This is a genomic window from Allorhizobium sonneratiae (assembly GCF_023700755.1).
Taxonomy (GTDB): Bacteria; Pseudomonadota; Alphaproteobacteria; order Rhizobiales; family Rhizobiaceae; genus Allorhizobium; species Allorhizobium sonneratiae.
The window spans coordinates 1-57,671 of sequence record NZ_JAMKOJ010000007.1; the positions used below are offsets into that span (position 1 = coordinate 1).

Annotated in this window: 38 protein-coding genes and 1 riboswitch (1 of these 39 running past the window's edge); of the genes, 18 read left to right on the top strand and 20 right to left on the bottom strand. The window is 58.0% G+C overall.

The window, feature by feature from the left end:
• The 9 genes from NAC44_RS13355 to NAC44_RS13395 form a co-directional block, all read right to left on the bottom strand.
• Positions 1-817: MCP four helix bundle domain-containing protein (locus tag NAC44_RS13355; protein ID WP_250941513.1), on the bottom strand; the 817-nt coding region annotated here is incomplete at its 3' end.
• A 39-nt stretch (positions 818-856) separates the two neighbouring features.
• A complete protein-coding gene (locus tag NAC44_RS13360) occupies positions 857-1,384 on the bottom strand; it encodes a chemotaxis protein CheW (protein ID WP_250941516.1) in 528 nt (175 codons plus the stop codon).
• A complete protein-coding gene (locus NAC44_RS13365) occupies positions 1,381-3,414 on the bottom strand; it encodes a chemotaxis protein CheA (RefSeq protein ID WP_250941518.1) in 2,034 nt (677 codons plus the stop codon). Before NAC44_RS13365 ends, NAC44_RS13360 begins: the two co-directional genes overlap by 4 nt.
• Entirely contained in the window at positions 3,411-3,779 is a 369-nt protein-coding gene (locus tag NAC44_RS13370) for a response regulator (protein ID WP_250941520.1), read from the bottom strand. Before NAC44_RS13370 ends, NAC44_RS13365 begins: the two co-directional genes overlap by 4 nt.
• Complete coding sequence (locus tag NAC44_RS13375; protein ID WP_250941522.1) at positions 3,776-4,105, bottom strand: STAS domain-containing protein; 330 nt, start codon at positions 4,103-4,105, stop codon at positions 3,776-3,778. The genes NAC44_RS13370 and NAC44_RS13375 overlap by 4 nt, the downstream gene beginning before the upstream one ends.
• Positions 4,105-5,241, bottom strand: coding sequence for an HD domain-containing phosphohydrolase (locus tag NAC44_RS13380; RefSeq protein ID WP_250941524.1), 1,137 nt, complete (start codon positions 5,239-5,241; stop codon positions 4,105-4,107). The genes NAC44_RS13375 and NAC44_RS13380 overlap by 1 nt, the downstream gene beginning before the upstream one ends.
• 717 nt (positions 5,242-5,958) lie before the next feature.
• Positions 5,959-7,629, bottom strand: coding sequence for a chemotaxis protein (locus NAC44_RS13385; protein WP_250941527.1), 1,671 nt, complete (start codon positions 7,627-7,629; stop codon positions 5,959-5,961).
• A 189-nt stretch (positions 7,630-7,818) separates the two neighbouring features.
• Positions 7,819-11,277 (bottom strand): pyruvate carboxylase, encoded by a 3,459-nt coding sequence (gene pyc, locus NAC44_RS13390; protein WP_250941529.1) that lies wholly within the window; start codon positions 11,275-11,277, stop codon positions 7,819-7,821.
• 196 nt (positions 11,278-11,473) lie between these two features.
• Positions 11,474-12,214, bottom strand: a complete 741-nt coding sequence (locus NAC44_RS13395; protein ID WP_250941877.1) for a LuxR family transcriptional regulator — start codon at positions 12,212-12,214, stop codon at positions 11,474-11,476.
• Between the two features lie 575 nt (positions 12,215-12,789).
• Here NAC44_RS13395 and NAC44_RS13400 point away from each other — a divergent pair.
• Complete coding sequence (locus NAC44_RS13400; RefSeq protein ID WP_250941532.1) at positions 12,790-14,544, top strand: glucan ABC transporter ATP-binding protein/ permease; 1,755 nt, start codon at positions 12,790-12,792, stop codon at positions 14,542-14,544.
• A 49-nt stretch (positions 14,545-14,593) separates the two neighbouring features.
• Here NAC44_RS13400 and NAC44_RS13405 read toward each other — a convergent pair whose 3' ends face one another.
• Positions 14,594-15,730 carry a M20 aminoacylase family protein gene (locus NAC44_RS13405; RefSeq protein ID WP_250941879.1) on the bottom strand — a complete coding sequence of 379 codons (1,137 nt, stop codon included), beginning with the start codon at positions 15,728-15,730 and terminating at the stop codon, positions 14,594-14,596.
• Positions 15,731-16,137: 407 nt separating this feature from the next.
• On the opposite strand from NAC44_RS13405, the gene NAC44_RS13410 reads away from it, so the two are divergent.
• Positions 16,138-24,630, top strand: a complete 8,493-nt coding sequence (locus NAC44_RS13410; RefSeq protein ID WP_250941534.1) for a glycoside hydrolase family 94 protein — start codon at positions 16,138-16,140, stop codon at positions 24,628-24,630.
• A 43-nt stretch (positions 24,631-24,673) separates the two neighbouring features.
• Here the strand turns inward: NAC44_RS13410 and NAC44_RS13415 are convergent, their stop codons facing one another.
• Together NAC44_RS13415 and NAC44_RS13420 are read right to left on the bottom strand one after the other, a co-directional pair.
• Entirely contained in the window at positions 24,674-25,996 is a 1,323-nt protein-coding gene (locus NAC44_RS13415) for an MFS transporter (protein ID WP_250941881.1), read from the bottom strand.
• A 288-nt stretch (positions 25,997-26,284) separates the two neighbouring features.
• Complete coding sequence (locus NAC44_RS13420; protein ID WP_250941535.1) at positions 26,285-31,054, bottom strand: NAD-glutamate dehydrogenase; 4,770 nt, start codon at positions 31,052-31,054, stop codon at positions 26,285-26,287.
• Positions 31,055-31,540: 486 nt separating this feature from the next.
• Between NAC44_RS13420 and pdxY the strand changes: the two genes are divergently transcribed.
• Positions 31,541-32,416, top strand: a complete 876-nt coding sequence (pdxY, locus tag NAC44_RS13425) for a pyridoxal kinase PdxY (protein ID WP_250941536.1) — start codon at positions 31,541-31,543, stop codon at positions 32,414-32,416.
• A 207-nt stretch (positions 32,417-32,623) separates the two neighbouring features.
• A complete protein-coding gene (locus NAC44_RS13430; RefSeq protein ID WP_250941537.1) occupies positions 32,624-33,280 on the top strand; it encodes a carbonic anhydrase in 657 nt (218 codons plus the stop codon).
• Positions 33,281-33,321: 41 nt separating this feature from the next.
• Here the strand turns inward: NAC44_RS13430 and NAC44_RS13435 are convergent, their stop codons facing one another.
• Positions 33,322-34,218 (bottom strand): polyprenyl synthetase family protein, encoded by an 897-nt coding sequence (locus tag NAC44_RS13435; protein ID WP_250941539.1) that lies wholly within the window; start codon positions 34,216-34,218, stop codon positions 33,322-33,324.
• 362 nt (positions 34,219-34,580) lie between these two features.
• Between NAC44_RS13435 and mtgA the strand changes: the two genes are divergently transcribed.
• The 6 genes from mtgA to NAC44_RS21360 all read left to right on the top strand — a co-directional run bounded on the left by mtgA (position 34,581) and on the right by NAC44_RS21360 (position 38,972).
• The gene (gene mtgA, locus NAC44_RS13440; RefSeq protein ID WP_250941883.1) at positions 34,581-35,312 is read left to right on the top strand and encodes a monofunctional biosynthetic peptidoglycan transglycosylase; all 732 of its coding nucleotides are present in this window, start codon (positions 34,581-34,583) and stop codon (positions 35,310-35,312) included.
• A gap of 83 nt (positions 35,313-35,395) precedes the next feature.
• Positions 35,396-36,043: a glutathione S-transferase family protein gene (locus NAC44_RS13445; protein WP_250941541.1), complete on the top strand. Its 648-nt coding sequence runs from the start codon at positions 35,396-35,398 to the stop codon at positions 36,041-36,043.
• Between the two features lie 248 nt (positions 36,044-36,291).
• A complete protein-coding gene (gene rpmF / locus NAC44_RS13450; RefSeq protein ID WP_250941543.1) occupies positions 36,292-36,477 on the top strand; it encodes a 50S ribosomal protein L32 in 186 nt (61 codons plus the stop codon).
• A gap of 361 nt (positions 36,478-36,838) precedes the next feature.
• Complete coding sequence (gene fdxA, locus NAC44_RS13455; protein WP_250941545.1) at positions 36,839-37,177, top strand: ferredoxin FdxA; 339 nt, start codon at positions 36,839-36,841, stop codon at positions 37,175-37,177.
• A gap of 716 nt (positions 37,178-37,893) precedes the next feature.
• A complete protein-coding gene (locus NAC44_RS13460) occupies positions 37,894-38,466 on the top strand; it encodes a CarD family transcriptional regulator (RefSeq protein ID WP_250941548.1) in 573 nt (190 codons plus the stop codon).
• Between the two features lie 218 nt (positions 38,467-38,684).
• The gene (locus tag NAC44_RS21360; protein ID WP_338022088.1) at positions 38,685-38,972 is read left to right on the top strand and encodes a VOC family protein; all 288 of its coding nucleotides are present in this window, start codon (positions 38,685-38,687) and stop codon (positions 38,970-38,972) included.
• 30 nt (positions 38,973-39,002) lie between these two features.
• Here NAC44_RS21360 and NAC44_RS13465 read toward each other — a convergent pair whose 3' ends face one another.
• Positions 39,003-40,775 carry an ABC transporter ATP-binding protein/permease gene (locus NAC44_RS13465; protein ID WP_250941550.1) on the bottom strand — a complete coding sequence of 591 codons (1,773 nt, stop codon included), beginning with the start codon at positions 40,773-40,775 and terminating at the stop codon, positions 39,003-39,005.
• A 114-nt stretch (positions 40,776-40,889) separates the two neighbouring features.
• A riboswitch (TPP riboswitch) is annotated at positions 40,890-40,988 on the top strand.
• A gap of 56 nt (positions 40,989-41,044) precedes the next feature.
• On the opposite strand from NAC44_RS13465, the gene thiB reads away from it, so the two are divergent.
• The 4 genes from thiB (at position 41,045) to NAC44_RS13485 (ending at position 46,410) form a co-directional block, all read left to right on the top strand.
• Complete coding sequence (gene thiB / locus NAC44_RS13470) at positions 41,045-42,058, top strand: thiamine ABC transporter substrate binding subunit (RefSeq protein ID WP_250941885.1); 1,014 nt, start codon at positions 41,045-41,047, stop codon at positions 42,056-42,058.
• A 27-nt stretch (positions 42,059-42,085) separates the two neighbouring features.
• Positions 42,086-43,684, top strand: coding sequence for a thiamine/thiamine pyrophosphate ABC transporter permease (thiP, locus tag NAC44_RS13475; RefSeq protein ID WP_250941552.1), 1,599 nt, complete (start codon positions 42,086-42,088; stop codon positions 43,682-43,684).
• 2 nt (positions 43,685-43,686) lie between these two features.
• The gene (locus NAC44_RS13480; protein WP_250941554.1) at positions 43,687-44,364 is read left to right on the top strand and encodes a thiamine ABC transporter ATP-binding protein; all 678 of its coding nucleotides are present in this window, start codon (positions 43,687-43,689) and stop codon (positions 44,362-44,364) included.
• A gap of 558 nt (positions 44,365-44,922) precedes the next feature.
• Positions 44,923-46,410: a M48 family metalloprotease gene (locus NAC44_RS13485; protein WP_250941556.1), complete on the top strand. Its 1,488-nt coding sequence runs from the start codon at positions 44,923-44,925 to the stop codon at positions 46,408-46,410.
• A 164-nt stretch (positions 46,411-46,574) separates the two neighbouring features.
• Here the strand turns inward: NAC44_RS13485 and NAC44_RS13490 are convergent, their stop codons facing one another.
• On the bottom strand, positions 46,575-47,432 hold the full coding sequence (locus tag NAC44_RS13490) for an RNA polymerase factor sigma-32 (RefSeq protein WP_250941558.1): 858 nt from the start codon (positions 47,430-47,432) through the stop codon (positions 46,575-46,577).
• A 320-nt stretch (positions 47,433-47,752) separates the two neighbouring features.
• Here NAC44_RS13490 and NAC44_RS13495 point away from each other — a divergent pair, with 320 nt between their 5' ends.
• Positions 47,753-49,408, top strand: coding sequence for an O-linked N-acetylglucosamine transferase family protein (locus tag NAC44_RS13495; RefSeq protein WP_250941560.1), 1,656 nt, complete (start codon positions 47,753-47,755; stop codon positions 49,406-49,408).
• Between the two features lie 284 nt (positions 49,409-49,692).
• Positions 49,693-51,102, top strand: coding sequence for a 3-isopropylmalate dehydratase large subunit (leuC, locus tag NAC44_RS13500; protein WP_250941562.1), 1,410 nt, complete (start codon positions 49,693-49,695; stop codon positions 51,100-51,102).
• A gap of 75 nt (positions 51,103-51,177) precedes the next feature.
• On the opposite strand, the gene NAC44_RS13505 is transcribed toward leuC, so the two are convergent.
• The gene (locus NAC44_RS13505; RefSeq protein ID WP_250941564.1) at positions 51,178-52,008 is read right to left on the bottom strand and encodes an aldo/keto reductase; all 831 of its coding nucleotides are present in this window, start codon (positions 52,006-52,008) and stop codon (positions 51,178-51,180) included.
• An 89-nt stretch (positions 52,009-52,097) separates the two neighbouring features.
• Positions 52,098-52,646, bottom strand: coding sequence for a L,D-transpeptidase family protein (locus tag NAC44_RS13510; RefSeq protein ID WP_250941887.1), 549 nt, complete (start codon positions 52,644-52,646; stop codon positions 52,098-52,100).
• 219 nt (positions 52,647-52,865) lie between these two features.
• Here NAC44_RS13510 and NAC44_RS13515 point away from each other — a divergent pair, with 219 nt between their 5' ends.
• Together NAC44_RS13515 and NAC44_RS13520 are read left to right on the top strand one after the other, a co-directional pair.
• Complete coding sequence (locus NAC44_RS13515; protein ID WP_250941566.1) at positions 52,866-53,549, top strand: response regulator transcription factor; 684 nt, start codon at positions 52,866-52,868, stop codon at positions 53,547-53,549.
• Between the two features lie 135 nt (positions 53,550-53,684).
• Complete coding sequence (locus NAC44_RS13520; protein ID WP_250941568.1) at positions 53,685-54,140, top strand: cyclic nucleotide-binding domain-containing protein; 456 nt, start codon at positions 53,685-53,687, stop codon at positions 54,138-54,140.
• Positions 54,141-54,172: 32 nt separating this feature from the next.
• On the opposite strand, the gene xth is transcribed toward NAC44_RS13520, so the two are convergent.
• From xth to NAC44_RS13535, 3 genes are all read right to left on the bottom strand, one after another.
• Positions 54,173-54,976: an exodeoxyribonuclease III gene (xth, locus tag NAC44_RS13525; RefSeq protein ID WP_250941570.1), complete on the bottom strand. Its 804-nt coding sequence runs from the start codon at positions 54,974-54,976 to the stop codon at positions 54,173-54,175.
• A gap of 124 nt (positions 54,977-55,100) precedes the next feature.
• Positions 55,101-55,760: an outer membrane lipoprotein carrier protein LolA gene (locus tag NAC44_RS13530; protein WP_250941572.1), complete on the bottom strand. Its 660-nt coding sequence runs from the start codon at positions 55,758-55,760 to the stop codon at positions 55,101-55,103.
• Between the two features lie 221 nt (positions 55,761-55,981).
• Positions 55,982-57,671, bottom strand: partial view of an FtsK/SpoIIIE family DNA translocase gene (locus NAC44_RS13535; RefSeq protein WP_250941574.1) — the 3' portion only. The gene runs 929 nt beyond the window's last position; the window shows 1,690 of its 2,619 coding nt (coding positions 930-2,619); its start codon lies off the right edge, out of view; the stop codon is at positions 55,982-55,984.

The window sequence follows — 57,671 nt, forward strand, 5'->3', positions numbered from 1 at the left end:
CCTGTTCCGAAGCAGACGACAATTGCTGGCTGCCGGAGGAGACATAATCAGAGGCGGTCAGGGCGTCACCCGCTACGCCGCGAAGACGCTCGATCATTGAATTGACGAAACCAAGCAACTCACCAATTTCGTCCCGGGTCTTGATCTCGGCAAATTCGGTCAGATCGCCCTCAGAGACCTTCCGGACGCTTGAGACGGCGCTATGGATACCCTTGCTGATGCTCATGACGATCCAGAGGGCGGCAATGATCGAGATGACTGCCGCGCCAGCGGCGAGGCTGACCAGAATCAGGCGCGTATGAGCATATTCGACATCTGTTGCAACATCAGCAGCCTTGAGCCTGCCCTGTTCCAATGCGGTAATCTGGGCCAGCAGTTCATCCATGCCAGCAATCACCTTGCGATTGTCGCCATTTGATATCTTCAGGGCGGCGGCGGTGTTTCCAGCCTGCACATAGGCCTGGATCGCATCATCCTGTTTGCGGAACTCCTGTGACAGCGCTGACAGTTTATTCCAGGTGGCTTCTCCTTCTTCCGTCGCTTTTGACAGGACCGTTGAGAAAGCTTTATCGTATGCGGAACGCGCCTGATTGATCTGGTCGAGAGCAGTCTTGGTTTCTTCCGGGGTCTGCGCCAGGAGCAGGTTTTTCTGCTGTCTGATCTGCTGCAGTTCTTCGATCTTGAGTTCTTGCGTCAGTTGCAGGCGGGAGACGGGACCGTCCAGCATTTCGCTCAGGATAGTATTCATTGTCGATACACTTGAAATACCAAGCATTGCCGTGATCCCGAGCAACAGGATCAAAAACATAAAGGTCATTGCCAGTTTCAGTTTGATCGTGAAACGCATTTTTCTATCTCAATTGTTGGAAAGGCCAGAGCTGGAAACGCCGCCCCGTTCTTGTGTCAGTGAAAATATTGCCATGAGATTGGGAAGGATAATGAATTGTCCGTCCCGCTTCACAAGGCATTCAATATAATCCGCACGCCAGCGCATACCGACGCTTGGAGGGGGTTCGCTGGCATGGCGCGGCAGGGTTGTTACCTCGAACACTCTGTCTGTTCTGATGCCGACAAGTGTTGCTTCGCCTTCGATGTCGAGTTCAAGAACGATGATGCGGCTGTCGATGGTCGGTTCGCGGACCTCCATGCCGAAAGCAAGCCGGATGTCGGCGAGCGGAATGACCTTGCCGCGAAAATTGATCACACTCGAGACATAGGGCTTGGCGCCAGGCACCTTGGTCTCCGGCAGAAGATCGAGGATCTCCTGCACGTTTATCGCCTCGATGGCAAAGGTTTCGCCATTGAGGTTGAAGGTCAGAACGGCCAGTTCGTCGTGACCTTTCCAGAGGGTTTGAAAATCGCGTTTTCCTGCCTGTACGTTCATCCTGCCACCCGCAATTGCGCCTCCTGGTTCTGCCCGACACTGACGAGATGGGTTACATCCAGAATCAGCGCGACGCTGCCATCGCCGAGAATGGTCGCGCCGGAGAAGGTCACGACATCATGATGCAGCTTGGACATGGATTTGATCACTGTCTGATGATCGCCGATGATCTGATCGACCACGAGACCAATTCGTTCGTCACCGGTCGAGATGACCACCACTTTCTGATAGGGATCGGGCTCGGTGCCGGTCTGGAAGAGATCACGCAGTCTGAGGAACGGCACGAGGCTGTCACGCAGCGAGATGAAGCTGCGTCCGCGTGAGCGCAGATCGTCTTCCAGCGACAGTTCAAGGCATTCCTCGACCGCCGCGAGCGGGATGACGTAGCAGCCGGCTCCAACTCGGACCAGAAGCCCGTCGATGATCGCCAGCGTCAAAGGAATGCGCAGGGCAATCTCCGAACCGCGACCCTCTTCGCTGCGGATATCGATGATGCCGCGCAGCGCCTCGACGGTTTTCTTGACCACATCCATGCCGACGCCGCGTCCCGACAGATTGGTGATCTGGCTGGCCGTCGAAAAACCGGGCTGGAAAATCAGCTGCAGCAGTTCCTGATCGGTCAATTGTGCGCCCGGCTGGATCAGACCGGAGGATTCGGCCTTGGCGCGGACACGGTCCCGGTTGATACCGCGCCCGTCGTCCTTGATGGTGATGACCACCTCCCCGCCAGCCTGACGGGCTGACAGAATAACTTTCCCTGTGGGGCTCTTGCCGTTTGCATGGCGCTCGTCCGGCGGTTCCAGGCCGTGGTCGATGGAATTGCGCACCAGATGGACCAGCGGATCGGCAAGGCGCTCGATCACGGTCTTGTCCACCTCGGTGGTTTCGCCTTCGGTTTCCAGTTCGATCATCTTGCCGGTTTCACGGGCAAGATCGTGGACCAGGCGGCGGAAGCGGGCAAACAGGCTGCCGACCGGCACCATGCGCAGGACCATCATCGTATCCCGCAGCTCTCCGGATAGCCGTTCGACGTCTTCGGAGACGGCCCGCAGCATGATATCGGCGCTTGAGCCGGCAAGCTGCGACAGGCGTGACTGGGCAATGACCAGTTCACCCACCCGATCCATCAGTTCATCGAGCCTTTCGGCCGGAACCTTGACGTTTTCCGCAGTTTTGGCGTGTTTTCCATCTGTCGCCCCGGTGCTGGCCGGTTGCTGTGCCGCAGCGACCGGTGCTGCCGGTTTGGCTGGAGCGTCAGCACGCGTTTCGGCGGGCGCTGCCGCTTCGATGGTCCTGGTGTCGGTTTGGACCGCTTTTCCGCCGATTTCCTCAAGCACGAATTCCATATCGTCCATCACGAAGATGAAGACATCCTCGATGTCGGATTTCGGCTTGTCGGTGATCAGATTGACGGTCCAGCCGATGTAAAGATCGGTTGGAACCAGCGCTGCCAGATCGGGAAGGGACGCGCAGTTTGCCGCGACAGTGCAATCGCCCAGCTCACGCAGTTCATCGAGGAGACCCAGCGGATTGGTGCCGTTGACCATTGCGTTGGCGGGAAGGCGGAAATTCAGCCGGTAATGGGTGAGCCCGTTTTCCGGGGTGGCCTGTTTGGCAACCTGTGCGGGAGCGGGTGCAGACCCTGCCGTGCCCGCTTGTCCGCCGACGGCGGCGCGAAGCTTGTCCAGCAGATGTTCGCTCATGGCATCGTGGTCGCCATTCGGCTTGTCCACCAGCGCCTTCATATGATCCTGCGCTTCGAGAACGGCTGCCACAAGTTCTGCCGTGGCAGGCACTTCTCCTTTGCGAACCTTGTCGAAAGCGGTCTCGCAATGATGGGTAAAGGCAGCCAGCGCCTCGAAGCCGAACATGGCTCCGGAGCCCTTCAGCGTGTGCAGACCGCGGAAGACGGCATCAATCTGATCGTGATTGGACAGATCTTCAAGCAGATCGAGCAGTCCGCTCTCGATCTGTTCGAACAGTTCGGCCGCTTCGGTGCGGAATACCTGGATAGGGTCCAACTGGCTCATTTGCCAAGCACCTTTCGGGCGATCTTGACCAACTGGTCGGCATTGAAGGGTTTGGTGATCCAGCCGGTGGCACCTGCTGCCTTGGCCCGGTTCTTCATGTCCGCATCCGATTCGGTGGTGAGGAAGATGATCGGTATGCCCATATGCGCCGGTGATTTGCGCAGGGCCTCGATCATTGCCAGACCATTCATGTTCGGCATATTGAGATCGGTGACGATCAGATCGAAACGACCGGATTTGGCCTTGTTCAAGCCATCGAGCCCATCCACGGCTTCGGTCACCTGATAGCCTGCTCCGGTCAGGGCGATCTTGGTTGTCATTCTGATGCTGGCGGAATCATCCACGGTCAGAATATGGGCGCTCATTGATTTTGCCTTTCATGTAACCAGAAGGTGCGAGAATTGGGGTCCATATCGGTCAGGAAGCCGCCGCGTTCGAGCAGATCTCGCAACTGCTGCGAGGCGGGCCTTACCAGGGAAATCTGTTTTCCTTCCATCTCGGCGGTGATCCGCGCGGCCTCGATGAGTTGAAGGAAGCTCAAATCGACTTCACCCACCTCCGGTACAGAGATCTCAAGATGCTGAACCTCATTCAGGGCCGACATGACTTGTTCGTGAATCTCGGTGATCGTTCGAATGGTCAGGATTGGATCCAGTTCGAGACGGTGTGCATTAACGTCATCTTTGCTCATCAGTATCGACCCCCTACTGTCTGCAAGGAAGAAGCTGTCTGGTTGAGTTCATGGGGTGCAAGCGGTGGAACCTTGTCCATGATCAGGTTGTCTGTCTGTTCCTGACCGGACATGATCTTGACGACCTGCGGCCAGAGCCGTTCGAAGACGTCAACACAGGCGGGATCGAAATGCCGACCCTTTTCGTTGTGGACATGCTTGCGTGCTTTTTCCAGTGTCCAGGCTGGTTTGTAAGGGCGCTCCGCGCACAAGGCATCGAAGACATCGGCCAAGGCCACGATGCGGGCCTCAAGTGGAATGCTGTTGCCCTTGAGGCCGTACGGATAACCGCTGCCATCCCATTTTTCATGATGACCGCCAGCGATGCGTTCTGCCACCTGCAGCAGATCAGACTGGCCGTTTTCCAGAATACGCACGCCGATTTCGACATGCTGGCGCATGATGCCAAGCTCTTCTTCCGTCAGGCTGCCCGGCTTTGAGAGTATATGGTCTGGAATGCCGATCTTGCCCACATCATGCAAAGGCGTGGCCAGATAGATCATGCGGCACAATGGCTCGGAAAGGCCCATTTCACGCGCCATCAACATGGCGATTCGGGCGACGCGCGACACATGGTCTCCAGTATTGCCGTCGCGATATTCAATCGCGCGGGCCAGACGCCAGATGATTTCTTCTTCGCTTTTTGCAAGTGCTGCCGTTTTGATGTTGACGGCTTCGATCAGATCGTCCGCCCGCTGGGCAAGCTCCACCTGCGATTTTCTCAGGTTGAGAAGATTGCGCACACGAACATTGAGCTCAAGTGATTCCACCGGTTTCGTCAGAAATTCCGTCACGCCGGCCTCAAGCGCGTTGAGGCGCACCGAGGTTTCCCGCATCGACGTGATCATGATGATCGGCACAAGATCATAGCCTGACATGGCGCGCAGGATAGTGACCACGTCGATGCCGTTCAATTTCGGCATGTTATAGTCAACGAGGACCATGTCATATTGCCGATTCTGACAGGCGTTTATGGCTTGTTGCGGATCGAGAAAACTGTCAACGACAAGGTCAGGAACTTTTTCAAGTTCCTGACCAAGCGCTACCAGGATCGATCTGCTGTCATCTATCAAAACCGCATGCAAAGGAAGCTCCATTGCAATTCTGGAATGCGCACACGTCGGAGGGTTCCGCACGGAAGCCCGATGCAGAACTGCGCTTCAACAAGCGTATTCAATTTTCACGAACATGAGAAAACCGGTCCGCATCATGCGGCGGGTAGTCTGGAGACTGCTTTTGGCAGTCTGAAATCTTTCAATCCCGCTAAAGTCTCACGCTGTGGCGTTAAGATTGCCCTAACATCATTACCCAGAAACATTAGTTTTTTCTTTATGGCTAATGATATTTCAGTCGGAATGAACGAATTGTTTTCCAGTCACCGTTATTGCCAGTTTGTATATCTTTTTTATTAATGAATATAATAAAAAATCACAGGTCAAAAATCATCTTCGCTTATAAGCTGCATTTTTAAAACGGATTATAGGATGGCTGATACGTTTCGGCAGTTAAAATGATAAAATTTTCGATATTTTGTGTCAGATGAGTTTTATCATAATAGCCTGGAACAATTTAATTCCAAAAAAAGTCAAATTTTGCTAAATAATGAATATGAGATTCAATTTCTAATAGAATAAGTTCATTTTTATTGGTCAGTTCGTACTGTTCAGTGTTTCGCAGAAACGCCGAAAATCTTTAACTCATTGTTTTCACGCATTTCCGGACGGAAAACCGTTTCACACTTTTCTCGGGATACAGCATAATTCCTTCAATCGGAATCGATTGAAGGAATTATGCTGTCGTCGACAGGAGATGCTTTAAAACAGGGCCGCAGCAAAGAGATCGTCGTCTTCATCGGTCTGGTTTAACTGGGGTGTTCCGACCTCTTGAGTCACATCCACCGGCAGGAACTTTTGATGGATATCCCTTTCCTGCTGCATGGTGTAGATGGCGTATATACGTTCGCTCAAAGATTGAGCGCTGAGAGCCAGATCTAGCACGGTTGCAGGCAGCGGCTGCATTTTCGTTCTTGCTATGCGCAGGCACTCTTCCAGAACCCCGCCAAGAGCGGTTTCGAAATCGAGTTTGCGAACGGTTTCAGTGATACGGCTGAACACCAGGTCGCCTTCGCGGTTGAAGTCTGCCAGCCCCTTGTCCATGTCGGCTGCCACGGCACGAATCGCATTGAGCGCAGCATTCAGCGGTTCATCGATATGGTCGATATCGTCACTGTCATCATTGGCGAGAAAGGAAGATGCCTCCTCGACGTGCCGCATATCATTGACGATGTTGTCCGCGGGGGCTTCCAGCTTGGCGGCGAAACTGCGCAATTCGCCACTGACCACATTCACCGAACGCCCGGCGTCGCCAAGGCGCGAGCAGCGCAGGTTTGAATTGAGTGCCATATAGTGAATATCGGTTTTGATGGCCCGTATGATTTCTATACCGGCCTGCAGAGACTGCGCAGAGTGAGTGACGGATGCCACCATGGAATCCGATTCCTGGCTGCGCTCCTGCACCCGTTTCGATAGCTCGCAGGCATGGCTGATATCGTGAGCCATGCGATGCAGCAGGCTGGTGTCGTCATTGCCGCCGGACTGGTTGAGATCGTCGCGCAGATGCAGGATATGGGCAGCCTCACTGGTGAAGCTGGCCATATTGGCGGTGATCGATCCGCATTGGGTGCGAAAATCATTCAACGTTTCTTCAAGCTGCGCGTGGCCGAGATGAAGCACGATCTGGCGCAGGTCGGCGGCAAGGGATGCATCGGGCAGTCCACCTGCATCCAGAAACTCGTTCAGGTGCACAAAGCCGCTTTGAATATGCTCGATGCGCTGACGCGTGATATCACCGATCTGCAGGGCGGACAGAACCGTACCGATCTTGGACTGGACGGTCCTGGTTACGGCTTTGACCTCGTTGGCGGTCCGCGCCATGGTCTGATGCTGTTTTGCCAGTTGCTCAGAGCTTTCCTGCAGGGAGCGGACGATGGCGGGAATTGTCGCGCTGAAATCGGCCAGAATGCCGTCGGAGAAAGACCGCACCGTATCGAGCTGTCCGCGCATGGTGGCCAGCTGATTGGCGAAACGGTCGATTTCTGTTGCACCTGACTGGATGCGCTCGCGGATTTCATCGGCGAAACCGGAAAACTCGGCAAGACCCGCCCCTGTTATCTTCACCGTAACGGCAAAGGTTTTCAGATAGCGAATGATCTCCAGCATTTCCTGCACATGGGCGGCGGTCGAATCGCAGAGATCGGAAATCTGAGTGAAACTTGACTGACGCGCTGCGGCCCTTTCTGGCAGAGCCGCCAGATCCGAGATGGTGCGTCGCAGTTCAGCGACTGTCTGCGTTGTCGTCTCGCCATCGAGAATACCCGTCAGGCGGTCGAGATTATCCGCCAGACCGTTTAATATCTCCATGACCGACACGAGAAGAGCTCCGCCATCGAGAAAGACTTTCTCGATGCGAGAATGAGCTGCGGTCAATTTCTGTTCAAATTCGGATCGGTCAGAGCCACGCTGGACCGAATAGGATGCTAAGGGCACGGAAAACCTCGTTTGAACGCTTTTTTGTGTCTTAGCATCAATTAAACAACGACAGGTAAATGCTGCGTTACATTTTGTCGAAACATTTATCCGTTGTCATTCCCTTTCGGGCTCAGCGCAGCCTCTCTCTTATGTTTCGTAGAGCACCAACATATCCTTGGCGTCGATCTGATCGCCGGGTTTGACGGCAATCTCCTTGATCGTGCCGTCTTTTTCGGCGTGAAGGGCGGTTTCCATCTTCATCGCCTCGATGGAGAGCAGCACATCACCGGCCTTGACGCTCTGTCCTGCGGCAACGAAGACCCGTGAAATCACGCCAGGCATCGGCGCGCCGATCTGGGCTGGATTGCCTGCTTCGGCCTTACGGCGGGCAAGACTGGATGCCGTACGGCTGCGGTCCGGCACCTTGATGCGGCGCGGCTGGCCATTCAGCTCGAAGAACACGGTGACCAGACCCTGCTGATCCGGTGCGCTCATCGCCTGATTGACGACCACCAATGTCTTGCCCTTTTCGATTTCGGCAAACAGTTCCTCGCCATCGGCCATGCCATAGAAATAGGCCGGTGTCGGCAGAACCGAAACCGGGCCATAGGTGTCGGTGGCCAGGGCAAAATCGGTAAAGACCTTGGGATACATCAGATAGGAGGCAAATTCATTGTCATTGACGGCGCGACCGATCTTGCTTTCGATGGCCTTGCGCTCGGCATTGAGATCGGCCTCCTTCAGCAGCGAGCCTGGCCGCACACTATAGGCTTGTTCACCTTTCAGTGCCTTTTTCTGAAGCGCTTGTGGCCAGCCACCGGGCGGCTGGCCAAGATCGCCACGCAGCATCGAGACGACCGACTCCGGGAAGGCAATGTCTTTGGCCGGATTTTCGACATCGGCGACGGTCAGATCCTGTGCCACCATCATCAGTGCCATATCGCCGACAACCTTGGACGAGGGAGTGACCTTGACGATGTCGCCGAACATGCGGTTGGCCTCCGCATAGGCCTTGGCCACCTCATGCCAGCGGCTTTCCAGCCCGAGCGAGCGGGCCTGTTCCTTCAGATTGGTGAACTGGCCGCCCGGCATTTCATGCAGATAGACTTCCGAGGCCGGGCCCTTCAGATCGCTTTCAAAGGCGGCATATTGCGCCCTGACGGCTTCCCAATAGAAGGAGATGCGGCGGATCCATTCCGGATCGAGCCCCGGATCGCGTTCCGTGCCGGAGAGCGCTTCGACGATGGAGCCGAGGCAGGGCTGCGACGTATTGCCGGAAAAGGCATCCATGGCTGCATCCACGGCGTCGACACCGGCATCCACGGCCGCCAGAATGGTGGCGGCGGCAATGCCCGATGTGTCATGGGTGTGGAAGTGGATGGGCAGATCGGTTGCCTCCCGCAGCGCCGTAAACAGCAGTTTGGCGGCAGAGGGTTTCAGCAGACCCGCCATATCCTTGACGGCAATGATATGCGCGCCGGCCTTTTCCAGTTCGCTGGCCAGAGCGGTGTAATATTTCAGGTCGTATTTCGGCCGGGCGCTGTTCAGCAGATCGCCGGTATAGCAGATGGCGGCTTCGCAGAGCTTGTTTTCCTCCTGCACGGCATCCATGGAGACGCGCATGTTCTCCACCCAGTTCAGGCAGTCGAAGACACGGAAAAGATCGATCCCGCCTTTGGCCGCCTGTCTGACGAAATATTTCACCACATTGTCAGGATAGTTGGTGTAGCCGACACCATTTGCCCCACGCAGCAACATTTGCAGCAGGATATTGGGCGCGGCCTCACGGATCAGCGCCAGCCGTTCCCAGGGGTCTTCCGTCAGAAAGCGCATGGAGACGTCAAAGGTTGCTCCACCCCAGCATTCCAGAGAGAACAGATTGGGCAATGCTTTGGCATAGACCGGCGCGATCTGCGCCATGTCATGGGTGCGCATCCGGGTGGCCAGCAGTGACTGGTGACCGTCGCGCATGGTGGTGTCGGTGATCAGCACGCGCTTTTCATCGCGCATCCAGCGGGCAAAGCCTTTCGGTCCGAGTGCTTCCAGTTTTTGCCTGGTTCCGTCCGGCACCTCCCTCTCGATATAGGGAAGAACCGGCTTTGCGGCCTTTTGTGACGGTTTGGGCCGACCTTTCACTTCCGGGTGGCCGTTCACCGAGACATCGGCCAGATAGGTCAGAAGCTTGGTGGCGCGGTCCTGACGTTTGACCTGGGCGAAAAGCTCGGGCGTCGTATCGATGAAACGGGTGGTGTAGCTGTTGTCGCGGAATTTCTGGTGGCCGATGATCGCTTCGAGAAAGGTCAGATTGGTGGCGACGCCGCGGATGCGAAACTCGCGCAGCGCCCGGTCCATGCGGCTGATTGCCTCCTGCGGCGTGGTGCCGGAGGCCGTGACCTTGACCAGCAGCGGATCGTAATAGCGGGTAATGATTGCGCCGGTATAGGCGGTGCCGCCATCGAGCCGGATGCCGAAGCCCGCCGCCGAACGATAGGCGGTGATGCGGCCGTAATCAGGAATGAAGTTCTGTTCCGGATCTTCCGTGGTGATGCGGCATTGCAGCGCGTGCCCGTTGAGGCGAATGTTCTCCTGGTTCGGCACGCCCGATTCCGGCGTGCCGATGGCTGCGCCTTCGAGAATATGGATCTGCGCCTTGACGATATCGATGCCGGTGACGACTTCGGTGACGGTATGTTCCACCTGAATGCGCGGATTGACCTCGATGAAGTAGAATTTGCCGCTATCGGCATCCATCAGATATTCGACCGTGCCGGCGCCGATATAATTGGTCGCGGACGCGATTTTCAGCGAATAACCGGCCAGTTCCTGGCGCTGCGCTTCGCTGAGATAGGGGGCCGGGGCGCGTTCGACCACTTTCTGGTTGCGGCGTTGGATCGAGCAGTCGCGCTCGAAAAGATGGACGACATTGCCATGAGTGTCGCCGAGGATCTGGCTTTCGACGTGGCGGGCATTTTCCACCAGCTTTTCGAGATAGACTTCATCCTTGCCGAAGGCGGCCTTTGCCTCGCGCTTGGCTTCGGTCACTTCCCGTTCGAGATCTCCGGCGGAGCGAATGACGCGCATGCCGCGTCCGCCCCCGCCCCAGGACGCTTTCAGCATCAGCGGGTATCCGATCTCTTCGGCCATTGTCGCAATGGCTGCCATGTCTTCGGGCAGGGGATCGGTGGCAGGCACCACCGGCACACCGACAGAGACGGCCAGATTGCGCGCGGCGACCTTGTTGCCGAGCTGGCGCATGGTCTCAGCCGTCGGACCGATGAAGATCAGACCTGCCTCATTGCAGGCCTCGACGAATTCAGGGCTTTCCGATAGCAGGCCATAACCGGGATGGATGGCATCGGCGCCAGAGAGCTTTGCGACACGAATGATTTCCGGGATGGAAAGATAGCTCTCGATCGGCCCCAGATCGCGCGGCAGATGCGGGCCGCGCCCGACCTGATAGCTTTCATCCGCCTTGAACCGGTGCAGGGAAAGCTTATCCTCCTCAGCCCAGATAGCGACGGTTTTGATGCCAAGCTCATTGGCAGCGCGAAAGACGCGAATGGCGATTTCGGAGCGATTGGCAACAAGAATTTTGGAAATGGACACGGATCGGGCTCTCCTCATCATCAACTGTTTTTGCAGTTGCTCACAAAGAGATTAGCCAGCCTTATTTCCAATGGCAATTGCTCATGTGCATCCTTCGATCCGGCCATGATGTCTGTGTCCTGTTGAGGACGCCAGAACACATCAGGCAGTGGGGTCTGTTGTCTGCAGATGGCAAAAGACGGACAGGGAGCCCTGCTTAGCGGATGAGACCCAGTCTGAAGGCAAGAGCAACCATGTGTTGTCTGTTGCGTGCTGTCAGCTTGTCCTGCAACTCATTCACATACCAGTCGACGGTGTGGTTGGAAATTTCCAGCAGCTTGCTCATCTCGTTCGAGGTCATGCCTTCACCGAGGTAATGAAGAATTTCCATCTCCCGCTTGGTCAGCCTGACCTCGACCTTTTCAACGGGGCTGAAAAGATCCGCATGGCCCGACAGTTCGACCAGTCGCCAGAAGGCTGAACGGACCGCTGCGTCAAGCATGGTCAGGTCGAGTGGACTGAGATCGACGGCATGTCCGCTGACGGTCATGTTGCCCAGCAGACCGCCGCGACCGTAAAGCGGAAAGACATAGCCGTCTTCAAGGCCGAATTTCTGTGCATCGCCCATCATGCGCTGCATCCGCTTGTATTGCGGATCGTCCTTGAAGGCTGACAGCGTATCGCTCCAGCGATAGGGGCGCTGGGCCTGCGACAGATAGCGTACGGTCGGGTCTATCAGGCCGAATTTCTTGTTGAGGTAAAGCTGGGACCATTTGTCCGGCCAGCGTTCCGCCATCACCTGCGGTATCGGCTCTTCATCGGGGCGTGGCGTTCGCACGATTCCGTAATATTCGAACCTGTAGGCATTCAAAAGCTTTTCCAGTTCAAGCAGCAGCTCTTCACGGGTTCTGAGGCTTGCGGATACGACAATGAACTGAATGATATGATTGACGGTCAAAATGGCCCCCACGAATCCTTTGAAAAATACATGCTTGAAACCCCTTGGCAAATAAAGCACGTTCACAACCAGAATGAGAAGGAATGCGTGCTTATCCACTCGTTAATGTTTTTGTATTTGATCTTTTTCAAGAAAAGCAGACCCATGCGCGTTTCAGTCATCCCATACCATCGTCGCCTTTGTACAGGCAACGTTCAGCTTGCAAGGTTTATCCTCACGATCAACGCTCCTTGTGAAGGTTGTTTCGTCATGGTTATGCCATGGTTAAGGGGCGAAAGCTAAGCAGGATTTGTGAGGTCTGGCTACTGATTTCTGGTTAAAAATCCTGTTCGAACAATGATATATGAGAAGGCATTGTGTCTGGTCAGGCAATGTCAGCCATGATGGCCCCATTTTCGGGGGCGCCATGACGCAAATGCGCCGGGTCAGAAAACGGGAGCCAGTTTACCGCTCATGCCCGATGAAACAATAAAACACAGGGTATCGTGCCGGTTTTGGCTGGGTTCACGATGTTTTGAGGTGCCGATATCGGGTTTCCGATCCGGATATGCTTGCCGCAAGGAGTAACTGTCGCCATGTCCCTATTGCAGATTTACTGGCGCGCATTGCAATATCTCAGCGCTTACCGGCTGAAAGTCACTGTTGTAGTGCTGGCCAACATCACGCTGGCGGTGATTACTATTGCCGAGCCGGTGTTGTTCGGCTGGATCATCGACGCTATTTCGGCGAAGAAGCCGGTGACGAATATACTCTTGATGTGGGGCGGGTTCGGCATCTTCAATACGGTGGCTTTCGTGCTGGTGGCGCGTGAGGCGGACAGGCTGGCCCATGGCCGGCGCGCCAGCCTTTTGACGGAAGCCTTCGGGCGGATCATTTCGATGCCTCTGTCCTGGCACCATCAGCGCGGTACGTCCCATGCGCTGCATACGCTTTTACGGGCCAGCGAGACGCTGTTCGGACTCTGGCTGGAATTCATGCGCACCCATCTTGCCACCATCGTGGCACTGGCGCTGCTCATTCCAACCGCCATGTCGATGGACCTGCGTCTGACGGCGGTGCTGCTCGTGCTTGGCATCATTTATTATATCATCGGCAAGACGGTGATGGAAAAAACCAAGGATGGTCAGGCCTCGGTGGAAAGCCACTACCACACGGTCTTTTCCCATGTCAGCGACACGATCAGCAATGTGTCCGTCATTCACAGCTACAACCGCATTCAGTCCGAAACCGCAGCTTTGAAACAATTCGCCTCCGATCTTTTATCGGCGCAATATCCGGTTCTCGACTGGTGGGCGATTGCCAGCGGCCTGAACCGGATCGCTTCGACCGCCTCCATGCTGATCATTCTGGTCATTGGCACCATGCTGGTGCAGGCGGGCGAACTGAAGGTGGGCGATGTCATCGCCTTTATCGGTTTTGCCAATCTGCTGATTGCCCGTCTCGACCAGATGCGGCAGTTCTCCAGCCAGATTTTCGAGGCCCGCGCCAAGCTTGAGGATTTTTATGTCCTCGAAGACTCTGTCAAGGAGCGGGACGAGCCGGTGGGGGCGCAGGAACTGGAGCATGTGCGCGGCGATGTCGAATTCCGCCATGTCTGCTTCGATTTTGCCAACACCACGCAAGGGGTCAAGGACGTTTCCTTCAAGGTCAAGGCTGGTCAGACCATCGCCATTGTCGGACCGACCGGGGCGGGCAAGACCACGCTGATCAATCTTTTGCAGCGGGTGCATGAGCCGCAGCAGGGTGAAATCCTCATCGATGGCGTGGATATCGCCCATGTGACGCGTCATTCGCTGCGTCATTCGATTGCCACCGTGTTTCAGGATGCGGGCATTCTCAACCGCTCGATTGCCGACAATATCCGGCTCGGCAAGGATGCGGCCAGCGATGAGGATGTGAAGAAAGCCGCGGAAGCCGCTGCCGCTACCGATTTCATCGAAAGCAGGCTCAACGGTTTCGATACCCATGTCGGCGAACGTGGCAACCGGCTTTCCGGTGGCGAGCGCCAGCGCATCGCCATTGCGCGCGCGATTTTGAAAGATGCGCCGATCCTCGTCTTGGACGAAGCCACCAGCGCATTGGACGTGGAAACCGAAGAGCGGGTGAAGGAGGCCATCGACCGGCTGCGTCAGAACCGCACCACATTCATCATCGCGCACCGGCTTTCCACCGTGCGTGAGGCTGATCTGGTGTTGTTCCTCGATCATGGCCGCATTGTCGAAATGGGCGGTTATGAGGAATTGCGTTCCATGGGAGGGCGGTTTGCCGCCCTCCTGCACACCAGCGGCTTGCTCAAGGACGATGAGAAGGTGGCGGTGAACGCCCGGTAAGCAGCCGGTTCAGTAGAAGAAAAAGAGGCCTTGTCGGCCTCTTTTTCTATCAGGCTTTCAGAAAATCCTCGGCAAGTTCGACCCAGAAGGCCACCCCGGTCGGGATGACGTCATCGTTGAAGTCATAGCGGGGGTGATGCAGCGGTGGATCGTTTTCAGTCCGGGCGGTGCCGAGGAAGAAATAGGTTCCAGGCCGCTTTTCCAGCATATAGGCGAAATCCTCGCTGCCCATGGTGGGGCGCGGCATGTCATGCACCTTGTCGTCGCCGGCAAAACGGCAGGCAAGAGCGCGCGCATAAGCGGTTTCTCTCGCATGGTTCACCGTTGCCGGATAGCCGCGTTCATACTCGATCTCGACCGTCATGCCATAGCTTTGCGCCTGACACTCGGCGATGGCGCGGATGCGGGTTTCAAGCGTATCGCGCACGGCAGGATCGAGCGAGCGGATGGTCAAAAGCATCTCGGCCCGTTCGGGAATGACATTGCTGGCAGCGCCGGCATGAAAGGCGCCAATGGTGACAACAGCGGAGTCGAGCGGGTGGATGTTGCGGGAGACGACGGTTTGCAGGGCCATGACGATGCTGGCGCCGGCAACGACCGGGTCGGCGGTGGCCTGTGGTTCTGCACCATGACCGCCGCGGCCGATCACGGTGATGCGGCATTCATCGACTGCCGCCATGACCGGCCCCGCGCCGAAGACGAAATGGCCGAGCGGAATCGAGGGTTCGTTATGCAGGCCGAAAACGGCATCGCAGGGAAAACGGTCGAACAAACCATCCTCGATCATCAGCCGTGCGCCACCGAAATTTTCCTCCGCAGGCTGAAAGATCAGATGGATCGTGCCATCGAAATTGCGCCGTTCGGCCAGAATGTTCGCCGCCCCCAAAAGCATGGCGGTATGGCCATCATGACCGCAGGCATGCATCAGACCCGCGGTTTTGCTGGCGTAATCGGCACCGGTTTCCTCATGGATGGGCAGGGCGTCGAAATCGGCGCGGATGCCGATGGACTTTGCTGATGAGCCGTTTCTGAGGGTTGCGACAAGGCCGGTCTTTGCCAGCCCGCGTGTTACCGTATAGCCCATCTCCGCAAGCTTTTTTGCCACGAAATCCGAGGTATGGATTTCAGAAAGGCCAAGTTCAGGATGCTGATGCAGATAGCGCCGCATGGCGACGACATCCGGCATATCGTTAGGAATGTGAACGGTCATGACACTCTTGCCGGTTTTGCCCGGATAAGGCAGCCAATGAAGATGGCCAATAGAAATGGTGAGCACCGATTCTTGCATTTGTTCAGCTTGGGTTCAAGCAGAAGAAGCCATTTTGTCAGGCTGATAAAACGTGACAGGGAAAAGTGGAGACGGCCTCATGAAGCAAAGCTATGGTCATGATGACAGGCTGGGATCGGACATGATGATCTTCATCATCCTGTCCCTGTGCGGGGTCGTGTTACGCCCTATCTTACCGTCCAGGAGCCTTGCGTGAGGCGACACGCCTGATTGTTACATACACCCTATAATGGTCCGTTAAGCAAAATCCGCTTTAAGGATCGTTGCAGGAAATCCACTCTTGCCTTGAACAGATTTAAGAGATCATGTCCCAAACCACGACGCCGCATCAAGCGCCCCGCGACATCGACCATAACGATGCCATCCGCGCCCCCTATCTCACCATCGATGAATTGCGTGACAAGGCGAAGGCGCTGGCAAGCGAGGTTTCAGGTACGCTGCCGGGCTTTTTCGATTTCGAATTTTTTGCCCGTCACAAGGAAAATGAGCGGGAAATCCTGCGCGTTTACCGCACAACGGCGGTGGATGTTGAAGCCGGGGCGACAATCACGCCCGCCGCCGAATGGCTGCTCGACAATCACTATATCATCGAAGAGGCCATTCAGGAGGTCCGGCGCGATTTTCCGCGGCGCTTCTACAAGCAGCTGGTGATGACGAAGGTCGGCGACCGGATCATTCCCCGCGTTCTGGCGCTGGCCTGGCTTTATGTGGCGCATACCCATTCGACCGTCACCCGCGACGGGTTGACGGCGCTGGCGGAAGGCTATCAGAGCGAAACACCGCTGCAGATCGGTGAGCTTTGGGCTCTGCCCTCCATGGTGCGCTATGTGCTGGTCGAAAATCTGCGGCGGATTTCCACCCGCGTCGAGCAGTCGCGCCAGATGCGCCGAAAGGCCAATGCCGCCGCCGACGAGGTGATCCGCCTGACCGATGAGGCGGCCTGCCGCGACTATCTGGCGACGCTGGAGCCGCTGGCCGACGACAATACCTTCGCCACGCAGTTCCTTTACCGGTTGCGCAACGGCTCGCAGACCTCGGCTCTGGCTGTCGAATGGCTGGAAAAGCGGCTGGAACTGAACGGACGCACGCCCGAAGAGGCGATGGCCGCCGAACATAACCGGCTGTCTTCCGGCAATGTCACCATGGGCAGCATCATCAAGGGGCTGCGCACCATTGACGACACCGAATGGTCTGTCTGGGTTGAAGAGGTCAGCCATGTCGACAAGATCTTGCGCACGCACAGCGATTACGAGGCGCTGGATTTCGGTTCGCGCAACAGCTATCGCACCACCATTGAAAAACTGGCACAGCGATCGGAAAAGACCGAGCTGGACATTGCCCAGACCGCAGTCGATCTGGCGGTTTCTGCGGCAACCGAGTCTGGCGGGGACAGCGATGCGCCCTCCAATGTCGGTAGTTTTCTGGCTGGTGACCGGCGCCAGGAGCTGGAACGCGCCGTCGGTTACCGGGTGCCGATCCACACCGCGCTGACGCGTGCTTTCAAGCGGCTGCACTGGCTGGCGATTGCCCTTCCGGTTCTGGCGCTGACGGCGCTGGCGCTGGCGCTGGTTGCCTGGTATCTGTCCTATGCCGGTCTTTCCCTGCCGCTGATCGTTGTTCTGGTGGCGCTGTTTGCGCTACCGGCCTCGGAAGGGGCGACGGGACTTTTCAACACGCTCGCCACCTATATGATGAAACCGGCCCGTCTGGTCGGCTATGAATTCAAGGAGGGCATTCCGGCGCAGGCGCGCACCCTCGTTGCGGTTCCCTGCCTGATTTCCAAGCGCGACCATGTCGATGAACTTGTGCGCAATCTTGAGGTCCATTATCTGACCAATCCGCGCGGCGAGGTCTATTTCGCCCTGCTCAGCGACTGGCCGGACGCCAAGACCGAAGAGAGCGAAGCCGATCTCGAAGTGCTGGAATATGCCAAGCGCGAAATTGCCGCCCTCAATACCCGCTATCGTGATGCCGGCAGAACGCCTTTCTATCTGCTGCATCGCCGCCGCCTGTTCAATCCGCAGGAAGATTGCTGGATGGGCTGGGAGCGCAAGCGCGGCAAGCTGCACGAGCTGAACCTTCTGTTGCGCGGCGACAAGGACACTTCCTATCTGCCGGGCGCCAATACGGTGCCGGAGGGTGTGCAATATGTTATGACGCTTGATGCCGATACCAGGCTGATGCGCGATGCTGTCACCAAGCTGGTCGGCAAGATGTATCATCCGATCAACCGGTCGGTGCATGATGCGAAAACGGGCCGCGTCATCAGCGGTTACGGCATTCTCCAGCCGCGTGTGACGCCCTCGCTAACCACGGGCAAGGACGCCTCTGTGTTCCAGCGGGTGTTTTCGACCAATCGCGGCCTTGATCCTTATGTTTTCACTGTCTCCGACGTCTATCAGGACATTACCGGCGAAGGCAGCTTCACCGGCAAGGGGCTTTATCACGTCGATGCCTTCGAGACGGCGATCAAGGGTAGGATCGATGAAAACACCATCCTCAGCCACGACCTGCTGGAAGGCTCGTTTGCCCGCTGCGCGCTGGTGACCGATGTCGAGCTGGTCGAGGATTTCCCCATTCGCTACGAGGTGGAAATCTCGCGCCAGCATCGCTGGGCCCGTGGCGACTGGCAGCTCATTCCCTATATTCTCGATCCCGGTCGCGGCATTACCGCGCTGGGGCGCTGGAAAATGGTCGACAATCTGCGCCGGTCGCTGACCCCGATCGCCTGGTTTGCCGCCTCGATCATCGGCTGGTTCGCCATGGACCCGCTCGACACGCTGATCTGGCAATTGCTGCTGATCTTCAGCCTCTTCGTTGCCCCGACCATTTCGCTGATCAATGCGCTGGTGCCGCGCCAGACCGATATCGTGCCCGCGGCACATTTCCAGTCGCTGCTGAATGACATGAAGGGCGCCAATGCCCAGGTTGCGCTTCGCATTGTCTTCATCGCCGACATGGCCTGCATGATGGCCGATGCGATCATCCGCTCGATCTACCGCATGACGGTGAGCCGCAAGCTCTTGCTCGAATGGCGCACGGCAGCCTCGATCCAGTCGGTGGCGCAGGGCAGCATTCTCACCTATTACAAGACCATGCGCTATGCGCCGGTGCTGGCGATTGCCGCTTTCGCGCTCGCCTGGGGCGAGGCGGGTTATAGTGCGCTGGTTGGTCTGCCGTTCACGCTGATGTGGGCGCTGTCGCCGCTGGTTGCCTGGTATGTCAGCCAGTCTGCCGAGACCGAAGATCGTCTTGAAGTGCCGGACGAGACCAAGGTGGAACTGCGCCGCATTGCGCGCCGCACCTGGCGCTATTACGAAACCTTCGCCAATGCCGGCGAACATTATCTGCCGCCGGACAATTTTCAGGAAACGCCGGAGCCGATCGTGGCGCGGCGTACCTCGCCGACCAATATCGGTGTCTTCCTGCTCTCCATCGTCTCGGCGCGGCATTTTGGCTGGCTGAGCTTCGAGCAGACCATCGAAAAGCTCGAACAGACCATCGGCACGGTGGAACGGATGGACAAATTCCGCGGCCATCTGTTCAACTGGTATCATACCGACACGTTGAAGCCGCTCGGCAACCGCTATATTTCGGCGGTCGACAGCGGCAACCTTGCCGGTCACCTGATCGCCGTCTCCTCTGCCTGCCGTCACTGGGCGGAGGCGCCTTCCGCCTATCTGCAGGGCAATCTCGACGGCATCGGCGATGTCGGCGGCATTCTGCTGGAAGCGCTGAAGGATCTGCCCGACGACCGCAAGATCGTCCGTCCGCTGCGCACACGGCTGATGGAGCGCATCACCGGCTTCCTCAATGCGCTTGAAACGGTCAAGCGCGAGCATGAATTCGCCTCGATCCAGGTGGCGGATCTGACGGTTCTGTCGCGCGACATTCAGAAGCTTGCGGCAAACCTGCATCATGAACTGCGCTCCGACAACAGCACCGACGTGTTGCGCTGGAGTGAATCGCTGGTGGCGGTCTGTGAGGCCCACAAGGCTGACAGCGGCTTCGATCTCTCCGATATCGAGCCGCTTCGCCTGCGGCTTGCCAGCCTGCGCGACCGGGCCCGCAGCCTCGCTTTCTCGATGGATTTCGCCTTCCTGTTCCGCAAGGAGCGGCGGCTTCTGTCCATCGGCTACCGGGTCGAAACGCTGGAACTGGACGAGGCCTGCTACGACCTTCTCGCGTCCGAAGCGCGTCTGACATCGCTGTTTGCCATTGCCAAGGGCGATCTGCCGACCGAGCATTGGTACAAGCTGGGCCGTCAGGTGGTGCCGATCGGCTCACGTGCGGCGCTTGTTTCGTGGTCCGGCTCGATGTTCGAATATCTGATGCCGCCGCTGGTCATGCAGGAGCGTCAGGGCGGGATTCTCAACCAGACCAACAATCTGATCGTCAAGGAGCAGATGAATCACGGCAAGCGGCTGAATATTCCCTGGGGGATTTCGGAAGCGGCCTTCAACGCCCGCGACCATGTTCTGGCCTATCAATATACCAATTTCGGCGTTCCGACGCTGGGTCTGAAACGCGGTCTTGGCCAGAATGCCGTCATCGCACCCTATGCCTCGATCCTCGCCAGCCAGTATGATCCGGAAGCAGCAGCCGACAATCTGCGCAAGCTGAGAGCGCTCGGCGCGCTGGGCCAGTATGGCTTCCATGATGCGGTGGATTTTACCCCGACCCGTGTGCCGAAGGGCAAGACCTGCGCGGTGGTCTACAACTATTATGCCCACCATCACGGCATGTCGATTGCGGCAATTGCCAATGTGACCTTCAACGGGCTCCTGCGTGAGCTTTTCCATGCCGATCCGGTGATCGAAGCGGCTGAGCTGCTGTTGCAGGAAAAGGCACCACGCGAAATTCCGGTGATGAGCGGCAAATACGAGCCATCCACCCCCGGCAAGGGGCAGGCCGATCTGCTGCGGCCTGAAATCCGCATGATCAGCGAGCCGCTGGCCAAGGACCGCGAACTGGTCCTGCTTTCCAACGGTCATTATTCGGTGATGCTGACGGCAACCGGCACCGGCTTTTCGCGCTGGAACGGGCTGACCGTTGCCCGTTTCAAGCCTGACCCGACCGAGGATCGTTCCGGCACCTTCATCTTCCTGCGCGATACAGCAAGCGGCGAATGGTGGTCGGCAACGGCTGCCCCCCGGCGTGCAGCCGAGGAAAAGAGCCGCGTCGTCTTCAGCGACGACAAGGCCGAATTCACCAAGACGGTCGGCACGTTGACCTCGACGGTCGAATGCGTGGTTGCCACCGAGCATGATGCCGAAGGCCGCCGCGTGACCCTGCTCAATACCGGCACGGAAGACCGCTTCATCGAAGTGACGTCCTATATGGAGCCGGTGCTGTCGAGCGACGATTCCGACATTGCCCATCCGGCCTTCTCGCGCATGTTCATCAAGACCGAGCTTGGCCGCCGCGGCGATGTGATCCGGGTGGAGCGCAAGAAGCGTTCGCCGAGCGATCCGGATATCTGCGTGGCGCATCTGGTGTCCGACGATTCCGGCCAGAGCCGCACCACCGAGTTTGAAACCGACCGCTATCGCTTCATCGGTCGGGGCCGCACGCTTTCCGAGGCTGCCGCCTTCGATCCCGGCGCAACGCTTTCGGGCACTCAGGGTTATACGCTGGACCCGATTGCTTCGCTGCGCCGCAGCGTGCGCGTTCCGGCAGGCAAGAAGGTGACGCTGGTTTACTGGACCATCGCCGCTCCCAGCCGTCAGGAAGTCGATGCAGCGATCGAGCGCTATCGCCATGCCGATGCCTTCAATCATGAAATGCTGCATGCCTGGACCAGAACCCAGGTCGAGATGCGCCATATCGGCATCACCTCGCAGCAGGCAGCCGCCTTCCAGCATCTGGGACGCTATCTGATCTATCCCGACATGCATCTGCGTGCCGATCCGGAAACGGTGCGCGCCGGTCTTGCCTCGCAATCGACGCTCTGGCCGAATTCAATCTCGGGCGATTATCCGATCTTTGCCCTGCGCATCAATGACGAGATGGATGCGGAGGTGGTCAAGGAGGCGCTTTCTGCTCAGGATTACCTGATGCGCCATGGTGTCGTGACCGATCTGGTCATTTTGAACGAGCGGGCCGCATCCTACGCCCAGGATATGCAGCATGCGCTGGAGCAACTGGCCGAAAGCATGCGCTCCAAGCAGGCGGAAGGCGGCCAGAGCCATGTCTTTACCGTGCGCCGCGATCTGATGGACGAAAGCGGCTGGAATGCGGTGCTGGCCGCTGCCCGTGTCGTCTTCCATGCCAAGAACGGCAAGATCACCGATCAGGTCAAGCATGCCATTGAACTCTTTGCCGCCACGCGCGGAGCCGACGCCGTCGATACCGACTGGTATCCGCCGGTGCCGGTCATGGCCGGGCGCGAGACCCGTCCCGAGATTGTGGTGGACGGCTCCGATCTCGATTTCTGGAACGGTTACGGCGGTTTCAGCGCCGACGGTTCGGAATATGTCGTGCGGCTTTCCCCCGGTCAGGCAACGCCGCATCCGTGGATCAATGTCATCGCCAACGATACGTTCGGTTTCCACGTCTCGGCGGAAGGGGCTGGCTTCAGCTGGAGCACCAATTCGCGTGACTATCAGCTGACCCCCTGGTCCAACGACCCGGTTGCCAACCGCAGCGGTGAGACCTTCTATGTCGCCGATCTCGAAAGCGGCGAGGTTGTCTCGCCGATTGCCTCGGCCAGCCATCGTGACGATGCCGCCTTTGAAGCACGTCACGGCATTGGTTACAGCCGCTTCTCGACCGAAGCGGTCGGCCTCAAGCTCGAACTGGCGATGACGGTCGATCAGGCCGAGCCGGTGCGTTACACCGCGCTCACCATCCGCAACACAGGCGACACGCCACGGCGTCTGCGCAGCTACGGCTATGTCGAATGGCTGCTCGGCATCAATCCGATCCGCACAACCCCCTTCATTCTGACGTCGCGGGATGAGGAAAGCGGCGCACTCTTCGCCTCCAACCCCTACAGCATCGACTATTCCGGTCGCGTTGCCTTCTTCACCGCGATCGAGCCGATGAGTGGCTTTGCCTCCAGCCGTCGCGAATTCATCGGACGGCACGGCTCGCTGAAAATGCCGCAGGCGGTGTTCAAGGCCTCGCCCCTTTCCGGCTCTATCGATCCGGAAGGCGATGCCTGCTCGGCATTGGCGGTCGATATCGAACTTCAGCCCGGTGAAGAAAAGACCATCACCTTCCTGATGGGCGATGCCGAAACGGCGGATCAGGCACGTTCTGTACTCGCCAAAGCCAAGGCCAAGGGCTTTGCCACGGCGCTTGACGAGGCAAAACGCTTCTGGGGCGATGTCACCGGCCGGATCAAGGTCAAGACCGGCGACAAGTCGTTTGACAATCTCGTCAATCACTGGCTGCCTTATCAGACGCTCGGCTGCCGCATCAAGGCGCGCGTCGCTTTCTATCAGGCCTCGGGCGCCTATGGGTTCCGCGACCAGTTGCAGGATAGCCTTGCCTTCCTCACCACCGAACCGGCGCTGGCCCGCCGCCAGATCCTGACGGCTGCCTCGCGCCAGTTCAAGGAAGGCGATGTGCAGCATTGGTGGCTGCCTAAGACCGGTGCCGGTATCCGCAGCACCATTTCTGACGATGTGGTGTGGCTTGCCTATGCGATCCACGCCTATATCGAGGCAACGGGTGAGGCGGCGCTGCTCGACGATGAGGTTGCCTTCCTCGACGGGCCGACACTGGCGATTGGCCGTCACGACGCCTTCTTCAAGCCGGAGGTTTCGACGGAAAAAGCCTCGCTTTACGAACATGCCGCCCGCGCGCTCGACCTTGCCGTCAGCCGCACCGGCACCAACGGCCTGCCGCTGATCCTCGGCGGCGACTGGAATGACGGCATGAACCGGGTGGGCGTTGCCGGTCGCGGCGAAAGCGTCTGGCTCGGCTGGTTTCTGGCGCATGGCCTCACCGTCTTTGCCCCTTATGCCGAGGCACGCGGCGATCAGGCAAGGGCCGAACGTTGGCGCGAGCGGCTGAAGAGCCTGAAAGCGGCGCTGGAAAAGGCGGGCTGGGACGGTGAACATTATCGTCGTGGCTATTTCGACGAGGGCGATCCGCTCGGCTCCGACCTGTCGGATGAGTGCAAGATCGACGCCATTGCCCAGTCCTGGTCGGTTCTCTCCGGCTTCGGCGATCCCGAACGCCAGCAGAAGGCGATGGATGCGGTGATGAAACGGCTGGTGGATGAGGAGAACGGCATTGTCCGCCTGTTCACCCCCGCCTTTGAAAACAGCCGTTTCGATCCGGGCTATATCGGCTCCTACCCGCCGGGCGTGCGCGAAAATGGCGGTCAATATACCCATGCCGCGATCTGGACAGGGCTTGCCTTTGCCAAGCTTGGCCGCACGGAAGAGGCCTGGAAGGTCTTCTCCATGCTCAATCCGGTGCATCATGCCGAAAGCCGCGAGGAAGCGGAGCGCTACCGCGTCGAGCCTTATATCGTCACCGCCGATGTCTATGGCGGGCCGGGCTATGAAGGTCGCGGCGGCTGGAGCTGGTATACCGGCTCCGGCGGCTGGCTCTATCGCTTTGCGCTGGAAGGCATCCTCGGCATTCACCGTCAGGGCGAAGCGCTGGCGCTACGTCCCAATCTGCCTGAAAAGCTCGATCGGTATGAGGCGGAGGTCACGATTTCCGGCAAGACGGTTGCGCTTGATGTCAGCCGCAAGGCCGATGGCTCAGGCTATGAGGTGACGGCTGATGGTAAAGCCGTTGCTGCCTCGGGCGACAGTTTTGTCGTGACGCTCGGGTGATGGACAATTCAGCAGGAAAAGCCGGTCGAAAGACCGGCTTTTTTTATGCGCTGCGATTGGCGGGATAAGGGGTGCGCAGGAGAAGAAGGAGACCGCCACCAAGAAACAGGATCAGCATGGCCATACCGGCCCGGGCCGAGCCGCTGGCAGCGGTGACCAGCGAAAAGGACAGGGTTGCCATGAAGCTCGTCGCCCGACCTGAAAGGGCATAGATGCCGAAATAACGTCCCGCTTCGTCAGGGGTGATGCTGCGGGCGAGATAGGAGCGCGAAGAGGCCTGAACCGGGCCGAAGGCAAGGCCGATCAACACGCCATAGAGAATATAGGCCTTTTCGGCATAGGTGGAAAACAGGCCGCCGGTCTCGTGAACCGGCAGGCTGATCAGGCCGAAGGCGGTAAAATCCCTGCCGGTGGAAACGATGCCGACAGAGGCTGTCAGCAAAAGGACAAGGCTGATGATCACCATGACCTTGGAGCCGAACAGCCCATCGAGACGGCTGGCGGCAAGGCAGCCGAAAATCGCCACGACATTGAGAATGATGCCATAGATGCCGATTTCCATGGTCGACCAGCCGAACATGCCCGCGGCAAAGACGCCGCCAAGGATCAGCACGCCGTTCACTCCGTCCTGATAGACCATCCGGGCCAGCAGAAAACGGACAATGCCGGGTCGTCTGCGCACATCGCCAAGGGAGGCAGCAAGATCGGCGATGCCGGCGCGTACGGCCTTCGCCAGCCTCTCCCCTTTCGGATGATCCGGGGTGAAGAGGAACATCGGCAGGATGAAGAGAAAATACCAGATCGCGGCAATCGGCCCGGTGATGCGGGCATCCTCGCCGGTTTTGGGATCGAGTCCGAAAAGCGGCGGCAATCCCAAAAGCGTCTTGCCCGTTTCAGGATTGGCGGCCAAGAACAGAACCACGGTGATCAGCACGATCATGCCGCCGAGGTAGCCAAGTCCCCAGGCGGTGTTAGATATGCGCCCCACGGCAGTCGCAGGCACCAGTGATGGCATCATGGAATCGTTGAAGACGATGGAAAATTCTGCCGCAATCGACGCCAGACTGAAGAACACCAGCGGATAGAGCATGGATGTGCCGGGGGCGGCCTGCCAGAGCATCAGCAGGCAGATGATCTTGATTGTGGCAAAAAACGCAATCCATGGCTTGCGTGCGCCGCTTCTGTCGGCAATCGCGCCGAGAACGGGTGACAAAAGCGCAATGAACAGCGAGGCAACCGTTGCGGCATTGCTCCAGGCGGTCTGGGCACTCACCGGATCATGGGTGAAGCGGGAGACGAAATAGGGGCCGAAAATGAAGGTGGTGACAACGGTGAAAAAGGGCTGGGCTGCCCAGTCAAAAAACATCCAGCCGAAGATGCCGGATTTGCTGGCGGGCAATGCAGGCGTTGTGATGTGGCTATCCTTTGGCAGATTTGCCTGAACTTGTGCCTGCTGCTGACCGTCATTCATTACCCGTCTCTCCCGCTCCTGCATCATGCCTGAAATCGGGTGAGATTGAAGGTGAACATGATGCAGCAGATTAAAACTGTTACAGCGACTTTTGTGCGCCCTATTGGGCGCACGGCGCTGTAAGCGGGAGACTGGCATTCTGCCCCCTGCAGTTCAAGGGGCAGAGGCTTTTGTTGTATACCTTTATCGCCGGGAATGGGCGATGTCGGTCAGGAGGCTGGCGGCAACCGTCAGGCGCGACAGGCTGGGTTCGCCTTCCGCCAGTGTGATCAGTTCGCTGCCAAGACGGTTGATCCTGATGGAATCGGCAGAGCGCCAGGCGGCAATCGGATCGCGGCTGGTGCCATGCTGGGTCAACGCCTCAATCACGATGCTGCGCCGGGCAGACAGGATGAGGTCGAGGCTGCGGAACAGTGCCAGCGTGTCGTAATGATCATTCGCCGGAATTTTGCCGACAGACGAAAGCAGGCGACCCATGCGAAACAGGCTGCTGATCCTGTCATACCCTTCGGCAGCCCGATTGAGGCTGGCACCGGCGCCTTCGGCAATCGCCATGATTTCCGGCGTGACGATCAGGCGGCGCAGATCGGCGAGCGATGCGGCGAGATCTTCCGGAACGCCTGAGCCGGTCATGGCTGCCGCATCGGCAGCGATCTCCGCCTGTTCATCTCCTGAAATCATTGCGCGATTGAAGCCCTTGATCGATTTGACCGCCGAGCGAACTTTCCGCACAGCCTCGGACAGGTCGCCTGACGCAAGACGTGTATCGACCGCAAGCTTGGTGAAGGCGCGATAGACGAAGGCAATGCGATCATAGAGATCGTTCTGCACCTCGCCGTCGATCCTGCCATCAAGTGCATCTATTCTCGCCCATTCCGCAGACAGATCGAGACCGTCCCGCGCCAGAAGAGCGGCCTTGACGATGGCTTCAGTTCCTGCCCCGGTGGCGTCGGCCATGAACACCATGAAGCCCGGTCCACCGCGATTGATCACATGATTGGCAAGGGCTGTGGCGATGATTTCGCGCCGCAGCCGGTGGCCTTCAATGTCGCTCAGATAGCTACGCTGCATCTTCCTAGGAAAATAGCCGGTCAGAAGGCTCTGGCAATAGGGATCGTCCGGCAGGCCGGTTTCGATCAGGTCGTCGAAGAGCGCAATCTTGGCATAGGAGAGCAGCACGCCCACTTCCGGGCGGGTCAGCGGCTGGCCATTGGCATAGCGCTCGGCAAGGCTGGCATCGTCCGGCAGGGTTTCCACCTTGCGGTTCAGCCGCCCGGAGGCTTCCAGCACGCTCATCAGCCGGGACAGTTCGTCGCGATTGGCCTCTTTCTGCCGTGTGGTCAGCGAAATGGCCAGCGATTGCAGATAGTTGTTGCGCAGCACCAGATGCGCCACCTCATCGGTCATCGAGGAAAGCAGGCTGTTTCGTGCCGGCATGTCGAGCCTGCCGGAGGTAACGGCGGTCGAAAGCGCGATCTTGATATTGACCTCGACGTCGGAGGAATTGACGCCCGCCGAATTGTCGATGGCGTCGGAATTGAGCCGCCCGCCCTTCAGTGCAAAGGCAATGCGGCCCTTCTGGGTCACACCGAGATTGGCGCCTTCGCCGATCACTCTGGCGCGCACCTCATCGGCGGTGACGCGGATTGGATCATTGGCACGGTCGCCCACATCCGCATCGGTTTCCGACAGTGCCTTGATATAGGTGCCGATGCCGCCGAACCAGAGAAGATCGACCGGCGCTTTCAAAATCGCGGTCATGATTTCAAAGGGGGTGGCGGTCTGCTTGTCGATGCCAATGGCGGCGGCGGCCTCCGGCGTGAGATGCACGGATTTTTCCGTCCGCGCAATGATCATGCCCCCGTTGGACAGGAGGGACCGGTCGTAATCCTGCCAGCTGGAGCGGGCAAGGGCGAACATGCGCTCACGCTCACGGAAGGATTTTTCCATGTCCGGATCGGGATCGATGAAGATGTCGCGATGGTCGAAGGCGGCGATCAGCCGGATCTTGCGCGACAGCAACATGCCATTGCCGAAGACGTCGCCGGACATGTCGCCGACGCCCGCCACGCTGAACGGCGTTGTCTGGATATCGACATCGATTTCGCGGAAATGACGTTTCACCGCCTCCCAGGCACCACGGGCGGTTATGCCCATTTTCTTGTGGTCGTAACCGGCAGAGCCGCCCGAGGCAAAGGCGTCGTCCAGCCAGAAACCGGCGTCCCGCGCCAGCCCGTTGGCGGTGTCGGAAAAGGTGGCGGTGCCCTTGTCGGCGGCAACGACAAAATAGGGATCGTCACCATCGAGCCGGATCGTATCCTCCGGCGGCACGATATCGCCACCTTGAATATTATCGGTGATGGAGAGCAGCGTGCGGATATAGGTCATATAGGCATCACGACCGATGCGCAGAAAATCCTCGCGGCTGACCGGGCTTGGCATCTGCCTCGGATAGAAGCCACCCTTGGCCCCAACCGGCACGATCACCGCATTCTTCACCTGCTGGGCCTTGACGAGGCCGAGAACTTCGGTGCGGTAATCCTGCGCCCGGTCCGACCAGCGGATACCGCCGCGCGCCACCTTGCCGAAGCGTAGATGCACACCTTCTACCTCCGCACCATAGACGAAGATTTCCCGGAAAGGCCGCGGCTGTGGCAGACCGTCGAGCTGCTGGGGGTCGAATTTGAAGGCCAGCATCGGTTTGATGCCGCCGTCACTCTTCTGGAAGTAATTGGTGCGCAGTGTCGCATCCACCGCATTCTGGTAACGGCGCAGGATGCGGTCGTCATCCAGGCTTGGTACCGAGGCCAGCGCCGTCTCGATCCGCTCGCGCAGCTCGGCCAGTTTTTTGGGTCGGGTCTTTTCTGAAAGAGTAGGATCGAAGGAATGATGGAAGAGGCTGAAGAGATCGACGGCAATGGCCGGATATTTGTTCAGCGTTTCGGCAATATAGGTCAGCGAATAGACAAGTCCCGCCTGACGCAGATAGGCGGCATAGGCGCGCAGCACCGCCACGTCTCCCACGCTCAGACCGGCGCTCAACACCAGCCGGTTGAAGGCGTCATTATCGCTCAGCCCGTTGAAGGCGGCGAGAAAGGCCTGTTCGACAGGCTTGGCCTGTTTTGCCAGATCGAAACTGTGTCCGGCCCGCACGGCCAGCTCCATGTCATGCAGCACGACCAGTTTTTCGGTTTCGGCGCCGCTGGCGGGCCTGACGCCAATATCGTAGGTGCGCTCGCTGACGACGCTGAAGCCCAGATTTTCCAGAAGCGGCACGCGCCGCGACAAAGGCAGGTGGTGGCCTGCATGGAAGACCTTGAGATAAAGCGCCTTTCCTTCCGCCGTCTCGCGCAGGTGAAAGCCGATGGAAACCTGCGCGCCCTTGAGGCAGGTTTCGATGCGGGGCAGATCGGCCACGGTTTCTTCCGGGGTAAAGGCTTCCTCAAAGGCACGGGTCACGGCAAGGCGCGGCGCTTTCATCGGGGCAAGGGCGGCAAAACGGTCGTCCCAGCGGGCCGTGATCGCCTTGACGGCCTCTTCCAGCCGGGCCTGCGGAATACGTGGTGTCTTGCCTTCCGAGCGACCAATGATGAAATGCACCCGCGCCACACCGCCTTCCGGAAAAGCCGGATAATAAGCGGAGACGCGACCGTCATAGACATTGACGAAATGGGCGCCGATGCGCTCGCGCACCCGTGAATCATATTCCTCACGCGGCACATAAACGAGCAGGGAGACGAAACGGTCGAAATGATCGATGCGCGGCAGAACCCGCACGCGCGGACGCTCGGAAAGATCCATGATCTGTTCGCAGAAGCTGGCGAGGAGATCGGTGTCGATCTGGAACAGATCGTCGCGCGGATAAGATTCCAGCGTGTTTTGCAACATGCGCCCGGAATGGCTCAGGGGATCAAAGCCGAAATGGCGGATGATCTTTTCCGCCTTGGCGCGCAACAGCGGAATTTCGGTGACGGAATGGGTATAGGCCGTGGCGGTGAACAGGCCGACAATGCGCAGTTCTCCCACCACCTTGCCGGAGGGATCGAAACGCTTGACCCCGATATAATCCATATAGGCGCGGCGATGGACGACGGACTTCACATTGGCCTTGGTGACGATCAGATCTTCCGGCCCCTGCAGAAAGGCAAGGATTTCCGGCGTGGTGGTCACGGCATTGCGGCCCTGACGCAGGACCAGCACATCCGGGTCGGAGAGGATGCCGAGCCCGCGACCCTTGCCGCGCTCGACCGTGGCGTTTTCACCCTCGCCGGAATAGACATATTCGCGCATGCCGAGGAAGGTGAAATTGTCGTCTCGCAACCAGTCGAGAAAGGCTATGGCTTCGCTGCGCTCGTGTTTTCGGCGAACGCCGCTTTGCGCGGTCCATTCGGCTGTGGCCGTATCGAGCAGACTCAGCATGGATTGCCAGTCGGCGGCAACCGTGTCGACCTGGGTGAGCACGCTCTTCAATCGGGCCACCAGACCGCTGGCCTGATCGGGGCTGAGAGCGGCCAGATGCAGCTGAATATAGCTGATCTTGTCTTCGGCGGCAGTCTTGTTGTCGGCCAGACCATAGCCGCTGCCGGTATTGACGAGGATGGGATGAACGGCCAGGTAAATCTCGCGAAACTGGCTGGTGACCTCGCCCATTACCGAATCGTAGAGGAAAGGCTTGTTGCGCTCGACGATTGACAGAACCGTCACCGGTGCGCCCTTGACGGTGACCTCCTCGATGGGAGCAAGCGTAATATGCGGCGTCTTTCCGTCGAAGGCTTTGAGATCGTCTTCAGCGCGCGCTGTCGCGGCAGCCAGCATTGGCCCGTCATAATGCTGAAGGTCATCGTCGCTGGCGCGCCCGAACAGGGTGAGAGGATCGATTGTCGCGCCTTTGTCCTTGCCGGTTCGGGCCAGATCGAAAAGCTGTTCCCGTTTTACCCGTTTCGTTGCTGCCACGATGTCCTCCCAAGACAGGTTGCTTGCCCTATTCCCGTACCCACATGGATTTCAGGAGATATGCATTCGGTTAAAAAGTCTGACTGCTTTGCCTGCGCCTTTGACAGAATGCGCCGCGTCGTTGTTGCCTTACCGCCTTCACCGTATAATGATTGTGGCCTTGAGCACAATTCAGAAATCGAAAGCTAATTGCCCGATTTTGGCTTTTTTGATGAGATTTTTGGTGAAAAATCTAAAAAACTACGCGGATTCCATCAATTTTTGTCGATTTTTGACGAAAAATCCTGAAAATCGGCAGGGATTTCGCTTTCGCCTCCAGTCCGGGGCATGCGTCTGAGGTCGCAGAAATCGCAGATTCATATGGCGGCGGGTGATTGGAAAAATGTTTTTCATGCGAAAGCCAGCCTTGCTGCAAAATCAGTTCCCACCTGTGCGCAACATGCTCTAAAGAAGGGCTGCATCAACGTTTCAGGATGACCTCTTCTCATGCCGGTTTCTCAGGCTCATGCCGTCATTGCCATCTCCAGCCATGTCATGCGCGGCTCTGTGGGCAACCGTGCCTCTGTCTTTGCGCTCGAAAGTCTCGGTTTTCCGGTCTGGTCGGTGCCGACGGTGGTGCTGCCCTGGCATCCGGGGCATGGTCCTTCGACCCGCCTCTTGTTCGATCATACTCACTTCGATCAGGCTCTGGCCGATCTCGAGCGCTCGCCCTGGATATCCGAGGTCAGAGCGGTGATGACCGGTTATTTCGGCAGTCCGTCCCAGCCGCTTGCCGCCGCCCGGCTGATTGCCGCACTCAAGGCGAAAAATCCGGATCTTGTCTATCTCTGCGATCCGGTGATGGGCGATCTCAGTGGGCTTTATGTGCCTGAGGCGACAGCCACGGCAATTCGCGACCATCTGATCCCGCTTGCCGATATCGCCACACCGAACCGCTACGAACTGGCCTGGATGGCCGGGGCAAGGCTGGACAGCAACAACGATATCATCGAGGCGGCCTTGTCGCTCGGGCCAGCCTGCATGGCGGTCACCTCTGCTGTGCCGATGATGGCGGGAAGCATCGGCAATCTGCTGCTCTCCAGCCGTCATGCGCTTCTGGCCGAACATCGGGCCATCGAAGGGGCGCCGAACGGGCTTGGCGATCTGTTTTCGGCGCTGCTGCTGGCAAGGCTGTTGCAGGGCAGCGATGAGGAAAAGGCGCTGCAAACGGCAACCGCCAGCGTTTATGAGATTCTGGCCCGCACCCTGAAGCGGGAAAGCAATGAACTGACCTTGCAGCAGGACCAGTCGAGCCTGGCGAACCCGATGGCGCTGGTGCAGGTGCGGCGGCTGGTGCATCCGGCAAGCCGTCCGGTGCGTTGAGGCGCGACAGTTTCCATGCGACCCGAGCGGAGGGGGCAAGCCTAAATCAGGACAGTCAGGCAGCACGTGCAATACCACCTCGTAAGCAAATGCTGTGTTGCAAAGGGTAGGGGCATTGAAATGCATTTCGCAAATGCGAGCCTCCCGGTAAGGTCGCGGCGTATTTCAGCACTTGTCAATTATTTGCAGCCGGGATAATCGAAAATCATGAGCCAATTTCCAGCCTCTTTACTTGACGGTTACCGCAATTTCATGAGCGGTCGCTATGCCGACGAGCGCGAACGTTACCGTGCGCTGGCCGATCAGGGACAAAATCCGCAAACCATGGTGGTGGCCTGCTGCGATTCGCGTGCAGCACCGGAGACGATTTTCGACCGGGGGCCGGGCGAATTGTTCGTGGTGCGCAATGTCGCCAATATGGTGCCGCCCTATGAACCGGACGGTCAGTATCACTCGACCTCGGCGGCGCTGGAATTTGCCGTTCAGGCCCTGAAGGTCAAGGATATTCTGGTCATGGGCCATGGCCGCTGCGGTGGCATCCGTGCCGCCCTCGATCCGAATGCCGAGCCGCTGTCGCCGGGTGACTTCATCGGCAAATGGATGAACCTCGTGCGCCCCGCCGCCGAGCAGATCCAGAATGCCTCGATCATGACCCCGTCCGAGCGGCAGACGGCGCTGGAACGGATATCCATCCGCAATTCCATCGACAATCTGCGCACCTTTCCCTATGTGCGGGCGCTGGAAGATGCGGGCAAGCTGTCCCTGCATGGTGCCTGGTTCGATATTTCCAACGGGGAATTGTGGATCATGGATCCTGTAACGCGCGATTTTCACCGCTGTGAAATGTCAGCTGACCGTCCGTGATCTTGCGTAAAATGGGCTGATCGGACTGACGGTCTCAAGGATCAATGGGTGCGGTTGGCGATAAAGCGGGCGGTTTCTGCCAGAATAGAGGCCTTGTCGCCATAGGGCGCGAGAACCGCGACAGCCTGATCGACCAGTCGATCGAGTTCGCTCTCGGCCCAGTCCTGCCCTTTCAGGGCCGGAAGCGTGCCTTTACCGCGTCCTGCATCCTTGCCGGTCGCCTTGCCGAGCGTGGCGCTGTCGGCAGTCAGGTCGAGGAGATCGTCGGCCAGCTGAAAGGCGCGGCCGATGATTTCGCCGAACTGGCGCATCCGCGCCCGATCCGCGGCCGGGGCCCCGGCCATGATCGGTCCCGCCTCGCAGGCAAAACGAAGAAGTGCGCCGGTTTTCATTGCCTGTAGCGTGACGATGCCGGTCTCATCCGGTGGGTTTTTCTCTGCTTCAAGGTCCAGCATCTGCCCGCCAGCCATGCCACCCAGTCCGGCGGCGCGGGCAAGGGCGAGCACCAGCGCCAGCTTGGCCGTCTCCTGCAAACGGGTTTCAGGGGCGGCAATCATGTCGAAGGCGAAGGTCAGCAGGCTGTCGCCCGCCAGAATGGCGGTTGCCTCGTCATAGGCGACATGCACCGTGGGCTGGCCACGGCGCAGATCGTCGTTATCCATGGCGGGCAGATCGTCATGCACCAGCGAATAACAATGCAGGCATTCCAGCGCTGCGCCCACCCGCAAGGCAGCCTCTTCATCAGCGTCAAACAGCCGGGCGCTTTCCACCACCAGAAACGGGCGCAACCGCTTGCCGCCATTGAGGACGGCATGGCGCATGGCCAGAAGCAGCCGCTCGGGACGGGTGATCTCATCCTCCAGCGGTGTCAAGGACAGCACCTCTTCCAGCAACGACTGGATGCGTGTGGCAACCGTAATGAGACGATGATCGAACATGACTGACTGTTCCGCATGAATATCCAGCGTGCCGTGACCGCCAGACAGGAGCAGCCGAAGACCGGTGCAGTACAGTCGGGAAGGGTATGCGGGACGCGGGCGATGTTTGGCATGACGCAAGGGAGCGCGCAACCCTTATCTGGACGGTGCAGGTTTTGCTCTCGCGCCGGTGCCTGGTTCTGTCGCCCAGGCGCCTTTCTTGCCGCAGGGCTCGCCTTTTCGGAAATGCTGCATAAGACAGGTTGTGATCTTTTCGTTGAACAGAACATGCTTTAAGTCTTTGGGCGAGAGCGCCGGGCAAGTTACCTTCATTTTGAGGCACATGCCGGTTTCATGGGGCAATGGGGGCTTCTGGTTTGGCTATGGAGGAGGCACCGGATCAGGCGGTTCACGCTGATCAACCGCCAAGGACGGAAAGGCTCAGAGTGGTGTTGAACCGGATCGTCAGGATTTTGGTGTGTCTGGCCCTGTGTCCCATCATGCTGATGCTGGTGTACCGGCTGCCTTTTCTGCATCCGCTGTCGATGCCGATGTTGGCCGATCATCTGATGCTTCAATCCTATCAACGCGACTGGGTGCCGCTGGACAGGATCTCGCCCAATCTGATCAAGGCGGTGATGATGTCGGAAGACGGACGCTTCTGTTCCCATCACGGTGTCGACTGGGTGCAGATGAATGCGGTGATCGACGACGCCATGGATGGCGATGAAACCCGCGGCGCCAGCACCATCACCATGCAGACGGTGAAAAACCTGTTTTTATGGAACAGCCGCTCCTATCTGAGAAAGGCGCTGGAGATTCCTTATGCGTTGATTGCCGATCGCATCTGGCCCAAGCGCCGCACCATGGAGCTTTATCTCAATATTGCCGAATGGGGGCCGGGCATTTACGGCGCCGAGGCCGCTGCCCGTTATCATTTCAAGACCTCCGCCGATCGCCTCAGTCTGCGCCAGGCCGCACTTCTTGCGGTGTCCCTGCCCAATCCGATCGATCGCAATGCCAGCAGGCCTGGCCCGGGGTTGCGGCGGCTGGCGGCAGTGGTTGAGCGGCGCGCCCGCGATGCCGGCCCTTACATCACCTGCCTTGATGAGTGAGATGAAAATTTGGCGCTGGTTGTGTCGTTCTCCCTTCTGATAATTCGTATGACATGCCCATTTCAGCAGGAACAGGAAACCCGATGACCGATTTGACACTTTATATTGCCAACAAGAATTATTCCTCCTGGTCTTTCCGGCCATGGATAGCGCTGACGGCTGCCGGAATAGGCTTTGACGAAAAGCTGGTGCGTTTCGATTTTCCTGGCGGCAACCGCGAGATCAAGGCCATTTCGCCGTCCGGTCAGGTGCCGGTTCTCGTGCACGGCTCCGTGACGGTCTGGGAATCGCTTTCGATCATCGAATATGCAGCAGAGCTCTTTCCGGATCGGGGGATCTGGCCGGAAAAGCAGGCTGATAGAGCCATTGCACGTTCCATTTCCATGGAGATGCTTTCGGGGTTCCGGGCGTTGCGTGGGGCCTGCCCGATGAATTTCCGCCGCAAGCCGGGACAGATTGCCGTTAACGATGCCGTCATGGCCGATGTGGCGCGGATTGAACGGATATGGCAGGAGCAATTGCAGCGCTCTGGCGGCCCCTATCTCTTCGGCGGCTTTTCTGCTGCCGATGCCATGTATGCGCCTGTGGTTAACCGGTTTTCGGCCTATCAATTAACGGAACGTTCCGATACGCACGCCTATATGCACAGCATGGAGGCGCATCCGGCCTGGATTGCCTGGCGTGATGCGGCGCTTGCCGAGCCGTGGATCGTTCCCGAGGATGAGGCATGACGCTGCTTTTGCGCTGATCGTCTCGATTCCTGTTTGATGCATCGGGGCGGTGAAAACCGGTAATCCGGTTCTCGCCGACACGATGCGACAGGCCAAGCGTTTCTTTTGAATCAAAAAAATGCCGCAAGGGACTGGTCAAAGCCGCCTGTGGCATGTATAAGCCCGCAAAATTCCGAGATCGTGACAGATGCCGGTTGGTCCTGATGGGGCCGGGCTTCGTGTTGCGACCGTCACCTGGAGTAAGTTAAATGGCTGTACCGAAAAGAAAAACGAGCCCGTCCAAGCGCGGTATGCGCCGCTCTGCTGACGCTCTCAAGAATCCGACCTATGTCGAAGACAAGAATTCCGGCGAACTGCGCCGTCCGCATCATGTCGACCTGAAGACCGGCATGTATCGCGGTCGCCAGGTTCTGACGGTCAAGGAAAGCGCCTGATCGCTTGGCAGCTTCGGTCTCCAGGCTCTCTTAAGGTATTGAGCCGAAAGACGGAATGGTGTTCCAATCCTATCTGGTAGATTGTAATGACTGGCCGAACATTGTTCGGCCTTTTCATTTTTCGGTGTCTTGGCTATGCGTTGCTTGTCAGGTCTCGGTTTTACGCTGAGTCTGACCGATTGCTATCCGGAGCAAAAATAACTCAATCCTGTATTTTGCAGGGATGAATTATCCTTGCAAGCGCGGATGGAAAGCAGTAGCTCACTCTGGCCTTTGACGTATCCTGTGCGGGATTGTGATCGTTGTATCGTCGCAGATTGCTTCTTCCTGCGCTGACATTTCGAGATTTCTGGAGTACAGCATGACCTATGTCGTGACCGACAATTGCATCCGCTGCAAATATACCGACTGCGTCGAAGTCTGTCCGGTGGATTGCTTCTATGAAGGTGAAAATTTTCTCGCCATCAATCCGGATGAATGCATCGACTGCGGTGTGTGCGAACCTGAATGTCCGGCTGAGGCCATCAAGCCCGATACAGAGCCGGGTTTGGACAAGTGGCTGAAAATCAACGCCGATTATGCACGCATCTGGCCCAACATCACCACCAAGCGCGACGCCTTGCCCGAGGCCAAGGAAATGGATGGCGTTGAAGGCAAGTTCGAGCAGTATTTTTCGGAAAAGCCCGGCGCAGGAGACTGATCGGGCAAGTTTCCTGTCGGATTTCCGCCAGTTTGCTCTTCGTTGTCTCGTAACATCTCTTGCTGCATTGCGGCTTGCATTTTATGAAATGCGCCATGCTCTAACGCTTTGTTTTTCCGCATCGGCTTTTTGCGAAAACCGGTTCCCACTCTTCGGTCGATGCTCTAACCGGCAAGTTCTGCCCTTGAAGTGCGATTGTCATCATTCTTCCGTGAAGCCTGTGATTTCGCATGGTCTGCCATGCAATTTTTTGATTCGTTTCAGGCTGTTTGTCGCAGCAAGAAGAGCGGTTGCGACGGCAGTTCATGCGGATTGTGGAATTTTTTGTTGTAAAACAGACTGTTAAAACTGTGTTTGGGATTTTTGTGTGGGAGCGGGGTTCTGCCCGAAATAAGGCGAGGCTCCGACAAGATCTCTGTCGTCAAGATCTTTGCATACAGTAAAATATTGATTTCCTCACTTTTTTGTGGTACCACTTGCGAACTGTTCCAACGTTCGGGCATTTTTATGCCCTGACCAATCACGAAAGCTGAAAAATCCTCGAAAGCGAAGACTTGGGCAAATCAACCTCGCCGCTGAGTTCGCTTGTGCCTTGGTTTTTCTTTTCGTCGTGCGCGGATCAGCATGGTGTCACCCGACGGTTCCCCCGTCTTATCCGGACCTTGCGGCCCGGTATCGGCTGTTGCCGATTTAGTAACAGGGAGTTTTTAAAGCGAATGACGACCCAGCAGAAAAAATCTTCAACACGTCAGGGTTTCAAAACCGGTGAAGCGATCGTCTATCCCGCCCATGGTGTTGGAACGATCAGCGCCATCGAAGAACAGGAAGTTGCCGGTATGAAACTGGAGCTTTTTGTTATTGATTTCGACAAGGACAAGATGCGGTTGAAGGTTCCCGTGACCAAAGCCGTCAGCATTGGCATGCGCAAGCTGTCGGAAACGGATTTCGTCGATCGCGCCCTCAAGGTCGTTCAGGGCAAGGCCCGCATCAAGCGCACCATGTGGTCGCGTCGGGCGCAGGAATATGATGCAAAGATCAATTCCGGCGATCTGATTTCGATTGCTGAAGTTGTGCGTGACCTCTATCGCGCTGAAAACCAGCCGGAACAGTCCTATTCCGAACGTCAGCTCTATGAAGCAGCACTTGATCGCATGGCGCGGGAAATCGCCGCCGTCAACAAGATGTCGGAAACCGAAGCTGTCCGTCTCGTTGAAGTCAATCTTGCCAAGGGCCCCAAGCGTGGCAAGATGATCGAGGAAGACGAAGCACAGGAAGAAGAAGCCGCATAAGGGCTGACTGAATGACAGCGTGATCAAAAAACCCGGCTTTGCCGGGTTTTTTTATGGCATCATGATGCAGGGGATAAGGTTAGAAGAATGAAGCCACGGATCAGTGTCGTTACCCTGGGCGTTGCCGATCTACTGCATAATTCCTTAAATCGGAATCGATTCAAGGATAAAATTATGCAGCAGATTAAAAGTGTTACAGCGACCTTTGTGCGCCATATTTGGCGCACGGCGCTGTAAAACTCGCGCTTTGGGGGCGTGACGATCTTGCGCATGATACGGGTCAGCCGCAAATAGCAAATATAGCCGCAGCGTTTACTCTTGGTCATAATGTTGCCGAGCGGCATGAGGTGGATGCGGTCATGTGTGCGGCTTGCAAGGCGGGCGCCGATATGATCAAGCCAGCTCAGGAGACGTTCTGGGGTGGTTATGCCGGCTATTTCCGTGATCCCGATGGCCATGTCTGGGAGGTTGTCTGGAATCCGCAGTTTATCCCCGATGATGCGTGAGTATCTTTGTGCCTTGGCATGAGATGCCCCTCACTCCGGCACGGGCACATCGAGCCGTTCCAGATGCAACACCCGCGGGGAGAACGCATCGGCATAGGCCTGCGAGCGACCAAGATAGAGAAAGGTCGTGTGCGGCAGCGTCCGCAAGACTTCGAGCAGGGCGGTGGTGCTGTCCGGTTCCAACCCTTCCAGCACTTCGTTGAAGACGGCCCATTTTGGATTTGCCAGCACAAGATGGGCAAAGGCCAGCGCCATCTGCTCATCCTTATCCAGCGTGTTTGACCATTTTTGCCGTTCATCGAGCGCGCCTGCGAGCTTGCCCAGCCTGACGGCCTTGAGTGCTGTCACCATGGCCTCATCGCTATATAGCGAGGCATCTTGCGGATAGGCGAGAAGATCGCGCAGCCTGCCTTCGGGAATATAGGGTGTGTGTGGCAGGAACAGGATCGTTTCGTCTGACGGCAGATGAATTGTACCCTCGCCATAGGGCCAGAGCCCGGCCATGGCATTGAACAGATGGCGGCGGTTGACGCCGGGATCGCCGTTGAACATGATCCGCTCACCCGCCTCAATGACGGGATTGTTCTCGCGAATATGATAGCCGCCCCATTGGGCATCGGCTTCAGCCGGGGTGCGGATATAGAGATCATCAAAGGCGATTTCGCCGGCTTTGCCGCTGGCGATGCGGATTGTGCCTTTCGTTTCCTCCGTCAGGCCCGGTTCTGTCAGGGCAGCGCGCAGCACCATGACCCTGAGCAGGGTTGCCTTCCAGTCGGCGATGGCACCGTAATTGTCGACATACCAGCGCAGCGCCGTATAGACTTGGGTGAAGGCGGAGGCCGCCATCATCAGCCCGCCGAAATTCATCGCGCCGGTGAAATAGGCCGGTGAGGCAATCAGCACCGGCACAATCATCGCCAGCCAGCCGAAGCTGGCCGAGACCCAGGTGAGATTGGTCAGCGCATAGGCCAGTTTCCGGATCAGCGACAGAACCCGGTCGATGGTGGTGTGGATCGCGGCCCGCTCGACATCCTCGCCATGGGCAAGCGCGATCTGTTCGAGATGTTCATTGCCGTGCATCAGGGCGGCGCGCAGTTCCGCTTCGCGGGCATAGCGGGCGGCATTGAGCCGGGTCAGTCGCGCGCCGACAATATTGCTGGCGATGGCAGCGGCCCCGGCATAGAGGAGAGCCGCCCAGACCATATAGCCGGGAATGACGATCTGGTGGCCGAAGAGCGGCAGGGCGAAATGCCCTGAGAGTTCCCACAAAACGGTAATGAAGCTGACCAGCAGAATGGTTGACTGTACCATGCCGATGGCCAGCGATGTGGTGGTTTCCGCCAGTTTGCGCGCATCTTCGTGCAGGCGCTGGTCCGGATTGACCCCAAGCGGGCTCGAAACCGACAGCCGGTAGGCGCGTCGTCCTGCCAGCCATTGATCGACCATGTCACGGGCAATACCTTCGCGCATGTAAAGCGCGGTCATCTGGCTGAAAAAGGTCTGCGCCACATTGATGACCACCAGAAAGGCGGCAATCAGAAAGAAATTGCGCAGTTCATGCCAGAAACTGCCAAGGTCGCGGTTTTCCAGCGCATTGTAGAAGGGCTGGTTCCAGCGGTTGAGCAACAACTGGCCATAGGTCAAAAGCAGGATGACGCCAAGCAGGGTCAAGGATAACAGAATGATGCGTCCACGCACCCGGCTTGCCTGAAAGGATTGCCAGGCCATCCGCAATTGCGCGCCGAACGGCATGTCCTGCACCGAGGTCACGGAAAGATCGTCGCTGTTCTTGTCTGCATTCATCGGGTTTTGCCGTTGCCGTCACGGGATCAAGTCTAGCGCGCGTTGGTTAACGATCATTGGTGATGCGGGCAGGCAATGTAGCTTGCAAGCGCTTGCGTTTCACTTTATGGGACAAAGGATCTAACGGGGTGCCCGCAACGGGCTGAGAGGCAAGGCCAACCCGCTGAACCTGATCCGGTTAACACCGGCGGAGGGATTAGATGCGACGACAAGGCCGCCCTCATCCCCTGCTGCAATCTGTTTGAAGAGGAGAGGCCATGCGCCTGACCATGTCAAAGACTGTGACCTTTGCGGCCTCGGCGCTGCTCATCTTTTCCGCTTTGGGTTCGGTGGCGGCCAGAGCCGAGGACAAGGTCCTGACCATCTACACCTATGAAAGCTTCATTGCCGAATGGGGCCCGGGGGCAAAGGTCAAGGCTGCCTTTGAAAAGACCTGCGACTGCACGGTGAAATTCGTCGGGGTCGAGGATGGGGTGGCGCTGTTGAATCGGCTGAAGCTGGAAGGGGCAACCGGCAGCGCCGATATCGCCCTTGGCCTCGACACCAATCTGGTGGCAGAAGCCAAGGAGACCGGACTGTTTGCCCCCCATGGCATCGATACCTCTGCCGTGACGGTGCCGGGCGGGTTCAAGGACGATGTGTTCGTGCCCTATGATTACGGCCATTTTGCCGTGGTCTATGACAGCAAGGTGCTCAAAAACCCGCCGCACAGCATGAAGGACCTGGTGGATGGCGATCCGTCGCAGAAGATCGTGATCGAGGATCCGCGTACCTCCACGCCCGGTCTCGGCCTGCTGCTCTGGGTCAAATCCGTCTATGGCAAGGATGCACCCAAGGCCTGGGAAAAGCTGAAAAACCGAGTGCTGACGGTGACGCCCGGCTGGTCGGAAGCCTATGGTCTGTTCACCAAGGGCGAAGCGCCGATGGTGTTTTCCTACACGACGTCGCCCGCCTATCACATGATCGAGGAGCATACCGACCGATACAAGGCGGCAGAATTTTCCGAAGGTCATTATATTCAGATTGAGGTGGCCGGTATGCTGAAGAACAGCAAGCACAAAGAGTTGGCGCAAGCCTTTCTGCGTTTCATGCTGACACCCGGCTTTCAGGATCAGATTCCGACCAATAACTGGATGATGCCGGTTGCCAAAACGTCTTCGCCGCTGCCGGCCGCTTTCGACACGCTGGTCAAGCCGACCAGGACTTTTCTGATGAGCCCGGAAGAGGTCGCAAGCCATCGCAAGGCCTGGATTGCCGAATGGCAGACAGCCATGGCCAAATAACAGTCACGTGACGGATAAGGGCGAGGAATGTTGACGGCAGGGCAAAGACGAAGCCGCATCGCCATGGGCGTGGTATGTCTTGGCCTGCTGTCGGGTTTCATTGTGCTCGCCGTCGTCTCTCTGCTTTCGACAGGTGGCGGTGCGGTCTTTGGCGGGATTGACGCCTATACCATCGACATTCTTCGCTTCACGCTTTGGCAGGCAAGCCTGTCAACGCTGATTTCAGTCGGTTTCGCCCTACCAGTGGCGCTTTCTGTTGCGCGGCAGCGGCAGTTTCCCGGACGACGGTGGCTGATCCGGCTGATGGCGCTGCCCATGGGGCTGCCCGCGCTGATCGGGGCACTCGGTATTCTCGGTGTCTGGGGTCGTCATGGCATGATCAACAGCCTGCTGGGCTGGCTCGGCAAGGCGGAACCCGTCGATGTCTATGGGTTGACGGGGATTTTGATCGCGCACAGCTTTTTCAATATTCCCCTTGCGGCGCGTCTGATGCTGGCCGGGCTGGAACGGGTGCCCGCCGACGACTGGCGGATGGCGGCGGGTCTTGGCATGACATCCTGGCCGGTGTTTCGCTTTGTCGAATGGCCAGCGGTGCGCGGGCTTCTTCCCGGTGCGGCAGGGTTGATCTTCATGCTCTGCGCCACCAGTTTCACTCTCGTGTTGACCCTTGGCGGGGGACCGGGCGCGACGACGCTGGAGGTGGCGATCTATCAGGCGCTGCGGTTTGATTTCGACCCGCCGCAGGCTGTGGCGCTGGCCTTGCTGCAATTGGCGGTCACGGCCCTGCTGCTTGTGATTCTGGCTGTCTTTCCGGCACCGGAGGATACCGGGCCGGTCGAAGAGAAACGCCTGATCCGCTTCGATGGTCGCCCGCTGTCGGCGCGGCTCTGGGATGGGGTTTTGCTGGTTCTGGCCAGTCTTTACCTGCTGCTGCCGTTGATCGAGATTGTTGTGGCCGGATTGAAAAGCGATCTTGTCCGGCTGGTGAGCGGGGCTGATTTTCTCGATGCGCTTTCGACCAGTCTGATCATTGCGTTTTGCGCTGCCAGTCTGGCGCTTGGTGTGAGCCTTGCTTTTATTACGGCGCGCTCTGCGCTGCCGCGTCGCGGCATGGCGCAGGGTCTTGCCAAAATCATGGAGGCATCAGCCTCGCTGGTGCTGCTTGTGCCCGCGATTGTGCTGGCCACCGGCTGGTTCCTGATGCTCAGACCTTATGGTGATCCGGCGCATTTCGCCGGTCCGGTGGTGGTGGCGATCAATGCCATGATGGCCTTGCCTTTTGCCATCCGGGTGCTTGATCCGGCCATCGCCAGCCATCGCGCCAGAACCGAGCGTCTGGCCGAAGCACTGAATATCAGAGGCTTTGCCAAATGGCGTCATGTCGATTATCCCGGTCTTCGCCGTCCGGTTCTGATGGCGCTTTCCTTCGCCATGGCACTGTCGCTGGGTGATCTCGGCGCCGTTGCCCTGTTTGGTTCACAGGGGCTGACGACGCTGCCTTTGCTGGTCTATAGCCGGCTAGGCAGTTATCGCACCAGCGATGCGGATGGGATGGCGCTGTTGCTGGGGCTGGTCTGTCTTGCGCTCACCCTGATCGGTACGGCAGGGCAGGGCAGAAAGGAATAGACATGCGAGAGGGAACGGGCGATGGCGCATCGATTACACTTGATCATGTCGGCCTGCGGCGCGGCGAGACAGATTTTGCCTTCGACGGTGACATGGCGGCGGGACGGATAACCGCCATCACCGGGGCTTCAGGGGCGGGAAAGTCGACACTGCTCAATCTGATTGCCGGGTTTGTCCAGCCGAGCCACGGCCATGTGCGGATCGGGGGTGAGGACATGACCCGGCTTTTGCCGGGAAAACGGCCGATTTCACTGATTTTTCAGGAGCATAATCTTTTCGCTCATCTCGATCTCATGACCAATATCGGTCTTGGCATCGATCCTTCTTTGAAGCTGACAGGCGAGGAGCGGAAATCGGTGTCGCAGGCGCTGGAGCGGGTGGGGTTGGCCGGGTTTGAAAAACGCAAGCCAGGATCGTTATCGGGCGGAGAAAAACAGCGGGCAGCTTTTGCGCGCAGCCTGGTGCGCAGAAGACCGGTTCTGCTGCTCGATGAACCGTTTGCGGCTCTCGATCCGGCTTTGCGCGCCGATATGGCCGATCTGCTCATCGATCTGCATCGTGAGACGGGTAACACTGTCGTGCTGGTGACGCATGACCACCGTGAGGTGGAGCGTCTGGCCGATGATCTCTGGCGGATCGACGGGGGATGTGTTGTGGAACGGCAGAGCCTGAGGGCATAGCATCGGCCCGAAAAGTGGCTTCCGGTTTTCGGAAAAGCCGATGCGGGGAAAAAACATCGGCCCGAAAAGTGGGCTCGGGTTTTAAGGATCGCAAGGGTCGCAAAAAGGTCGCAGCCGTGTTTTCTCTGTCACAGCTTCTGTTTTGATCGGTCCCGTTCCATGGAAAGATCGGCTGATTTCAGCAATGCCTGTCGTGACAGATCTCCTGCAGAAAGTCCCGACAGATGCTGGGTTTTCCGAGGAATCGAAGGCATGGCAGCGCCTTATTTTCGACGCTCCGGACTGGCAAGGGCCGTCAAGGAACAAATCGATGCATTCATTAATATTTTCTGACATGGTGATACACGCTTGTGCAGTGCGATGTTTTATAGAATCAATAGGATGATGTTATGAGATTTGGTAAGTTGATCGGATGTTTTCTGACGAATGCTGACTTGCTTGCCGGGGCGATGACGCAAAACAGGGTGTGATGATGTGTCAGGCGGCGATGGCGCCGTGACAGACGCAAGGGGGCAAAAGCCGTTCGCTATGGGCGATGTGGTTAGACAGGATGGCGGAATGAGAAGTGCGCTGCTGGAAGGCAGTGCAGGGGGCAGGCGTGTTTCCGTCGTTGTGGCGCTCGCTTTTCTATCCGGCTGCACATCCTTGTTCGATCCGGCCTATCAGGCGAATATCAAGCCTTCGCCCACTCCGCAGATCGTGCAGCAGGTACAGAAGGACGATCCGCGGGCGCAGATGGGCGCGCGTGAGCATCCGCGCATTCTGGCCAGCTATGGCGGCGAATATCATGATGCCAAGGTTGAGCGGCTGGTGGCCAAGATTACCGGGGCGCTGACGGCGGCCTCCGACAATCCGCAGCAATCCTATCGTATCACCATTCTCAATTCGCCGGCAATCAACGCCTTTGCGTTGCCGGGCGGCTATCTCTATGTCACGCGCGGGCTTCTGGCGCTGGCCAATGACGCGTCCGAAGTGGCGGCGGTTCTGGCCCATGAGATGGCGCATGTGACGGCCAATCACGGCATCGAGCGGCAAAAGCGGGAAGAGGCGGAGGTGATTGCCAGCAAGGTGGTGGCCGAGGTCTTGTCCAGCGATCTTGCCGGCAAGCAGGCGCTGGCGCGCGGCAAGCTGAGACTGGCGGCCTTTTCGCGCCAGCAGGAGCTGCAGGCCGATGCCATCGGGGTGCATACGCTTGGCACGGCGGGTTACGATCCCTATGCGGCGGCACGCTTTCTCGATACGATGGCAGCCTACCAGCATTTCAATTCCACCGACCCCAATGCCGATCAGAGCCTGGACTTCCTCTCCAGCCACCCCAGCACGCCGCAACGGGTGGAACTGGCGCGGCAACATGCGGAAGCCTTCGGGCCGGAAGGGTCAACCGGTGACAAGGGGCGCGATTATTATCTGGATGGCATAGACGGGCTGCTTTATGGCGACAGTCCGCAGGAAGGCTATGTGCGCGGACACACTTTCCTGCATACGGCGCTGGGTATCCGCTTCGATGTGCCGGATGATTTTCATATCGACAACAAGGTCGAAGCGGTCATGGCCACCGGACCCGGCGACGTTGCGGTGCGCTTTGACGGTGTCTCGGACGCCGATCACCAGAGCCTGACCAATTACATTTCCAGTGGCTGGGTCACGGGGCTTCTGCCGGAGACGATCCACAGGATCGAGGTCAATGGCATGGAGGCAGCCAATGCCCGCGCCAGCGCCGACCGTTGGGATTTCGACATTACCGTGGTGCGTTATAACAACCAGATTTTCCGCTTCCTGACCGCGGTGCCGAAGGGCAGTGATCAACTGGAGCCGACAGCCGAGGTGCTGCGCAAAACATTCCGCCGGTTGACTCCAGAAGAGGCAAGAAGCCTGAAACCCTTGCGCATCAGGATCATTACCGTTGGCACGGGCGATACGCTGGCCACGCTGTCGGGGCGGATGATGGGAACGGACCGCAAGCTGGAACTGTTCAAGGTTCTCAATAATCTCTCATCCGGCCAGATGCCGCCCGTCGGCAGCCGGGTCAAGATTGTTGCGGAATAAGCAATTGCAGCAAAAGTGGTTTCCGGTTTTGCGTCCGCAATTGCGATAAACAAAGCAATTGCAGCAAAAGTGGTTCCCGGTTTTACGTCCACAATTGTGACCGGGAAAAGCATTTCAGGACAAGGTGCTGGTCAATCTCAACAGCAGGAATGAAATGGCGGCGTTCAGGCCGCCATTTCCGGATGGACGTCGGCAAGCGCGCTACGCAGTTTTTCCAGTGCGCGGGTTTCGATCTGGCGCACCCGTTCCTTGGAAATGCCAAGTTCCTCACCCAGTTCTTCCAATGTGGCGCAGTCTTCCGTCAGGCGGCGGGCCTCAATGATGCGGCTTTCGCGCGGATTGAGCTTGGTCATCGCCACTTTCAGCCAACCGTTCCAGCGTTCACTGTCGATGATTTCGCTGACCTGCTCATCCGGGGTTGGCTCGTCGCTGGCCAGCATGTCCAAACGCTCGCCACCTTCCTCTCCCTGGCTGGAAATTGGCGCCTGCAGAGAGGTGTCGCTGCGCGAAAGGCGTGCATCCATGGCCTGAACATCGGCAATGCTGACTTTAAGGGCGGTGGCGATTTCCTCATGGATGGCCCGGTCGGTCAATTGCCGGTCACCCTGGGCCAGCTTGGCACGCAGGCGGCGCAGATTGAAAAACAGCGCTTTTTGCGAGGAGCTGGTGCCACCCCGCACAATCGACCAGTTGCGAAGAATATAATCCTGCATGGATGCGCGGATCCACCAGCCAGCATAGGTAGAAAAACGCACGTCGCGGGATGGTTCGAACCTTGCCGCCGCTTCAAGCAGCCCTATATAGCCTTCTTGTATAAGATCGCTCAGCGGCAGGCCGAACCCACGGAAGCGCGAGGCCATGGCAATGACCAGACGCATATGCGACAGCGCGATCAGGTTGCGGGCATCCTGATCCTGATCGTCTTTCCAGCGCACGGCAAGATCGTGCTCCTCGTCGCGGTCGAGATAGGGAGCCGACATGGCAAATTTTATCAACTTCTTATCAGCGGCTTGAGAATTCATCACGCTCTCCGGTCAAAACGCCTTGGAATAGCAAAGGCTCGATGCGAAGTTCTTATTTCATAAGAGTTTTCTCATGAACAAGGATACGCAAAACACGACACTCTGGATCATCGCAGTGAATACGAACCGGATATCGGCGGAGTGCCCGGTGACGCTTCATCTGCCACGAATGTCGTGTTAATGTTTGAAATGGGATTTTGTTCCCGTGCGGCGTCTTTTATCTTGACGTCAGAGGTCGGGACGGATTCGTCTTTTCACCCGGAACCACCTCCTTTGTGGAGCCGGGGTGTTTGATGAAGCCGTCTGTCACGGGAGGCGTAATGACGGCGGATTTTACCGAGATCATCAGTGCCTATCGCAACGGAGACGTCGCGGAGGCGTTTGAGCGGCTTCAGGCGGCAGCACATCGGGGCGCGGTGTTTGAGCCGCCCATCCTGCTCATTGCAGGGCAGGCGGCGGCGAAACTGGAGAAATTTGCCGAAGCAAAGCACTATTACACACTTGCTCTTGGGGTCTTGCCGGAGCAGGCGGCCCTTCTGACCTCGCTCATTGAAAAAATGGGCAATGCCGATCTATTGAGGCGTCGAAAGACCTGGCAGGAGGATATGGCCAATGGCCGACAGACCATGCGATCCGGTTCGTTCGATGCCGTAAACTGGCGGCGCTATCGTCATCTTTTACGCCGCAGCCTGTTGATCGATGAGGTTGCCGTCGTCGATCAATGGGTCATGGACCGGCAAAAGCGTATGGACCCGGATTTTTTATCGGTCGATGCGCCGTTCGACCAGCTCTGCTGGTGTGATGATGAGGGACTGCTCGACGATCTTGCCCGTTTTGCGGTCCCCGAGGCGGAGGCTTTTCCGAAAGCGGAACCGAAACAGCGGCTTCATATCGGCTATCTGATCGGGTCGGCCTCTTTGGATCGACCCACCGTTCAGGCGATTGCAACGCTTGCCGCAGCGCATGACCGAGACCGGTTCGAACCGGTGCTGATCCTCTCCCGCCGCCCGGATGCGCGATTGCCGGTGTCGGTTCCGCATATTCACCTTGAAGGGCTTGATAGCGATAGGGCGCGGGCGCGGATCAGGCAGGCCGGTCTCGACATCCTCATCGATGGTTTTGGCCATGCCTGTCCTGACACGGAACACCTGCTTTGCCATCGGCTGGCGACGGTGCATGTGGCTTTACCCAGCTATCCGGGGCCGCGCATCGGTCTTGTTGTTGATTATCTCATCACCGATCCTGTCACGGCGCCAAAGATGCGCGATGGGGGGCTTGCGCAGGCCGTCGTCACCCTCCCCAGGTCGATGCCGCCGATCATGGCTGCAAACGGCAAGGCAGGACTGACCCGTGCGACGATTGGCCTGCCACAGGGGCGGCCGATTGCCGCCGCGTTTCATCCGGCAGAGGCGATTTCCCCGAAAACCGCCAGGCTATGGTTTGCCATTCTGCGCGCGGTCAAAGACAGCCTGCTCTGGCTCTGGTGCCCGGATGAGATCGCTCTCGTGCATCTGTCGACATGGCTGAAACGCCATGGGATTGCCGAAAACCGGCTGCTGTTGACCGATACCGCCTCGCATCGGGACTGCCTCGACAGCATCGGGCTTGCCGATCTGGGGCTCGATTGTTATCCGATGAATGACAGCGAAGCCGCAGCCATGGCGCTGGCTGCAGGGGTGCCGTGGCCAGCTTTCTGCGGCGGCAGTCTTGCCGCCCGCAAAAGCGCGAGTGTACTCAGTGCCTGCAATCTCAAGGACTTAATTGCTGCTGATGAGAAGGGCTATGTCGAACTTTGCTGCCGTATTCTGAACGAACCCGAGGTGCGGACAGGATTTCGTCAGGCGCTTGCAACCGGTGGCGTGAAGGTGGATGAGGCTTCTATGAGAGCCGATTGTGCCCTGCTGGAGCGCGCATTGAGCGCCCTGTATGAGCGGGCCGTTCAGGGCATGAAGGCTTCCTCCTTTGTGCTCTCCTGAGGGGAAAGGCAAAGAGGGCCAATCTTTGATCCGTAATCTTTGAATTGCCGTTTGCCCCGGAAACTGCTAGAGGACAGCGCATGGGATCGAAATTCGGATGTCTCGCGCCTGATATTTACGTGCTGCAGGACCATAAGCGTCTGCCGGCCCGTTTTTTTGCGCGCATCCAGGGCGCGTTCAACAGCCGACTTCGCTGAGATGGCGCAGACAGGACCGCCATTTGGCAGGCCTTGAGATTTTCATAAACAATCAAAACCTTTCAACCTTTTGACGGATGAACAGCCATGAGCGCACCCCGTACCCTCTATGACAAGATTTTCGACGACCATCTGGTGGATCGCCAGGAGGATGGCACCTGTCTTCTCTATATCGACCGCCACCTCGTGCATGAGGTGACGAGCCCGCAGGCGTTTGAAGGTCTGCGCATGGCCGGACGCAAGGTTCATGCGCCGGAAAAGACGCTGGCCGTCGTTGACCACAACGTGCCGACCACGCCGGATCGTGCCGAAGGCATCAAGAACGAGGAAAGCCGCATTCAGGTCGAGGCGCTGGCGAAGAATGCCGGTGACTTTGGCCTCGAATATTATTCGGAAAAGGACAAGCGTCAGGGCATCGTTCACATTGTCGGGCCGGAACAGGGTTTCACCCTGCCGGGTATGACGATTGTTTGCGGCGACAGCCACACCTCCACCCATGGCGCTTTCGGCGCGCTGGCGCACGGCATCGGTACGTCTGAAGTCGAGCATGTTCTCGCCACCCAGACGCTGATCCAGAAAAAAGCGAAGAACATGCTGGTGCGCGTCGACGGCAAATTGCCGGCGGGTGTGACCGCCAAGGATATTATCCTCGCCATCATCGGCGAAATCGGCACGGCGGGCGGTACCGGCCACGTCATCGAGTTTGCCGGTGAGGCGATCCGGTCGCTGTCGATGGAAGGCCGCATGACCGTTTGCAATATGACGATCGAAGGCGGCGCCCGCGCCGGTCTGATTGCGCCGGACGAGACCACCTTCGCCTATATCAAGGACAAGCCGCGTGCTCCGAAGGGTGAGGCCTGGGATATGGCGGTCAGCTATTGGAAATCGCTCTTCTCCGACGAAGGCGCCCATTTCGACCGTACGGTGGTGCTTGATGCCGCCAATCTGCCGCCCATCGTGTCCTGGGGCTCGTCGCCGGAAGATGTGATTTCGGTTCAGGGTGTTGTGCCCAATCCGGATGACATTGCCGATGAAACCAAGCGGGCCTCGAAATGGCGCGCGCTCGACTATATGGGCCTGAAGCCGGGCACGAAGATCACCGATATCGCCATCGACCGGGTGTTCATCGGCTCCTGCACCAATGGCCGCATTGAGGATCTGCGTGCCGCTGCCGCCGTGATCAAGGACAAAAAGGTTGCCGCCACCGTCTCTGCCATGGTGGTGCCGGGCTCCGGTCTGGTCAAGGAACAGGCGGAAGCCGAGGGTCTGGACAAGGTGTTCAAGGATGCAGGCTTCGAATGGCGTGAACCGGGCTGCTCCATGTGTCTTGCCATGAACGACGATCGGTTGAAGCCGGAAGAGCGTTGCGCCTCCACCTCCAACCGCAATTTCGAGGGCCGTCAGGGCTATAAGGGCCGTACCCATCTCGTTTCGCCCGCCATGGCGGCAGCCGCCGCGATTGCCGGGCATTTCGTCGATATCCGCGACTGGACATAAGCGATTGTGACTTTGATTGTGAAAAGGGCGGCCTTTGTGGGCCGCCCTTTTTGTTTGACCTGATGCGATGACGTGTCAGAAGGTCGCTGTCATCGGATCGGGTCCGATGCGGGCCGAGGCGCTGTCGAGGTCTGCAAGGGCACGCATGTCGTCGGCATCCAGGGTGAAATCGAAGACCTTGAAATTTTCCGCGATACGGGATGCTTTCACCGATTTCGGAATGACCACCAGACCGTTTTCGATATGCCAGCGGATGATGATCTGGGCGCTGGTGCGACCGTGCTTTGCGGCAATCCTGCCGATGACGTCATGGTCGAGCAGCTTGCCCTGGCCGAGCGGGCTCCAGGATTGCGTCAGGATTTTGTGCTTGTCATGGAAGGCGCGGGCGGTTTTCTGCTGAAAATCGGGATGCAGTTCGATCTGGTTGATCACCGGCGTGACGCCGGTTTCTGCGACAATTTTCTCGATATGCTCCGGATAAAAATTGGAAACGCCGATGGAGCGGGCACGCCCTTCTTCCTTCAGCCGGACAAAGGCTTTCCATGTGTCGACGAAAAGTCCTTTTTTAGGCGCGGGCCAGTGGATCAGATAGAGATCGACATAATCGGTGCCGAGACGCTTCAGGCTGGCATCAAAGGCTTTCAGCGTGCTGTCATAACCCTGTTCGCTGTTCCACAGCTTGGTGGTGAGGAAAATATCACTGCGGGCAATGCTGGAGGCACGGATGCCGTCTCCAACGCCCTCTTCGTTTTCATAGATGGCGGCGGTGTCGATATGCCGGTAGCCAGTGGACAGGGCCGCGCTCACCGCATGGGCTGCCTCGTTAGTGGGGGTCTGCCAGACACCAAGGCCCAGTTGAGGAATGCTTTTGCCGTCATGAAAACGCAAGGAAGGTTGATCGACCACGGGTATTCTCCCTGTTGTGTGAGAAAAACGCCGGCGAAGGGGCGCTGCTGTTTACATGGGAAGCCGTTGCGACATGACAAGGTTTTGTCTCAGGAAACAACCATTCTGGTTTTCCTTGTCAAAAATGGCAGAAGACGGCGCATGTCGCGAGGATGGAGGGCGATGCAGCCCTCGGTCGGTGTGTATCCGGGCCGGGCAAGATGAAAGAAAATCGCCGAGCCGCAGCCTCTTTTTCGCATGGTGATGTTCCAGTCGAGCACGAGGCAGAGATCGTAAAGACCGTCCTTGCGCCACAATGTTTCGTGCGAGGCAAAGAAGGGCGCGCGAAGAGGGCGGTTATAGGCGGGGTGGGCGGGATCGTCGCACCAGAGCCTGTCTTGCCGGATCGGCTGCATGGGCAGAGAGGTTGAAATGGCTTTGCGTCCGGCGCCGCGATAATAGCCGTTGATGAGGCGCATGCTTGCCCGCGGTGTTGCGCCATCGCCTTCCCGTTTCAGGCTTGAGATGCCGGAACGGCCAAGCGCGGCGAGCAATCTCAGCGGTCCGGCCTGTAAAATGGCCCGGCTCTTTTGCCTTCCCACGGGTCGGACAACGAGAGTGTGAAGGCCGAATGTGACATTCCGTCTCGATTTCGCCATGATGCTCACGCGATTTTGCTTGTGTGACGGTTTTTCTTGTAGTCTGACATGATTAGGTAAGACAATGTCTTGACGATAAAGACCACCCGCTGATGTCTTTCATCGTGTGTGATGGCTTGAGCGGATTTTGGCTACTATGTTTGCATTTGTCTTTCGGGAAGAGAATTTTCACGGTTCCGAAGCACAAATTCCAGCGGCGATGATGGGAGTATACCACGAATGACAGCCCGAACAATTCTTCTGGTTGATGATGATGACGACCTTCGCGAAACCCTGGTGGAACAGCTCTCCCTTTATGAAGAATTTTCCATCCAGCAGGAAAGCACGGCGACAAAAGGCATGCAGACCGCGCGCAATGCGCAGGTGGACCTGCTGATCATGGATGTCGGCCTGCCGGATATGGATGGCCGTGAGGCGGTGAAGCTTCTGCGCAAAAGCGGGTTCAAGGCTCCGGTGATCATGCTGACCGGCCATGACACCGATTCGGACACCATCCTTGGCCTTGAAGCCGGGGCGAATGATTATGTCACCAAGCCGTTCCGCTTCGCTGTGCTTCTGGCGCGGGTCAGGGCGCAATTGCGTCAGCACGAACAGAGCGAGGATGCAACCTTCGGCGTCGGTCCCTATCTGTTCAAGCCGAGTCAGAAGTTGCTGACCACCGAGGACGGCAAGAAAATCCGGCTGACGGAAAAGGAAGCCGCCATCATCCGCTATCTCTACCGGGCCGGGCAGAAAGTCGTCACCCGCGACGTGCTGCTGGAAGAAGTCTGGGGATATAATTCCGGGGTGACCACGCATACGCTGGAAACCCATGTCTATCGCCTGCGTCAGAAGATAGAAAAAGATCCATCCAATGCCGAAATTCTGGTGACGGAAAACGGCGGATACAAGATCATCCCCTAAAGCATGTCGCGTTCAATTGCCCTTGATTGAACGATAACATACATGCAACAAAACAAAGGCTTAAAGCACGTTGACCAAGGCTGATAACCGCAACGTGCTTTAACGCGCGACATCCTTTAACACGGGTCAAGGTGAATGGCGCTCAGCGATGACATGCAATTGCTTTCAGGCCAGCCGCTGTTTCAGGGGCTGGATGTCGATCAATTGCGTCTCATCGCCTTTGGCGCAGAACGCAAAAGCATCGGGCAGGGCCAGCCTCTGTTTCGCCAGCACGCGCCGGCAGAATGTGCCTATGTGGTGGCGCGTGGCCGTTTCGAACTGATCGAGACGGGGCATGACGGCAAGGCTCATGTGGCAGCCGTTGCCGGTCAAGGGACCATGCTCTCGGAACTGGCGCTCGCCACCATGGTCGAGCGCAAATATACCGCGATTGCGCTTGAAGAGGCGGAGGTGTTGCGCATTCCCCGCTCACTGTTTCACCGCCTTCTTGAAGAATATCCTTCGCTTGGTCAGGTCATGCAGCAGAGAATCCGCGACAGCCTGCTGGCGCTGGCGAAGGGTGCCAAGGCATTGGAGGACCGGTTCCGGTAATTGGCCGGCTAGAGCATTTCCGAACCGCTTTGTTAAAGATCGAACCATGCCGTTACCGGCACATGGTCTGAAGGTTTGTCCCAGCCGCGGGCCTCGCGCAGCACTTCGATGCGGGAGAGCGCTGGTCTCAGATCGGGCGACGACCAGATATGGTCAAGACGGCGGCCGCGGTCGGCGGCGTCCCAGTCCTTGGCGCGGTAGCTCCACCATGTATAGAGTTTTTGCGAGGGATCGACCAGTTCGCGCATCAGGTCCACCCAGCCGCCGCGCCGGATCACCTCGGTCAGTCCTTCGGTCTCTACAGGCGTGTGGGATACGATTTTCAAAAGCTGCTTGTGCGACCAGACATCGTGTTCCAGCGGCGCGATGTTGAGATCGCCAACCAGAATGGAAGCCGTGTCCTTTTCTGCTGTGGCAGACAGCGCCTTCATTTCCTCGACGAAATCGAGCTTGTGGCCGAATTTCGGATTGATCGTCCGGTCCGGCTCGTCGCCGCCGGCGGGAACGTAGAAATTATGCAGGCGGATGCGCGTCCTGCCGGCTCTGACGATTGCGGCAATGTGACGACTGTCTCCAACGCCGCAAAAATCCTGGCGATAATCTTCGCTCAAGGGCAGTTTCGAGACGATGGCCACCCCGTGATAGCCCTTCTGGCCATGGACCAGCATATGCGGATAGCCGAGGGCCTTGATCGCGTCCGAGGGGAATTCATCATTCTGGCACTTGATTTCCTGCAGGCAGAGAATGTCCGGCTGGTGGCTGGTCAAAAAACGCTCGACGATCGGCATTCTCAGGCGCACGGAGTTGATGTTCCAGGTGGTCAGTGAAAATGCCATTGCGTGTGTCCTGCTGTCGAAACTGATCTTTCATACCGCTCCATCGGCACGGGGGAAACAAAAAAGGCGCGTGAGACGCGCCTTTTCATGTCCACGGCTTTGCATATGCGGAGAAAAGCCTCGGTCAGTTTTTATGGATCTCGTCATAGGGTACTTGAAACACCCGTGGGTCGAAATTCACGCCCTGCTGTACATTGAAGATCATCACCGACGTATCCTTGCCCTGGGCATCTGTTACCGTCCATTGCCGCAGCTCGAAGGTCTTGGGGTCGAACATCAGGGTGATGGTCTGATTGCCGAAGATTGAATCGTCGCCCAGCACGATGGTGGTCAGATCCTGCTCTTCCTTGACCTGCTTCACCATCTGGTGGGAGAGATCGATCTTGTCGGCGAGCAACAGGCTGAGCGGTGTTTTCGACAGGGGATAGACCTGCCATGTGCCGAGCTTGACATTGCCGATGGCGATGTTGTTGCCGTCGGAAATGACCCTTAACGGTGAGGGTTGCTCATAATTGAAGCGGAGCTTGCCGGGGCGCTCGATATAGAATTTCCCGGCGGTCTGATCGCCCCGTGGTCCGAACTGGACGAACTCGCCCATCATGGTCTTGACCGAGGCGAAGTGGTCGGCAATGCGCTGGGCGGTGCTGGATTCTTCCGCCCGCGCGGGTTCGCCCATGATCAGCCCTGCGGTGGCTGCAACACCAAGACCGGCGAGGCTATGGGCCAGAAAACGGCGGCGGTTGATGGTGAGAAAACCAGCCGGAGTGGCCTTGTTGTTGTACATTCTGATCTCCTTCTGGCAGAAGTCATGGGGCATGAAGGCGGCGTGATGATGACAGGATCATCATTGGACGGGATGCTTGCCGATGATAATGCCGTGATGCAACAAACGTTCCAGTGAGTAGAATTGCCCGAAGCAGGTCCGTACGGCACGATCCCGCTCGTATGGGTGTTTTTTGCGGATTTTGCGGGAGGACACCGGTTTTCACTTTTACAGTCCGGTCGTTATCGATCAATGATGTCGGCTTCTGTCGGTACGAGGATTTCCCGTTTGCCGGCGTGATTGGCCGGACTGATAATCCCTTCCTGCTCCATCCGCTCGATCAGTGAAGCGGCTCGGTTATAGCCGATGCCGAGGCGGCGCTGCACATAGGAGGTCGAAGCCTTGCCATCGCGCAGCACGATGGCGACAGCCTGATCGTAAGGATCGTCGGAGCCTGCCAGCCTGCCGGTTGCGGCGCTGACATCGTCGTCTTCCTCGTCCTCATCGATGGTGATGGCGTCGAGATAGTCCGGCGCGCCCTGGGTTTTCAGATAGGCAACGATATCCTCGACTTCATTGTCGGAGACGAAAGGTCCATGGACGCGCTGGATACGCCCGCCACCGGCCATATAAAGCATATCGCCCATGCCGAGAAGCTGTTCTGCCCCCTGTTCGCCGAGAATGGTGCGGCTGTCGATCTTCGATGTGACCTGGAAGGAAATGCGCGTCGGGAAATTCGCCTTGATCGTGCCGGTGATGACGTCGACCGAAGGGCGCTGGGTTGCCATGATGACGTGAATGCCTGCTGCGCGTGCCATTTGCGCCAGCCGCTGCACCGCGCCTTCAATGTCCTTGCCCGCCACCATCATCAGATCGGCCATTTCATCGATGACCACGACGATATAGGGCAGGGGCTTCAGGTCGAATTCCTCGGTTTCGTAGATCGCCTCGCCGGTCTGGCGGTCGAAGCCTGTCTGCACCGTGCGCGTCAGCACCTCGCCGCGCTCCATCGCCTGCTCGACCCGGCTATTGAAGCCGTCGATGTTGCGCACACCGATCTTGGACATTTTCTTGTAGCGCTCTTCCATCTCGCGCACGGTCCATTTCAGCGCCACGACGGCCTTTTTCGGATCGGTGACGACGGGGGAGAGTAGATGCGGAATGCCGTCATAGATCGACAGTTCCAGCATTTTCGGATCGATCATGATCATCCGGCATTTTTCCGGCGGTAGGCGGTAGATCAGCGACAGGATCATGGTGTTGATCGCCACGGATTTACCGGAGCCGGTGGTGCCAGCGACCAGAAGATGCGGCATCTTGGCGAGATCGGCAATCACCGCCTCGCCGCCGATGGTTTTGCCCAGCGCCATCGCGAGCTTGGCTTTGGACCCATGGAAATCCTGGCTGCCAATCAGTTCGCGCAAATAGACGGTCTCGCGCGAGCGGTTCGGCAATTCGATGCCGATGGCATTGCGGCCCGGAACAACGGCGACGCGGGCGGCAATCGCGCTCATCGAGCGGGCGATATCGTCGGCAAGGCCGATGACGCGCGACGACTTGATGCCGGGCGCAGGCTCCAGTTCGTAAAGGGTCACGACCGGGCCGGGCCGGACTTCGATAATTTCGCCGCGCACGCCGAAGTCGTCGAGAACCCCTTCCAAAAGCCGGGCATTCTGCTCCAGTTGGTCGACGGACAGGGTTGGGTCCTTGGCAATGCTGCGCGGTTCGGCGAGCAGCGTCACCGAGGGAAGCTGGAAACCACCCGCCTGTCGCGGCTGCTCCGGTGCGGCTGTCATCCGCGGGCGCTGGCGTGCCGATGCCGTGCGCGAGGGCGCAAGGGCTTTGCCATGCGGGTTTTCATCCTCATCGTCATAGAGGATATCGTCTGCAGCTCGTCCCCGGCCTGCCATGGTCAGCGGCGGTTCAACCCTT

Bases quoted from the DNA above. Each gene is read 5' to 3' on its own strand.
- NAC44_RS13360 (WP_250941516.1), bottom strand. From the start codon at position 1,384: ATGAACGTACAGGCAGGAAAACGCGATTTTCAAACCCTCTGGAAAGGT.
- NAC44_RS13365 (WP_250941518.1), bottom strand. From the start codon at position 3,414: ATGAGCCAGTTGGACCCTATCCAGGTATTCCGCACCGAAGCGGCCGAA.
- NAC44_RS13370 (WP_250941520.1), bottom strand. From the start codon at position 3,779: ATGAGCGCCCATATTCTGACCGTGGATGATTCCGCCAGCATCAGAATG.
- NAC44_RS13375 (WP_250941522.1), bottom strand. From the start codon at position 4,105: ATGAGCAAAGATGACGTTAATGCACACCGTCTCGAACTGGATCCAATC.
- NAC44_RS13380 (WP_250941524.1), bottom strand. From the start codon at position 5,241: ATGGAGCTTCCTTTGCATGCGGTTTTGATAGATGACAGCAGATCGATC.
- NAC44_RS13400 (WP_250941532.1), top strand. From the start codon at position 12,790: ATGTCCCTATTGCAGATTTACTGGCGCGCATTGCAATATCTCAGCGCT.
- NAC44_RS13405 (WP_250941879.1), bottom strand. From the start codon at position 15,730: ATGCCGGATGTCGTCGCCATGCGGCGCTATCTGCATCAGCATCCTGAA.
- NAC44_RS13410 (WP_250941534.1), top strand. From the start codon at position 16,138: ATGTCCCAAACCACGACGCCGCATCAAGCGCCCCGCGACATCGACCAT.
- NAC44_RS13415 (WP_250941881.1), bottom strand. From the start codon at position 25,996: ATGTTTTTTGACTGGGCAGCCCAGCCCTTTTTCACCGTTGTCACCACC.
- pdxY (WP_250941536.1), top strand. From the start codon at position 31,541: ATGCCGGTTTCTCAGGCTCATGCCGTCATTGCCATCTCCAGCCATGTC.
- NAC44_RS13430 (WP_250941537.1), top strand. From the start codon at position 32,624: ATGAGCCAATTTCCAGCCTCTTTACTTGACGGTTACCGCAATTTCATG.
- NAC44_RS13435 (WP_250941539.1), bottom strand. From the start codon at position 34,218: ATGTTCGATCATCGTCTCATTACGGTTGCCACACGCATCCAGTCGTTG.
- mtgA (WP_250941883.1), top strand. From the start codon at position 34,581: ATGGAGGAGGCACCGGATCAGGCGGTTCACGCTGATCAACCGCCAAGG.
- NAC44_RS13445 (WP_250941541.1), top strand. From the start codon at position 35,396: ATGACCGATTTGACACTTTATATTGCCAACAAGAATTATTCCTCCTGG.
- rpmF (WP_250941543.1), top strand. From the start codon at position 36,292: ATGGCTGTACCGAAAAGAAAAACGAGCCCGTCCAAGCGCGGTATGCGC.
- fdxA (WP_250941545.1), top strand. From the start codon at position 36,839: ATGACCTATGTCGTGACCGACAATTGCATCCGCTGCAAATATACCGAC.
- NAC44_RS13460 (WP_250941548.1), top strand. From the start codon at position 37,894: ATGACGACCCAGCAGAAAAAATCTTCAACACGTCAGGGTTTCAAAACC.
- NAC44_RS13465 (WP_250941550.1), bottom strand. From the start codon at position 40,775: ATGAATGCAGACAAGAACAGCGACGATCTTTCCGTGACCTCGGTGCAG.
- thiB (WP_250941885.1), top strand. From the start codon at position 41,045: ATGTCAAAGACTGTGACCTTTGCGGCCTCGGCGCTGCTCATCTTTTCC.
- thiP (WP_250941552.1), top strand. From the start codon at position 42,086: ATGTTGACGGCAGGGCAAAGACGAAGCCGCATCGCCATGGGCGTGGTA.
- NAC44_RS13480 (WP_250941554.1), top strand. From the start codon at position 43,687: ATGCGAGAGGGAACGGGCGATGGCGCATCGATTACACTTGATCATGTC.
- NAC44_RS13485 (WP_250941556.1), top strand. From the start codon at position 44,923: ATGAGAAGTGCGCTGCTGGAAGGCAGTGCAGGGGGCAGGCGTGTTTCC.
- NAC44_RS13490 (WP_250941558.1), bottom strand. From the start codon at position 47,432: ATGAATTCTCAAGCCGCTGATAAGAAGTTGATAAAATTTGCCATGTCG.
- NAC44_RS13495 (WP_250941560.1), top strand. From the start codon at position 47,753: ATGACGGCGGATTTTACCGAGATCATCAGTGCCTATCGCAACGGAGAC.
- leuC (WP_250941562.1), top strand. From the start codon at position 49,693: ATGAGCGCACCCCGTACCCTCTATGACAAGATTTTCGACGACCATCTG.
- NAC44_RS13510 (WP_250941887.1), bottom strand. From the start codon at position 52,646: ATGGCGAAATCGAGACGGAATGTCACATTCGGCCTTCACACTCTCGTT.
- NAC44_RS13515 (WP_250941566.1), top strand. From the start codon at position 52,866: ATGACAGCCCGAACAATTCTTCTGGTTGATGATGATGACGACCTTCGC.
- NAC44_RS13520 (WP_250941568.1), top strand. From the start codon at position 53,685: ATGGCGCTCAGCGATGACATGCAATTGCTTTCAGGCCAGCCGCTGTTT.
- xth (WP_250941570.1), bottom strand. From the start codon at position 54,976: ATGGCATTTTCACTGACCACCTGGAACATCAACTCCGTGCGCCTGAGA.
- NAC44_RS13530 (WP_250941572.1), bottom strand. From the start codon at position 55,760: ATGTACAACAACAAGGCCACTCCGGCTGGTTTTCTCACCATCAACCGC.